The sequence below is a fragment of the Blautia ammoniilytica genome, assembly GCF_025566965.1.
Taxonomy (GTDB): domain Bacteria; phylum Bacillota; class Clostridia; order Lachnospirales; family Lachnospiraceae; genus Blautia_A; species Blautia_A ammoniilytica.
In genome coordinates this window covers 1-55,450 of sequence record NZ_JAOQJL010000025.1, presented here as the reverse complement: position 1 = coordinate 55,450, position 55,450 = coordinate 1, and the positions used below count along the sequence as shown (strand labels likewise).

At 44.2% G+C, this 55,450-nt stretch carries 42 protein-coding genes, 3 tRNA genes and 1 other RNA gene; 38 read left to right on the top strand and 8 right to left on the bottom strand.

Annotated elements, in window-relative coordinates; genetic code table 11:
* Positions 1 to 163: 163 nt before the first annotated feature.
* Together OCV61_RS12425 and OCV61_RS12420 are read right to left on the bottom strand one after the other, a co-directional pair.
* Positions 164 to 235 (bottom strand) — tRNA-Glu (locus tag OCV61_RS12425).
* Positions 236 to 275: 40 nt separating this feature from the next.
* Positions 276 to 347, bottom strand: a tRNA-Glu gene (locus OCV61_RS12420).
* Positions 348 to 551: 204 nt separating this feature from the next.
* On the opposite strand from OCV61_RS12420, the gene OCV61_RS12415 reads away from it, so the two are divergent.
* The 15 genes from OCV61_RS12415 to OCV61_RS12345 all read left to right on the top strand — a co-directional run bounded on the left by OCV61_RS12415 (position 552) and on the right by OCV61_RS12345 (position 18,952).
* Positions 552 to 2,477, top strand: a complete 1,926-nt coding sequence (locus OCV61_RS12415; protein ID WP_158422053.1) for a DNA gyrase/topoisomerase IV subunit B — start codon at positions 552 to 554, stop codon at positions 2,475 to 2,477.
* Positions 2,478 to 2,500: 23 nt separating this feature from the next.
* Positions 2,501 to 4,747: a DNA gyrase/topoisomerase IV subunit A gene (locus OCV61_RS12410; RefSeq protein WP_158422052.1), complete on the top strand. Its 2,247-nt coding sequence runs from the start codon at positions 2,501 to 2,503 to the stop codon at positions 4,745 to 4,747.
* Between the two features lie 146 nt (positions 4,748 to 4,893).
* On the top strand, positions 4,894 to 5,358 hold the full coding sequence (locus OCV61_RS12405) for a ribosome maturation factor RimP (RefSeq protein ID WP_158422051.1): 465 nt from the start codon (positions 4,894 to 4,896) through the stop codon (positions 5,356 to 5,358).
* Between the two features lie 26 nt (positions 5,359 to 5,384).
* Positions 5,385 to 6,575, top strand: a complete 1,191-nt coding sequence (nusA, locus tag OCV61_RS12400) for a transcription termination factor NusA (RefSeq protein WP_158422050.1) — start codon at positions 5,385 to 5,387, stop codon at positions 6,573 to 6,575.
* A complete protein-coding gene (gene rnpM, locus OCV61_RS12395) occupies positions 6,572 to 6,850 on the top strand; it encodes an RNase P modulator RnpM (RefSeq protein WP_158422049.1) in 279 nt (92 codons plus the stop codon). The genes nusA and rnpM overlap by 4 nt, the downstream gene beginning before the upstream one ends.
* Entirely contained in the window at positions 6,837 to 7,169 is a 333-nt protein-coding gene (locus OCV61_RS12390; protein ID WP_158422048.1) for a L7Ae/L30e/S12e/Gadd45 family ribosomal protein, read from the top strand. Before rnpM ends, OCV61_RS12390 begins: the two co-directional genes overlap by 14 nt.
* Before the next feature lie 88 nt (positions 7,170 to 7,257).
* Entirely contained in the window at positions 7,258 to 10,374 is a 3,117-nt protein-coding gene (gene infB, locus OCV61_RS12385) for a translation initiation factor IF-2 (protein WP_158422047.1), read from the top strand.
* A gap of 34 nt (positions 10,375 to 10,408) precedes the next feature.
* Positions 10,409 to 10,819, top strand: coding sequence for a 30S ribosome-binding factor RbfA (gene rbfA, locus OCV61_RS12380; RefSeq protein ID WP_158422046.1), 411 nt, complete (start codon positions 10,409 to 10,411; stop codon positions 10,817 to 10,819).
* Positions 10,820 to 10,830: 11 nt separating this feature from the next.
* Positions 10,831 to 11,793: a DHH family phosphoesterase gene (locus OCV61_RS12375; protein ID WP_158422045.1), complete on the top strand. Its 963-nt coding sequence runs from the start codon at positions 10,831 to 10,833 to the stop codon at positions 11,791 to 11,793.
* Positions 11,790 to 12,677 (top strand): tRNA pseudouridine(55) synthase TruB, encoded by an 888-nt coding sequence (truB, locus tag OCV61_RS12370; RefSeq protein WP_334292247.1) that lies wholly within the window; start codon positions 11,790 to 11,792, stop codon positions 12,675 to 12,677. The genes OCV61_RS12375 and truB overlap by 4 nt, the downstream gene beginning before the upstream one ends.
* 49 nt (positions 12,678 to 12,726) lie before the next feature.
* Positions 12,727 to 13,647 carry a bifunctional riboflavin kinase/FAD synthetase gene (locus OCV61_RS12365; protein WP_317258462.1) on the top strand — a complete coding sequence of 307 codons (921 nt, stop codon included), beginning with the start codon at positions 12,727 to 12,729 and terminating at the stop codon, positions 13,645 to 13,647.
* Between the two features lie 62 nt (positions 13,648 to 13,709).
* Positions 13,710 to 15,374, top strand: a complete 1,665-nt coding sequence (locus OCV61_RS12360) for a Na/Pi cotransporter family protein (protein WP_158422043.1) — start codon at positions 13,710 to 13,712, stop codon at positions 15,372 to 15,374.
* A 312-nt stretch (positions 15,375 to 15,686) separates the two neighbouring features.
* Complete coding sequence (rpsO, locus tag OCV61_RS12355) at positions 15,687 to 15,953, top strand: 30S ribosomal protein S15 (protein ID WP_158422042.1); 267 nt, start codon at positions 15,687 to 15,689, stop codon at positions 15,951 to 15,953.
* Between the two features lie 309 nt (positions 15,954 to 16,262).
* A complete protein-coding gene (locus OCV61_RS12350; RefSeq protein ID WP_158422041.1) occupies positions 16,263 to 18,362 on the top strand; it encodes a polyribonucleotide nucleotidyltransferase in 2,100 nt (699 codons plus the stop codon).
* Positions 18,363 to 18,436: 74 nt separating this feature from the next.
* A complete protein-coding gene (locus OCV61_RS12345; RefSeq protein ID WP_158422040.1) occupies positions 18,437 to 18,952 on the top strand; it encodes a dCTP deaminase/dUTPase family protein in 516 nt (171 codons plus the stop codon).
* 43 nt (positions 18,953 to 18,995) lie between these two features.
* Here the strand turns inward: OCV61_RS12345 and OCV61_RS12340 are convergent, their stop codons facing one another.
* Together OCV61_RS12340 and OCV61_RS12335 are read right to left on the bottom strand one after the other, a co-directional pair.
* A complete protein-coding gene (locus OCV61_RS12340; RefSeq protein ID WP_158422039.1) occupies positions 18,996 to 19,382 on the bottom strand; it encodes a DUF1292 domain-containing protein in 387 nt (128 codons plus the stop codon).
* A gap of 174 nt (positions 19,383 to 19,556) precedes the next feature.
* Positions 19,557 to 20,744, bottom strand: a complete 1,188-nt coding sequence (locus OCV61_RS12335) for a cation:proton antiporter (protein WP_158422038.1) — start codon at positions 20,742 to 20,744, stop codon at positions 19,557 to 19,559.
* 213 nt (positions 20,745 to 20,957) lie between these two features.
* On the opposite strand from OCV61_RS12335, the gene OCV61_RS12330 reads away from it, so the two are divergent.
* The 13 genes from OCV61_RS12330 to ppdK all read left to right on the top strand — a co-directional run bounded on the left by OCV61_RS12330 (position 20,958) and on the right by ppdK (position 38,468).
* Entirely contained in the window at positions 20,958 to 21,713 is a 756-nt protein-coding gene (locus OCV61_RS12330; protein ID WP_158422037.1) for an exodeoxyribonuclease III, read from the top strand.
* Between the two features lie 118 nt (positions 21,714 to 21,831).
* On the top strand, positions 21,832 to 23,790 hold the full coding sequence (locus OCV61_RS12325; RefSeq protein ID WP_158422036.1) for a Type II secretory pathway, pullulanase PulA and related glycosidase: 1,959 nt from the start codon (positions 21,832 to 21,834) through the stop codon (positions 23,788 to 23,790).
* On the top strand, positions 23,750 to 24,283 hold the full coding sequence (locus tag OCV61_RS12320; protein ID WP_158422035.1) for a DUF5662 family protein: 534 nt from the start codon (positions 23,750 to 23,752) through the stop codon (positions 24,281 to 24,283). Before OCV61_RS12325 ends, OCV61_RS12320 begins: the two co-directional genes overlap by 41 nt.
* 27 nt (positions 24,284 to 24,310) lie before the next feature.
* Positions 24,311 to 25,426 carry a UDP-galactopyranose mutase gene (glf, locus tag OCV61_RS12315; RefSeq protein ID WP_158422034.1) on the top strand — a complete coding sequence of 372 codons (1,116 nt, stop codon included), beginning with the start codon at positions 24,311 to 24,313 and terminating at the stop codon, positions 25,424 to 25,426.
* On the top strand, positions 25,413 to 26,060 hold the full coding sequence (locus OCV61_RS12310; protein WP_262582927.1) for a DUF6553 family protein: 648 nt from the start codon (positions 25,413 to 25,415) through the stop codon (positions 26,058 to 26,060). The genes glf and OCV61_RS12310 overlap by 14 nt, the downstream gene beginning before the upstream one ends.
* Before the next feature lie 8 nt (positions 26,061 to 26,068).
* A complete protein-coding gene (locus OCV61_RS12305; RefSeq protein WP_158422033.1) occupies positions 26,069 to 27,094 on the top strand; it encodes an SGNH/GDSL hydrolase family protein in 1,026 nt (341 codons plus the stop codon).
* A gap of 12 nt (positions 27,095 to 27,106) precedes the next feature.
* Positions 27,107 to 30,031 carry an insulinase family protein gene (locus tag OCV61_RS12300; RefSeq protein ID WP_158422032.1) on the top strand — a complete coding sequence of 975 codons (2,925 nt, stop codon included), beginning with the start codon at positions 27,107 to 27,109 and terminating at the stop codon, positions 30,029 to 30,031.
* Positions 30,032 to 30,048: 17 nt separating this feature from the next.
* A complete protein-coding gene (gene era, locus OCV61_RS12295; RefSeq protein ID WP_158422031.1) occupies positions 30,049 to 30,957 on the top strand; it encodes a GTPase Era in 909 nt (302 codons plus the stop codon).
* 2 nt (positions 30,958 to 30,959) lie between these two features.
* A complete protein-coding gene (gene recO, locus OCV61_RS12290; RefSeq protein WP_158422030.1) occupies positions 30,960 to 31,718 on the top strand; it encodes a DNA repair protein RecO in 759 nt (252 codons plus the stop codon).
* Between the two features lie 156 nt (positions 31,719 to 31,874).
* Entirely contained in the window at positions 31,875 to 33,284 is a 1,410-nt protein-coding gene (locus tag OCV61_RS12285) for a glycine--tRNA ligase (protein ID WP_158422029.1), read from the top strand.
* A gap of 49 nt (positions 33,285 to 33,333) precedes the next feature.
* The gene (locus tag OCV61_RS12280; protein WP_158422028.1) at positions 33,334 to 34,368 is read left to right on the top strand and encodes an acyltransferase; all 1,035 of its coding nucleotides are present in this window, start codon (positions 33,334 to 33,336) and stop codon (positions 34,366 to 34,368) included.
* Positions 34,369 to 34,439: 71 nt separating this feature from the next.
* On the top strand, positions 34,440 to 35,699 hold the full coding sequence (locus tag OCV61_RS12275; protein ID WP_158422027.1) for a 6-phosphofructokinase: 1,260 nt from the start codon (positions 34,440 to 34,442) through the stop codon (positions 35,697 to 35,699).
* A gap of 138 nt (positions 35,700 to 35,837) precedes the next feature.
* Positions 35,838 to 38,468, top strand: a complete 2,631-nt coding sequence (ppdK, locus tag OCV61_RS12270) for a pyruvate, phosphate dikinase (RefSeq protein WP_158422026.1) — start codon at positions 35,838 to 35,840, stop codon at positions 38,466 to 38,468.
* Positions 38,469 to 38,669: 201 nt separating this feature from the next.
* Here ppdK and gdhA read toward each other — a convergent pair whose 3' ends face one another.
* Positions 38,670 to 40,004, bottom strand: a complete 1,335-nt coding sequence (gdhA, locus tag OCV61_RS12265) for an NADP-specific glutamate dehydrogenase (RefSeq protein ID WP_158422025.1) — start codon at positions 40,002 to 40,004, stop codon at positions 38,670 to 38,672.
* A gap of 223 nt (positions 40,005 to 40,227) precedes the next feature.
* On the opposite strand from gdhA, the gene OCV61_RS12260 reads away from it, so the two are divergent.
* The 9 genes from OCV61_RS12260 to OCV61_RS12220 all read left to right on the top strand — a co-directional run bounded on the left by OCV61_RS12260 (position 40,228) and on the right by OCV61_RS12220 (position 47,537).
* Positions 40,228 to 41,445 (top strand): aminotransferase class I/II-fold pyridoxal phosphate-dependent enzyme, encoded by a 1,218-nt coding sequence (locus OCV61_RS12260; protein ID WP_158422024.1) that lies wholly within the window; start codon positions 40,228 to 40,230, stop codon positions 41,443 to 41,445.
* Between the two features lie 159 nt (positions 41,446 to 41,604).
* The gene (locus OCV61_RS12255) at positions 41,605 to 42,966 is read left to right on the top strand and encodes a citrate/2-methylcitrate synthase (protein WP_158422023.1); all 1,362 of its coding nucleotides are present in this window, start codon (positions 41,605 to 41,607) and stop codon (positions 42,964 to 42,966) included.
* Between the two features lie 16 nt (positions 42,967 to 42,982).
* Positions 42,983 to 43,843 (top strand): patatin-like phospholipase family protein, encoded by an 861-nt coding sequence (locus OCV61_RS12250; RefSeq protein WP_262582925.1) that lies wholly within the window; start codon positions 42,983 to 42,985, stop codon positions 43,841 to 43,843.
* Between the two features lie 57 nt (positions 43,844 to 43,900).
* On the top strand, positions 43,901 to 44,410 hold the full coding sequence (locus OCV61_RS12245; RefSeq protein WP_158422021.1) for a YqeG family HAD IIIA-type phosphatase: 510 nt from the start codon (positions 43,901 to 43,903) through the stop codon (positions 44,408 to 44,410).
* Positions 44,407 to 44,922, top strand: coding sequence for a shikimate kinase (locus OCV61_RS12240; protein ID WP_158422020.1), 516 nt, complete (start codon positions 44,407 to 44,409; stop codon positions 44,920 to 44,922). Before OCV61_RS12245 ends, OCV61_RS12240 begins: the two co-directional genes overlap by 4 nt.
* A 162-nt stretch (positions 44,923 to 45,084) precedes the next feature.
* Positions 45,085 to 45,642 (top strand): elongation factor P, encoded by a 558-nt coding sequence (gene efp, locus OCV61_RS12235; RefSeq protein ID WP_158422019.1) that lies wholly within the window; start codon positions 45,085 to 45,087, stop codon positions 45,640 to 45,642.
* 219 nt (positions 45,643 to 45,861) lie between these two features.
* The gene (locus tag OCV61_RS12230; RefSeq protein WP_158422018.1) at positions 45,862 to 46,869 is read left to right on the top strand and encodes an aldo/keto reductase; all 1,008 of its coding nucleotides are present in this window, start codon (positions 45,862 to 45,864) and stop codon (positions 46,867 to 46,869) included.
* A gap of 209 nt (positions 46,870 to 47,078) precedes the next feature.
* Positions 47,079 to 47,427: a transfer-messenger RNA gene (gene ssrA, locus OCV61_RS12225) on the top strand.
* Between the two features lie 36 nt (positions 47,428 to 47,463).
* Positions 47,464 to 47,537: transfer RNA gene (locus OCV61_RS12220), tRNA-Val, on the top strand.
* A 182-nt stretch (positions 47,538 to 47,719) separates the two neighbouring features.
* Here the strand turns inward: OCV61_RS12220 and OCV61_RS12215 are convergent.
* Positions 47,720 to 49,474, bottom strand: coding sequence for an IS1182 family transposase (locus OCV61_RS12215; RefSeq protein ID WP_158422017.1), 1,755 nt, complete (start codon positions 49,472 to 49,474; stop codon positions 47,720 to 47,722).
* 253 nt (positions 49,475 to 49,727) lie between these two features.
* Positions 49,728 to 50,276 (bottom strand): isochorismatase family protein, encoded by a 549-nt coding sequence (locus OCV61_RS12210; RefSeq protein ID WP_158422016.1) that lies wholly within the window; start codon positions 50,274 to 50,276, stop codon positions 49,728 to 49,730.
* On the opposite strand from OCV61_RS12210, the gene OCV61_RS12205 reads away from it, so the two are divergent.
* Positions 50,229 to 51,461: a hypothetical protein gene (locus OCV61_RS12205; RefSeq protein ID WP_158422015.1), complete on the top strand. Its 1,233-nt coding sequence runs from the start codon at positions 50,229 to 50,231 to the stop codon at positions 51,459 to 51,461. The two genes, OCV61_RS12210 and OCV61_RS12205, sit on opposite strands and share 48 nt — an antisense overlap.
* A 137-nt stretch (positions 51,462 to 51,598) precedes the next feature.
* On the opposite strand, the gene OCV61_RS12200 is transcribed toward OCV61_RS12205, so the two are convergent.
* Positions 51,599 to 55,054 (bottom strand): transglutaminase domain-containing protein, encoded by a 3,456-nt coding sequence (locus OCV61_RS12200; RefSeq protein WP_262582922.1) that lies wholly within the window; start codon positions 55,052 to 55,054, stop codon positions 51,599 to 51,601.
* Positions 55,055 to 55,450 lie beyond the last annotated feature (396 nt).

The window sequence follows — 55,450 nt, the reverse complement described above, 5'->3', positions numbered from 1 at the left end:
GCAAAAAAGTGGGGGATTTTATAAAAAAAGGGATCTGAAAGTCTTGATTTTACTGGGCTGAAGATTCCGAGAGATTATAATAATCATAATATGGGGGATGCCAAAGGGCATCCCCATATTATGATTACACAAAAAAAGAACTGTAAAAACAGTTCTTCTAAAGCAGCCAGTACGAGAATCGAACTCGTGTTTCCGCCGTGAGAGGGCGGCGTCTTAACCCCTTGACCAACTGGCCATATGTATAAATAAAATTTATGGATATCGGTTAAATATAGCAGCCAGTACGAGAATCGAACTCGTGTTTCCGCCGTGAGAGGGCGGCGTCTTAACCCCTTGACCAACTGGCCTTGCGTCAACCGACTTGCTTAGTATATACTACCTTTCAGAAAAATGCAAGCACTTTTTTTAAAAAATTTTCATGCTTGCAAAAACCTTAGGATCTGGGGTATTATATAGAACGAATGTTTGAACGTAATAAAGAACAAGTATAACTGTTCAGCCGATGGAAGTAAAGATGGGACTGGGCAGTTAAGAAAGGATCTGAAACAGTCATGGCAAAAAAAGATACCTATGACGCAGGCAGTATATCTGTACTGGAGGGATTGGAGGCGGTCCGTAAACGGCCGGGAATGTATATCGGAAGTGTATCGCGAAAGGGTCTGAACCATTTGATCTACGAGATTGTGGATAATGCAGTAGATGAGCACCTGGCAGGATACTGCAGCCTGATCCATGTGGTTCTGGAAAAGGATGGCTCCTGTACAGTTACAGACAATGGACGAGGCATTCCGGTGGATATGCACGAAAAGGGAATGTCCGCAGAACGTCTTGTGTTTACTACACTTCATGCAGGCGGTAAGTTTGACCATTCTGCATATAAGACAAGTGGCGGACTTCATGGAGTAGGTTCTTCTGTTGTAAATGCATTATCTGTATATCTGGATATCAAGATCAGCCGTGACGGCTATATCCATCATGACCATTATGAAAGAGGAATCCCTACGATACCACTGGAAGGCGGTCTTCTGCCGAAGCTGGGCCGGACAAAGACAACAGGCACCTGTGTGAATTTCCTGCCAGATCCGGAGATTTTTGAAAAGACCCGTTTCTCTGCTACAGAAGTAAAAAGCCGTCTTCATGAGACAGCATATCTGAATCCGGAATTGACCATCCGCTTTGAGGACAAAAGAGGGGACGCGACTGAGGATATTACCTATCATGAGCCAGAGGGTATCGTGGGTTATATCCGGGATCTGAATCAGAATTCAGAAACACTGCATGAGCCAGTTTATTTTAAGGGCGAAGCAGATGGAATCCAGGTGGAAGTGGCATTTCAGTTTACCAATGAATTCCGGGAGAATGTGCTAGGCTTTTGCAACAACATTTATAATGCAGAAGGCGGTACTCATCTCACTGGCTTTAAGACCACTTTCACAACAGTGATGAATACTTATGCCAGGGAAATTGGCATATTAAAAGAAAAAGATCCGAATTTTACAGGGGCAGATATCCGGAATGGTATGACTGCAGTTGTGTCGGTGAAGCATCCGGAGCCAAGATTTGAAGGACAGACCAAGACTAAGCTGGATAATCAGGATGCTGCCCGTGCTACCGGCAAGGTAACGGGAGAACAGCTGGTACTGTTTTTTGACAGAAATCTTGAAACCTTAAAGACTGTACTTTCCTGTGCGGAAAAAGCTGCAAAGATCCGCAAAACAGAAGAACGTGCAAAGACCAACCTTCTTACAAAACAGAAATATTCCTTTGATTCCAATGGAAAACTGGCTAACTGTGAGAAAAAGGATCCTGCTCTTTGCGAGATCTTTATTGTAGAGGGAGATTCTGCAGGCGGCTCTGCCAAAACAGCCAGGGATAGGAATTATCAGGCTATCCTTCCAATCAGGGGTAAGATTCTGAATGTGGAGAAGGCCACTATTGACAAGGTACTGGCAAATGCAGAGATCAAGACCATGATCAATGCTTTTGGCTGTGGCTTTTCAGAAGGCTACGGAAATGATTTTGATATTACAAAGCTGCGCTATGATAAGATCGTGATCATGGCAGATGCGGATGTGGATGGAGCACATATTTCAACCTTGCTTCTTACGTTATTTTACCGTTTTATGCCGGAACTGATCTATGAAGGACATGTGTATATTGCCATGCCTCCTCTGTATAAGGTTATGCCAAAAAAAGGCGAAGAGGAATATCTGTATGATGATAAGGCATTGGAAAAATACAGACGTACCCACAAATCCGGTACCTTTACCCTGCAAAGATACAAAGGTCTTGGTGAAATGGATGCCCAGCAGCTGTGGGAAACCACCCTGAATCCGGAAACAAGACGGATGAAGAGGGTGGAGATCGAGGATGCAAGGCTTGCATCCAGTGTGACAGAAATCCTGATGGGCAGTGATGTGCCTCCCAGGAAGGCATTTATCTATGAGCATGCTACAGATGCAGAACTGGACGTATAGTCAGTGCAGAGAGGATATAGAAGATGGAAACAAAGCAGGATAATATAATTGCTGCCGATTATTCGGAAGTAATGCAGAAATCATATATTGATTATGCCATGAGCGTGATCATTTCCAGGGCACTTCCTGATGTAAGGGATGGCTTGAAGCCTGTACAAAGGCGTACCCTTTATGATATGTATGAGCTGGGGATCCGGTATGACCGTCCTTACAGAAAATGCGCCCGTATTGTTGGAGATACCATGGGTAAATACCACCCGCACGGAGACAGTTCCATTTATGAGGCATTGGTAGTGATGGCTCAGGATTTCAAAAAGGGCAAGACCCTGGTGGATGGACATGGAAACTTCGGCTCCATTGAAGGAGATGGAGCTGCAGCTATGAGGTATACGGAAGCCAGGCTGGAAAAGCTTACCCAGGAAGTATTCCTTGCAGACCTTGATAAGGATGTGGTGGATTTTCTTCCTAACTTTGATGAGACAGAGAAAGAACCGGAGGTACTGCCTGTACGTATCCCTAATCTTCTTGTAAATGGTGCAGACGGTATTGCGGTAGGTATGGCTACCAGTATTCCGCCCCACAATCTGGGAGAAGTGGTGGATGCGGTTAAAGCATATATGAAAAATAATGAGATCAGTGTTAAGGGGCTGATGCGTTATATGAAAGGCCCGGATTTTCCTACCGGAGGTATCATTGTCAATAAAGATGAGCTTCTGAATATTTATGAAACAGGAACCGGGAAGATCCGTATCCGTGGACGAGTGCAGATTGAAAAGCAAAAAAACGGCAGACAGCTGCTGGTGATCACAGAAATCCCGTATACCATGCTGGGAGCAAATATTGGTAAATTCCTGAATGACGTAGCTGCCCTGGTAGAAACAAAAAAGACTACAGACATTCTTGACATTTCCAACCAGTCTTCCAAAGAAGGGATCCGTATCGTACTGGAACTGAAAAAGGATACGGATGTGGAGAATCTGACCAATATGCTGTATAAGAAAACCAGGCTGGAGGATACCTTTGGCGTTAATATGCTGGCAGTGGCAGAGGGCAGACCGGAAACCTTAAGCCTTAAGCAGGTGATCGAGTATCATGTGGATTTTCTTTTTGAGATCACTACAAGGAAATACACCACCCTTCTTGCAAAAGAGATGGACAAAAAAGAGATTCAGGAAGGGCTGATCAAGGCTTGCGATGTGATCGACCTGATCATTGAAATCCTGCGTGGAAGCAAGAACCGGGAGCAGGTGAAAAAATGTCTGGTGGAAGGTGTTACAAAGGGAATCCGTTTTAAGTCAAAGGCAAGTGAAACGGCAGCCGGGAAGCTGCATTTTTCTGAAAAGCAGGCAACGGCTATTCTGGAAATGCGTCTGTATCGTCTCATTGGTCTGGAGATCGAAGCCCTGGAAGCTGAGTACAAGCAGACCATGGACAATATTGCCAGATACGAAGATATTCTGAATAATTATGATTCTATGGCACATGTGATCATGGATGATCTGGATCAGATCAAGAAGGAATATACTGTAAAAAGGCGGACAACCATTGAAAATGCCCAGGAAGCTGTATATGAAGAGAAAAAAATGGAAGAGATGCAGGTATGCTTCCTGATGGATCGCTTTGGCTATATGAAGCTGGTGGATATGAATGTTTACGAAAGAAATAAAGAAGCAGCCAACAGCGAGAATAAATATATCTTTACCTGTATGAATACAGATAAGATCTGTCTGTTTACAGACGGTGGACGGATGCATTCCATTAAGGTGGCAGACATTCCCCTGGGACGATTCCGGGATAAGGGCACACCTGCAGATAATTTGAGTAATTATGAAAGTGCAAAGGAACAGATCATATATGTGGCACCTATGGAGCAGATTCGAAATGGCTCCCTTATGTTTGTGACAGCAGCTTCCATGTGTAAGCTGGTAAAAGGCGAAGAATTTGATGTGGCAAAAAGAACGATAGCTTCCACCAAATTAAACCCGGAGGATTACCTGATCTTTGTTGGTCTTGCAGATGAGATGGAGCAGGTGGTATTTCAGACCAGGGAGGGATATTTCCTAAGGTTCCTGAAGCAGGAAATCTCATCCATGAAGAAAACAGCAGTTGGTGTAAGAGGCATGAAGCTGACAGAGGGTGATGCTGTGGAGCACGCTTATTTGTTGGAAGGCCACAGGGAATATAACATTACTTACAAAGAGAAGGAGTATTCCCTGAATAAGGTGAAACTGGCAAAAAGGGATACAAAAGGGGTAAAACCAAGGCTGTAACACATTTATTAAGGAAAAAGCCCTTGCAATTCCCTAGGATTGGTGCTACAATGGCAAAAGAAACTAAGAACTTGTTGGCATAGGAGTGGGCAGACGCCCACTCTTTTTGCTGATAAAGGGACATGTTGGAAAGGCAGGTGGGAAGCATGAGCAGACGAGAAGAATATCAGCAGAGGGCAGAAGCACTTTTGGCTCCTATTGTAGAAGAACAGGGCTTTGAACTGGTAGACGTAGAATATGTAAAGGAAGCAGGATGCTGGTATTTGCGAGGCTATATTGACAAACCCGGCGGGATTACAGTGAATGACTGTGAAGCTGTAAGCCGTATTTTCAGTGATAAGCTGGATGAACAGGATTTTATCGAAGACAGCTATATTATGGAGATCAGTTCTCCTGGGCTTGACCGTCCACTGAAAAAGGAAAAGGACTTTGCCAGGAGCCTTGGAAAGCTGGTAGAAATCCGGACCTACCGGCCAATCGAAAAACAGAAAGAATTTTGCGGTGTTCTGACCGCATATGATGGTAACAGTGTGACAATTGACGAAGATGGACAGAACCGAGTATTCGATAGGAAAGAGATCGCACTGATCCGGCTGGCAATTCAGTTTTAAGGACTTATTAGGAGGAAAAGAGAAAAATGAACAGAGAGTTAATGGAGGCACTGGATACGCTGGAAAAAGAAAAAAATATCAGCAAAGAAACTCTTTTGGAAGCAATTGAGCAGTCTCTGATCCAGGCTTGCAAGAACCATTTTGGAAAGGCTGACAATGTGCATGTAAGCATTGACAGGGATACCTGCGACTTCAGCGTATATGCAGACCGGACCGTTGTTGAATATGTAGAGGATCCGGTGGAGGAAGTATCCCTGGAGGATGCAAGAAAGATCAATGCAAATGCAGAGATCGGCGATGTGGTAAAGGTTCAGATCCATTCAGATAAGTTTGGCAGGATCGCTACACAGAATGCTAAGAATGTGATCCTTCAGAAGATCCGTGAGGAAGAACGTAAAGTGCTGTATGATCAGTATTACGGCATTGAGAAAGAAGTTGTAACAGGTATTGTACAGCGGGTGATGGGCAGAAATGTAAGCATTAACCTTGGAAAGGCTGATGCAGTCCTTAGCGAGAATGAGCAGGTGAAGGGGGAGACATTCCAGCCTACAGAGCATATCAAGGTTTATATCCTGGAAGTAAAGGATACCCCGAAGGGTCCCCGTATTCTTGTGTCTAGGACCCATCCGGGCCTGGTGAAACGTCTTTTTGAGTCTGAAGTTGCAGAAGTAAAAGACGGTACTGTAGAGATCAAGAGCATTGCCAGAGAGGCTGGATCCCGTACAAAGATCGCTGTATGGAGCAATGATCCGGATGTAGATCCTGTAGGAGCTTGTGTGGGTGTGAACGGTTCCCGTGTAGGAGCCATCGTAAATGAGCTTCGCGGAGAGAAGATCGATATTATCAACTGGGATGAGAATCCGGCTATTCTCATCGAGAATGCATTAAGCCCTGCAAAGGTGATCGCTGTTATGGCGGATCCGGATGAGAAGACTGCACTTGTTGTAGTGCCGGATTACCAGCTTTCCCTTGCTATAGGCAAGGAAGGACAGAATGCCCGCCTGGCAGCCCGTCTTACAGGTTTCAAAATTGATATCAAGAGTGAGACACAGGCTAAAGAATCCGGAGACTTCTATGACTATGATGAGGATGAAGATGAGGAGTATTACGATGAGGACGAATATGAGGAGCCTGTAGAAGCAGAAGTACAGGATTCCCAGGAGCCTCAGCCGGAAGCTGACAAAGAGCCATCTTCAGAAGAAACAGAGGAAGCATGAAAACAAAAGGCAAGATCCCTATGCGGCAGTGTACTGGCTGCAGGGAAATGAAAAATAAAAAAGAGATGATCCGGGTTTTAAGAACCGGAGAAGGAGAGATCCTTCTGGATGCAACAGGGAAGAAGAATGGCCGTGGTGCGTATCTCTGTTTTTCCAGGGAATGCCTGGAAAAGGCCAGGAAAAATCATGGACTGGAGCGCTCCCTGAAGGTATCCATACCGGATGAGGTTTATGACAGCCTGGAAAAGGAGTTCGACGGAATTGATTCAAAATAAAGCATTATCATTGTTAGGTTTGGCCACAAAGGCCGGAAAGACGGTAAGCGGCGAATTTTCCACTGAAAAATCCGTAAAGTCCGGCAAAGGTTATGTGGTTCTTGTTGCCGGTGATTCATCCGATAACACAAAAAAGAAATTCCGGAATATGTGTGCTTATTATCAGGTGCCTTTGTTTATCCTGAAAGAAGACAAGGAAATGCTGGGAAAAGCCATGGGCAAAGAATTTCGGGCCAGTGCAGCAGTGCAGGATGAGAATTTTGCAAATGCTCTCATTAAGAAACTGGCTGATAGTGGTGTGTTTCCGGAAGAGGCATAACCACCAGCTGTTACAGATTCCGTTTTGCAAAAGAGAAATAAAGCAGTTCATCTGCTTTACAGGTATTTGGTAAGAAGGAGGAAGGTAAATGACCAGAATCAGGGTACATGAGCTTGCCAAAGAGCTGGGAAAGCAAAATCGGGAGATTATGGAATTATTAAGAGCTGAAGGGATTGACGTAAAAAGCCATATGAGCAATGTGGAGGAATCCCAGGCAGCTGTTATCAGAAAAAAAATAAAGGATCTAGGAAAGGAGAAAGATACGAAATTGGAGACTCCTAAGACAGAAGAAAAGGTAGTTACGGCGAAGACGGATGCTGAAAAAACAGAAGCGCCGAAAAAGAAAAAAAATATTATCCGCGTATATCATGCACAGAATGCCAGTGATGGCGGAAAAGGAAGAAAGAAACCGCTTGGCGAGAAGCGCCAGAGACCACAGGGGGCACGCCCTGCACAGCCAAGAAGCCAGGCAGTGGCACCGGCAAAACCTGCTGCAGCAAAGCCTGCAGAGAACGTAAAGCCGGCAGAAAGTGCAAAACCGGTTGAGACTGCAAAACCATCTGCAGCACCAGTACAGGCAGCAAAGCCAGTGGAGAGCATTAAACCGGCAGAAAGTGCAAAGCCGGCTGAGACTGTAAAACCAGCAGAGACAGCAAAACCATCTGCAGCACCGGTACAGGCTGCAAAGCCGGCTGAGACTGTAAAACCAGCAGAGACAGCAAAACCATCTGCAGCACCGGTACAGGCTGCAAAACCGGCTGAAGCAAAACCGGCTGAGTCAAGACAGGGATCTGACAGACCGAGAAATGAAGGCAGCAGACCACAAGGCGCAGGCAGAGGAGAAGGCCGTCCAGCTGGAAACAGCAACGGACAGTCCGGACGAGGATTCCGTGGGAATGATAACCGTAATGGGGAAAGAAGAAGCTTTGACCGTCAGGGCGGCGGCCGTCCTCAGAGAAACGGAGATAGTACACAGCGAAATCCAAGATTCGGAGAAGCAGGCGGACGCCCGGCACGTTCCAATGAGGGAAGACCGTCAAGACCAGGAGATTCCAGACCAGGACAGCGCCAGGGTGCAGGCCAGGGCGGACGTTTTGGCCAGGGCAGACCACAGGGTGCAGGCAGAGGAGAAGGCCGTCCGGATAATCGTGATAACAGAGGTGAAGGAAGAGGAGACGGACGTTTCAGCCAGGGAAGAGGCGGACAGCGTCAGGGTGCAAGAAGAAGCACAGGTGCTTCCGATACAGTATTTACTCCAGAACTTACCAAAGGCACCAAGGACAGCAAGCGTGAGCGTGACAGAGAAAATAAAAACAAAAAGAAAGATTTTGATAAGACAAGTGGCGGACACAGACCAAACCAGGGTGGCCGTGGTATGGTATCCAGACTGCCAAAGGCACTTCAGAAGCTGGCTCCCCAGCAGAAACAGCCGGAAGAGAAAAAACAGCCTGAAGTAAAAGAAATTACCCTGCCGGAGAAAATGACCATCCGTGAACTGGCAGAAGCTATGAAGATGCAGCCATCTGTAATCGTGAAAAAGCTTTTCATGCAGGGACAGATGGTAACTGTAAACCATGAGATCGATTTTGAAAAAGCACAGGAAATCGCCATGGAATTCGACATCATTGCAGAACAAGAGGAAAAGGTAGATGTGATCGGCGAGCTTCTGAAAGAAGATGAAGAAGATCAGTCCACTATGGTTCCCAGACCTCCGGTTGTATGTGTAATGGGTCACGTTGACCATGGTAAAACATCTCTTCTTGATGCAATCCGTAAGACAAATGTTACAAGAGGCGAGGCTGGCGGTATCACTCAGCATATTGGTGCTTATGTGGTAGATATCAATGGTCAGAAGATCACATTCCTTGATACACCAGGACATGAGGCATTTACAGCTATGCGTATGCGTGGTGCCAATGCTACAGATATTGCAGTTCTTGTAGTTGCAGCAGATGATGGTGTGATGCCACAGACTGTAGAGGCGATCAGTCATGCGAAGGCAGCAGGAGTGGAGATCATTGTTGCTATTAACAAGATCGATAAACCAAGTGCCAATATTGAGCGTGTAAAACAGGAGCTTTCCGAATATGAACTGATCCCTGAGGACTGGGGCGGAAGCACAGCCTTTGTACCTGTTTCAGCAAAAACAGGGGAGGGTATTGAGGATCTGCTTGAGATGATCCTTCTTACTGCAGAGGTTTCCGAACTGAAAGCCAATCCTAACCGTGCGGCAAGAGGTCTTGTGATCGAGGCACAGCTGGATAAAGGTAAAGGACCTGTTGCTACCATTCTTGTACAGAAGGGTACTCTCCATGTGGGAGACTTTATTGCGGCAGGTGCCTGCAGTGGTAAGGTTCGTGCAATGATGGATGACAAGGGACGCCGGGTAAAAGAAGCCGGACCATCCACACCTGTGGAGATCCTGGGTCTTGGTGATGTGCCAAACGCAGGAGAGGTGCTGATGTCCTTTGAGAATGATAAAGACGCCAAGAATTTTGCAGCAGCCTTTGTATCTGAGAATAAAAACCGTCTGCTGGAAGAAACGAAAGGCAAGCTTTCTCTTGACAATCTGTTTGACCAGATCCAGGCAAGTGACCTGAAAGAACTGCCGATCATCGTGAAGGCAGATGTACAGGGATCTGTGGAAGCGGTAAAACAGAGTCTTGTAAAGCTTTCTAACCAGGAAGTTGTAGTAAGAGTGATCCATGGTGGTGTTGGTGCTATCAATGAATCTGACGTAAGTCTGGCAGCTACCTCTAATGCGATCATCATTGGATTTAATGTACGTCCTGATACTACTGCAAAGCAGCTGGCTGAGCAGGAAGGGGTAGATCTGCGTCTGTACAAAGTGATCTATCAGGCAATCGAGGATGTGGAAGCAGCTATGAAGGGTATGCTGGATCCAATCTACGAAGAGAAGGTGATCGGCCATGCAGAGGTTCGTCAGCTGTTCAAGGCTTCCGGTATCGGTACGATCGCAGGAAGTTATGTTCTGGACGGTATGTTCCAGAGAAACTGCAAAGTACGTATTACCAGAGGTGAGGAGCAGATCTATGAAGGCGAGCTTTCATCCCTGAAGAGATTTAAAGACGATGTGAAAGAAGTTAAGGCAGGCTACGAATGTGGTCTTGTATTTAATGATTTCAATGACGTAAAAGAAGAAGATAAGATTGAAGCGTATATCATGGTAGAAGTGCCAAGATAGAACATCCGGGCAAGCGTCAGGATAGGAGATAATTATGAGGAAAAACAGCATTAAGAATACTAGGATAAACGGTGAAGTGCAGAAAGAATTAAGCAAGATCATCCGTGAAGAGATCAAGGATCCACGTATTCATCCAATGACATCTGTCATGGCAGTGGAAGTAGCGCCTGACCTGAAAACATGTAAGGCATTTATCAGTGTCCTGGGTAACGAGGAAGCAAAGCAGTCCACGATCAAGGGTCTGAAGAATGCAGAAGGATATATCCGCCGGGAGCTTGCAAGGACATTGAATCTGCGGAATACACCGGAGATCCGTTTTATTCTGGATGAGTCCATTGAATATGGCGTGAATATGTCAAAGCTGATCGATGACGTAATGATGAAGGATGCAAAAACATCACAGCCTGACCAGGAAGAAAAATCAGGAGACGGAAGGGAAGAGTGACGAGGTAAGATATGGAGAGGATTGAAGAGATACTGAATGGCGTTAAGACATTGGGAATCGGAGGTCATGTCCGGCCGGATGGAGACTGTGTAGGCTCCTGTATGGCATTATATCTGTACATCAGAAAATATTTTCCGCAGATCAAAGCGGACATTTATCTGGAAAGCCCAAAGCCGGTTTTTCATTATATCAGTCACATTGAAGATATTAAGACAGAAGCAGACGGGGACAGACAGTATGACCTTTTTGTTACCTGTGATGTAAGCTCAAGAGACAGGCTGGCAGTTGCCGGGGAATATTTTGAACATGCAAAGAAAACTGCCTGCGTGGATCATCATGTAAGCAATCTTGGCTTTGCAGATGTGAATCATGTGGAGGGAGAAGTCAGTTCAGCCTGCGAAGTGCTTTACGGGCTTCTCGATCCTGAAAAAGTGGATAAGGACATTGCAACTGCTATTTATACAGGGATCGTTCATGATACAGGCGTGTTCCAGTATTCTTCCACCACACCAAAAACGATGCGGATCGCTGCCACGCTGATGGAAACAGGATTTAATTTCAGCAAGATCATTGATGAATCTTTTTATCAGAAAACCTACCTGCAGAATCAGGTAATGGGTCGTGTTTTGGCAGAAAGCATTATGCTGCTGGATGGAAGATGCATTGTAGGCTGCATGAAAAAAAGAGACATGGATTTTTACGGTGTGGAAGGCAAGGATCTGGATGGAGTTGTAAGCCAGCTCCGCCTTACCCAGGGCGTAGAGGTAGCCATGTTCCTGTATGAAGTAGAAAGCCAGGTGTTTAAGGTTTCTCTCCGATCTAATGGCAAAGTGGATGTAAGTGCGATTGCCGTTTATTTCGGAGGAGGCGGACATATGCGAGCAGCAGGCTGTGATATGGCAGGTTCTGTATATGATGTGATCAATAACATATCCGAACAGATTGAAAAACAGCTGTTGGGACAGGACAAATAATGGACGGAATCATTGTAATCAGAAAAGAAAAAGGATATACCTCCCATGATGTGGTAGCTAAGCTTCGTGGGATTCTATCCATGAAAAAAATCGGCCATACAGGTACCCTGGATCCGGAGGCAGAAGGTGTGCTTCCGGTTGCTCTTGGCAAGGGTACCCGTCTGGTGGATATGCTTACAGACAAAGAAAAGACTTATGAAGCGGTACTTCGCCTGGGAGTGGTAACAGATACCCAGGACATGACTGGTACGGTTCTTGAAGAGTATCCTGTACATGTAACCGAAGAGCAGATCCAAGATACAGTAAATGGCTTTCTTGGAGAGCAGATGCAGGTTCCACCTATGTATTCTGCACTGAAGGTAAATGGTAAAAAGCTGTATGAACTGGCAAGAGAAGGTAAGACGGTAGAGCGTAAGGCCAGGCCTGTATTTTTCTACGGTATAGAGATCCAGAAGATTGCCCTGCCGCTTATAAAGCTTACAGTCACCTGTAGCAAGGGGACATATATACGTACCCTATGCAATGATATTGGAGAGGCATTAGGCTGCGGAGGCTGTATGGAAAGCCTTGTAAGGACAAAGGTGGGACGATATACGCTGGAAGAAGCCTATACGCTGGCACAGGTGGAAGAGATAAGAGATCAGGGAAAGATATCCCATCTTGTGATTCCTGTGGAACAGGTCCTTGGTGAGTATCCCAGACTGATGTGTACCCAGGCTGGTGACAGGCTTCTTCAAAATGGAAATCCCCTGATCCAGGAGCTGGTAAATGAAAATGTTAAAGAAGGCTGGGTCCGTATGTATGGCAGCACAGGGAATTTTGCAGGGATCTATCAGTGGGATCAAGGGAAACAAAGGTATTTCCCTGTAAAAATGTTTATTTGAATGAGTGATATTTTTACAAGTATTGGACATGAATTGAATTAAGGAGCAGATGATGGAATATCTGAAGATAAACGGGGAATTTCCAAGGCTTGCACCTTGCGGTGTGACCCTGGGAAAGTTCGACGGGATCCACAGAGGCCATATGCGTCTGGTGGAAAAGGTACTGGAATACAAGAATATGACAGGCTCTAAGGCAGTGCTTTTTGCCATTGATGTAAATGAAAAGATGATCCTTTCCCGTAAAGAAAGGGCTGATTTCCTTGAAAAAGCAGGTATAGATGTTTTGGTGGAGTGTCCTTTGACTGACAGCTTTAAGCATCAGAAGGCTGAGAATTTTATAAAAGAGATTTTGCTTGGAGACTTGCATGCCGGTTTTGTAGCAGTAGGAGAAGATTATCGGTTTGGATACGGCAGGAAAGGTACTCCCCAGCTTTTGAAAAGTTTTGGCGCAAAATACGGTTTCCATGCTGAAGTTATCTCAAAAGAGATGGATGGCAAACGAAAGGTAAGCAGTACGTTTATACGGGAAGAACTGAAAAAGGGAAAAATGGAAAAAGTAGAGGATCTGCTGGGCAGACCCTATTTTCTTGCCGGAGAGATTTTGCATGGGCGAGGCCTTGGACACAGAATGCTTCTTCCAACAACAAATATGATTCCTGATCCGGATAAGCTGATGCCTCCAAACGGTGTTTATGTAACCGTTTCTCATTTTGAAAACCAGGTATATGGGGGGATCACCAATATTGGGTGTAAGCCTACAGTGGGAGGAGAATCCTTTATCGGCGTTGAGACCTACCTGTTTGATTGCAGCCAGGATCTATATGGAAAGCCCTGTAAGGTAGAATTTCTGCATTATCTGAGGCCGGAACATAAATTCCCATCCCTTGAGGCTTTGAAGACCCAGCTTTTAAAAGATGCACAACAGGGAAAAGATTTCATGGACAAAAACCAAAATATCATATATAGTTAATGATGTAGCTACTGTAAAGAAACAGTAAAAAAAGTGTAAAATACAAGGGAGATAATTGAGCAATGGCAGAGATTATTCTTGGACTTATGGGAGGGCTTGGGCTCTTCTTATATGGTATGAGGTTGATGAGCGACAGCTTGGAACAGGCGGCTGGAGCCAGGATGAGAGCGATTCTTGAGTTCTTTACAAAGACCCCATTACGTGGGATCCTTGTAGGTACTCTTTTTACAGCAGTGATCCAGTCATCCAGTGCCTGTACAGTTATGGTGGTCAGCTTTGTAAACTCAGGGTTGATGGATCTGTACCAGGCCGCAGGCGTGATCATGGGAGCTAATATTGGTACTACAGTCACGTCACAGCTGATTTCATTTAACCTTTCCGCACTGGCACCTGCCATTGTTATGGCTGGTATCATACTGGTAATGATTTCCAAGAAGGTGAAAGTCCAGAGAGTGGGCGAGGTACTTCTTGGCTTTGGTATCCTGTTTATGGGACTGAATACAATGTCCAGTTCCATGGCAGTTTTGAGGGAATCCCCTCAGGTAGTTGAGATCATGGGATCTCTTAACGGTCATTTTGCAGCATTGATCGTAGGTCTTGTGGTTACAGCAGTCCTTCAGAGCTCTTCAGCTACGGTTGGTATTGTGCTCCTCCTTGCAAATCAGGGGCTGCTGGATATGAGGATCTGTTTCTTCATTATCCTTGGATGTAATATTGGAGCCTGTGTATCTGCACTTCTTGCCGGTCTGAATGGCAAGCGTGATGCAAAGAGAGCGGCAATGATCCATTTGTTGTTTAATATTTTGGGTACGATCATCATGTATGTGGCCCTGACTGTGGCATTGGAACCGATCACACACTTTATTGAATTTGTTTCCGGAAGCAATCCGGGCCGTGAGGTGGCAAATGCCCACACATTGATCAAGATCGTGGAGGTATTGATCCTTGCACCGTTTATCAAGCAGATCGTAAAGATGACCGGCTGGGTTGTAAGAGGAAAGGAAGAGACGGAAGAAGAAGGCTTCCATCTTCAGTATATTGGCGAAAAATCAGTTTATTCTCCTACAACTGCTGTATTCGATGCGATCCGGGAGATGGAGAGAATGGGACATATGGCCATTTCCAATCTGGAGCGTGCCATGAATGCACTGGTTACGCTGGATGAGCAGGAGATCGAACAGGTATATCAGGTGGAGAGGCAGATCGATTATCTGAATCATGAGATCACCAGTTATCTTGTAAAGGTAAATGGTACTACTCTTCCGGCAGATGACGCAAAGAGCATTGGCGGTTTGTTCCATGTGGTGAATGATATTGAGCGTATCGGGGATCATGCGGAGAATATTGCAGACGCAGCAGAAGCCCGGTTGAAGCAGAATATCGGCTTCAGCGAATCTGCCAAGCGTGAGTTGTCCAGCATGCTGGACATGGTGATCAAGATTACCACATATGCGCTGGATATGTTCTCAAGCAATAATCAGGAACATATGCAGGAGATCCTGGATTTGGAAGATCAGGTAGATGAAACAGAAAGGGAACTGCAGGAGTCACACATCCAGCGTCTTACCAGAGGCGAATGTACAGCCAGCGCAGGTATGATGTTCTCTGATATTATATCCGGTTTGGAGAGAGTATCTGACCATGCTACCAACATTGCTTTTTCCCTTTTGGACGACGATCCTATTGAGCAGCAGAAAGAGGAGCGTGCAAAAGCCGCTGGAAGATAAAGCTGTATCTGGTAACAATTAAACTGGGGAAGCAGCTGAATAGTTTTATAAAAACAACTGAAAAGTTTTATGAGAAACAAAAGGAACGTTTCATGAAAAGTCATGATAAATTTCATGAAAAACAACTGAAAAGTTCTATGGAAAAAGGTTTACAGAAAAAGGCGGATATGCTATACTGTCTTTTGTGTGGGTACAGCCCATATTCAGAGGTTGGAAACTCCGACCGTCTCTTAATATGCGGCGTTTACCTGCAGGCTTACGGTAAGGATTTGCCGGAGCATCTATAATATTATTTTAAGGAGGAAATCAAAGATGATTTCAAAAGAAAAGAAAGCAGCGATCATGAAAGAGTATGCAAGAAGCGAAGGTGATACAGGTTCACCGGAGGTTCAGGTAGCTATCCTTACAGCAAGGATCCAGGAGCTTACCGAGCATCTTCAGAGCAACCACAAAGACCATCATTCAAGAAGAGGTCTTCTGAAAATGGTTGGACAGAGACGTGGTCTGTTAGCTTACTTAAAGAAAACAGATATCGCAAGATACCGTGCACTGATTGAAAAATTAGGTTTAAGAAAGTAATTAGTATGCGGAAGGGACGGATTTCCATCCGTCCCTGTTTTATGTACTAGGAAATTCCGTTGGAATTTCCTAGTACATAAAAAAGCCCTACCGGGCAGGATCGCACTGCGGCGGAAGGGTAGATGTCGCTTAAGGCGACCCGCCGCAGGCGGAGAATCCTGCTTTGCAGGATTCTTATGTTAAGGCAGCAGAAGTTATTCCGAGACTACTGAAAAGCCCAGTTGCATTGGCAGGCAAATGGTTTTTTCAGTTGTTTCGGGCTTCTGTGTCAGATCAAAGAAAATAAGAGAATTGAAAAGGAGAAAAAAGATGTACAAAAGTTATTCCATGGAATTAGCTGGAAGAACGCTTACTGTAGACATCGGACGTGTTGCAAAGCAGGCAAACGGTGCAGCCCTGATGCATTATGGCGATACCACTGTACTGGCAACAGCTACAGCATCAAAGGAGCCAAGAGAGGGAATTGACTTTTTCCCTTTAAGTGTAGAATATGAAGAGAAGATGTACGCTGTTGGGAAGATCCCGGGCGGATTCAACAAGAGAGAGGGAAAGGCCAGTGAGCATGCAATCCTTACTTCCCGTGTGATTGACCGTCCAATGCGTCCTCTGTTTCCTAAGGATTATAGAAATGATGTTACATTGGTAGATATGGTTATGTCTGTTGATCCGGAGTGCAATCCTGAGATCCCTGCAATGCTGGGCTCCTCCATTGCTACCTGTATTTCCGATATTCCATTTGACGGTCCATGTGCAACCACACAGGTTGGCCTGATTGATGGAGAGTTTATTATCAACCCTACTCTTGCACAGAAGGATATGTCTGACCTTCAGCTGACAGTTGCTTCCACAAGAGACAAGGTGATCATGATCGAGGCCGGAGCCAATGAGGTTCCCGAAGCAAAGATGATCGAAGCCATCTACAAGGCACATGAAGTCAATCAGGAGATCATCAAATTCATCGATAAGATCGTAGCAGAGTGTGGTAAAGAAAAGCATACGTATCAGTCCTGTGCAGTTCCGGAAGAGCTTTTTGCAGCCATCAAAGAGATCGTTCCTCCAGAAGAAATGGAAGTGGCAGTATTCTCTGATGACAAGCAGACAAGAGAGAACAATGTGGCACAGGTTACTGAGAAGCTGAAAGAGGCTTTTGCAGATAAAGAAGAATGGCTGGCTGTACTTGGCGAGGCTGTATACCAGTATCAGAAGAAGACTGTACGTAAGATGATCCTGAAAGACCACAAGCGTCCGGATGGACGTGCCATCAAGCAGATCCGTCCTCTGGCTGCAGAAGTGGATATTATCCCCAGAGTTCATGGTTCTGCCATGTTTACAAGAGGACAGACACAGATCTGTACAGTGACTACTTTGGCACCGCTTGCCGAGGCACAGAGACTGGACGGACTGGATGAGTTTGAAACATCCAAGAGATATATGCATCACTACAACTTCCCATCCTACTCTGTAGGCGAGACAAAGCCGTCCAGAGGACCGGGACGCCGTGAGATTGGTCATGGAGCACTGGCAGAGAGAGCTCTTGTACCAGTACTTCCAAGTGAAGAAGAGTTCCCATATGCAATCCGTACAGTGTCTGAGACTTTTGAGTCCAATGGTTCTACTTCTCAGGCAAGTATCTGTGCATCTACCATGTCTCTGGAAGCAGCCGGAGTACCAATCAAGAAACCGGTTGCAGGTATTTCCTGCGGTCTTGTTACCGGAGATACAGATGATGATTACATCGTACTGACCGATATCCAGGGTCTTGAGGATTTCTTTGGTGATATGGACTTTAAGGTAGCAGGTACCCATGATGGTATCACAGCTATCCAGATGGATATTAAGATCCATGGTCTTACCAGACAAATCGTAGAGGAAGCAATTGCACGTACCAAAGAGGCAAGAGAGTACATCCTTACAGAAGTGATCGAGAAATGTATCCCAGGTCCACGTCCAAGCGTTGGTGCTTATGCACCTAAGATCATCCAGATCCAGATCGATCCGCAGAAGATTGGTGATGTAGTTGGACAGCGTGGAAAGACCATCAATACGATTATTGAGCGTACAGGTGTTAAGATCGATATTACAGACGAAGGCGCAGTTTCCATTTGTGGTGTTGATGCCAAGAGTATGGAAGAAGCCAAGAAAATGATTGAGATCATTGCTACAGATTTTGAACAGGGTCAGATCTTTACCGGCCGTGTGATCAGTATTAAGGAGTTTGGTGCATTTGTTGAGTTTGCACCAGGCAAAGAGGGTATGGTTCATATTTCCAAGATCTGCAAGGAGCGCATCAACCGGGTAGAGGATGTACTTACACTTGGAGATAAGGTGACAGTGATCTGCCTTGGAAAAGACAAGATGGGAAGAATGAGCTTCAGCATCAAGGATGTTCCGGCAGAAGCAAGAAAATAAATTCCATTATTACAATAAGAGCAAAGGGCTGCTGCAGGATTGATGTGGCAGCTCTTTTTACAGGAGTTAGAATTATGAGAAGAATCGGAAAATTCCATAAAGTAAGCTTTGAAAGATTTGCCGGTGACTGGAAGGATTCATTTCCGGAAATGAAAGAGGAAGAAGTAAAGGCTGTATATGAGAATCTTTCTCTTCCCAGAAGAGCCACTGCAGGAAGTGCCGGGTATGATTTTTTTGCACCGGTAAGTTATACCATTAAGCCTGGTGAAACTGTGAAGATCCCTACTGGGATCCGTGTGGAAATGGAACAGGACTGGGTATTGAAATGTTATCCAAGAAGCGGTCTTGGATTTAAATACAGGCTGCAGCTGAATAATACAGTAGGGATCATTGACAGTGATTATTTCTATTCTGATAATGAGGGACATATTTTTGCAAAGCTGACCAATGATTCAAAGGAAGGGAAAATTGTGGAGATTGCTGCAGGCACAGGCTTCATGCAGGGAATCTTTGTAGAATACGGTATTACAGTAGATGATGATGTAACAGATGTGCGAAATGGCGGGTTTGGAAGTACCACAGGAAAATAAGGAAAACCTGGCAGACAAAAAAGAGGCCGGAGCCCCTGGAAGATTATTCCAGGGGAGCTCCGGCTTCTTCTGCATCCCGTGCATTCTGAAGGACAACATCAAAAGCAACGGCTGCTTTATTGTATTCTTCATCATCTTCAATATTTGCCAGCATTGGATCACCGGATTCTGTACGGGTGAAGGAGTAAAGATATACCTCTCCATCAGTATTCTGACCGTTCTCATCCAGAGGAAGAAGTGCAATGTATTCTTTTGCATCTACCGGGAAGATGGTCAGGATGGCACATTCTACTTCTGTATCATCCTCCATGGTGAGAGTGATGGTACGGTGGGAAGAAATGTCACTGCCGCCACAGCCGCCTGCACAGGAAGCGCAGTCGCTGGGGCTGCAGGAAGTACTGCCACTGCAGCCAAATTCTGTATCGCTCATAAAAATGAACCTCGCTTTTCTTTAATATGATACCTGTGGATCGCTTTATACTTTGCAAACCCACAGGTATCATTATACTAACAGATATGTAACCAGATTGCAATGACTGGTATTGTTTATTTGCTTAATGTATGACTGGTATTGTATATTTACTCAATATATCACTGGTATTCCTTATTTGCTTAACGCCCTGGAAGAGGAACGGGAGTAAATCAATTTCAGGAAAATAGGTGTGATTACGGAAGATACCAGGATCAGCAGGATCACAGCTGTGAAATACTTGGACTCGATCATACCAACCTGAAGGCCCTTTTGAGCAACAATCAGGGCAACCTCTCCACGAGTCATCATGCCTATTCCGATTTTGATAGAATCTTCGCCGCTAAAACCAAGTACCTTGGACATCAGTCCACAGCCTATAATCTTGGTGATCAGTCCTATTGCCACAAAAAGTACACAGAAAAGAAGAAGAGCAGGTGTCAGCTGATCAATGTTTGTTTTCAATCCAATGCTGGCAAAGAAAACAGGAGCGAATACCATGTATGAGCTTACATCTGCCTTGCGGGCAATGTATTCTGCATCATCAATGCTGCACAGGATAATACCTGCCACATAAGCACCGGTAATATCAGCGATGCCGAAATATTTTTCTGCAATATAGGCCATGGCAAAGGCAAGTACAAAGCCGAAAATAGGAAGTCTCCTTGTATGAGGATAACGCTTGTCCAGCCACTGGAAGAATTTGCAGATCAGAACACCCAGGATGAAGAAGATCAGGAAAAACAGCACAGTGGAAATGATCACCTTGGAAGGCTTGGAATTAGGATCTTTCATACCAATTACAAAGGTCAGTACAATGATCCCGATCACATCGTCAATGATCGCAGCACTCATAATGGTTGTTCCGGTTTCTGTTTTAAGATAGCCCAGCTCCTTCAAGGTGGCAACCGTAATACTTACAGAGGTGGCTGTCAGGATCACTCCGGTAAAGATCGCAGAGTAAAAACCGGAAGAACCGCCGGGAGCAAAACCATAATAGCAGCTATAAAGCAGATATCCGCCAAGAAGCGGGACCAGTACTCCTGAACAGGCGATCAGAAAGGCTTTCCAGCCTGTACGCATCAGATCCTTCAGACTGGTCTGAAGACCGGCAAAAAACATAAGCAGAACAACACCGATCTCGGCCAGACCGCTGATCAGATCTGTTTGCTGAACAAGACCAAGCATACAAGGACCAATCAGAAGTCCTGCAATGATCTCCCCTACAACCTGCGGTGCCTTCAGCTTTCCGGCAAGAAGACCGCACAATTTGGCAGAGATCAGGATAATGGCCAGATCTTTAAAAATCTCATAAGTTTCCATTCATAATTCCCCCTCATATAATAGGTATTTTAAGGTTCCTTTGTAACGGAACAATTATAGCATTGCTGTTTTAGGTATGCAAGCAAGAAAAGCTGTTTTTATCTGTCAAATTGTGTTATACTTATAACAGTATGCGAAAATGGATAAAAGCAATTGAAAACAGATTCGCAGCATCATATGGGCAGGTATCCTGCCTGGGTAAAGGAGCAAAGAATGAAACTTATTTCATGGAACGTAAACGGGATCAGAGCCTGCCTGACCAAAGGATTTGAGGAAAGTTTCAAGAAGCTGGACGGAGATGTTTTCTGTCTGCAGGAAACCAAGTGTCAGGAAGGACAAGTGAAAATAGAACTTCCGGGCTATCATCAGTATTGGAATTATGCCAATCGTAAAGGATATTCCGGCACAGCCATTTTTACAAAAAAGGAACCTCTTTCTGTTTTTTATGGAATGGGTATAGAAGAGCATGATAAAGAGGGGCGGATGATCACACTTGAATTTCCGGAAGCTTATATAGTTACTGTATATACACCCAATTCCCAGAGTGAACTTCGCCGTCTTACATACCGGCAGCAGTGGGAAGCAGATTTCCTTGTTTATCTGCAGAAACTTAAGGAGCAAAAGCCTGTGATCTGCTGTGGTGATATGAATGTGGCACACAAAGAGATCGATCTTAAGAATCCTAAGAATAATCGCATGAATCCAGGATTTACTGATGAAGAGAGAGCTTGCTTTTCAAAATTACTGGATCATGGCTTTACAGATACTTTTCGGTATTTTTATCCGGAACAGGAAGGGATTTATTCCTGGTGGTCCTACAGATTTAAGGCCAGGGAGAAAAATGCAGGATGGAGGATCGACTACTTTCTTACCTCTTCTTCATTAGAAGATAGATTAAAAGATGCAAAGATCCATACAGAGATCATGGGATCTGATCATTGTCCGGTGGAATTGGAGATCGATCTTTGATATAGCCTCCGGCAGGATTGCAGAGGTGCGCAGGAGAAGTATGTCATGCAATTGCATGACGCGCACCTCGCAGCAAGAATGCCGAGGCATTCTTGAATAAAAAGTAGGAGGGCAGCATATGCAGTCTATGAATAACACCAGAATTAAACCGGGATATCCACAGGTCCTTGGGGCGTACAAGCTGGAGGGCGGATACAATTTTGCAGTTGAAGCTCCTGAGGATGCCCAGGTTTCCCTGCTCTTATATAAACGAAATCAGCTTGCACCAGTTGAGGAGATTCCTATGGGCCGGGAATACCAAACAGGCAGAGTTTTTGCCATCCGTCTTACAGATAAAAGCGTTGCCAGCTGCCAGTACAATTTTCTGATCAACGGAAGCGTGGTTCAGGATCCCTGTGCCTGCCGTCTGACAGGCAGGAGGAAATTTGGAAGTCCGTATACTGAGGATCCTCATGCAGTACGGTGTGAGCTTCTTAAAGATACTCCATATGACTGGGAAGGAGATGAAGGGATCCAGAGAGAATATAAGGATATGATCCTTTACAAGCTTCACGTAAGAGGCTATACAAAGGCTGCCGGAAGTACCATAAAGAAAAAAGGTACATTTCAGGGGCTGACAGAGATGATCCCTTATTGGAAGGATTTAGGGATCAATACCATTGAATTGATGCCTGCCTATGAATTTCAGGAAGTGGCCGATAAAAAGGAACAGGAAGGGATGATCACCAGCCGAAGGAAAAAGGACGAAGTGAATTTCTGGGGATATATTCCTGGAAGTTACTTTGCCCCAAAGGAAGCCTACTGCGCCGGCAGAGATCCGGTACAGGAGTTTAAGGATATGGTCAAAGCACTTCATAAGGCTGGAATCGGCTGCATTATGGAAATGTTCTTCCCTAGGGATATCAGTCCACTGATTCCCTTACGTGCCCTTCAGTTCTGGAAAGAATATTACCATGTAGACGGTTTTCATCTTCTGGGAGATGGAGTTCCGTTGGAACTGCTTCTTCGGGATGGCCTTCTTGCCGGCACAATGATCATGACCCAGGGATACGATATGAATGAATTTTACAGAGGACGGAAATTTGTACACCGTAGCTTTGCTGAATACAATCCGGGATTTCTTCAGGATATGCGGCGCTTTCTGAAAAGTGACGAGGATATGGTTTCAGCAGCCAGATACCGCCTCTCCAGAAATCCGGACACTTACGGTGTGATCAATTATATGGCCAGCCAGGATGGATTTACCATGAATGATATGGTATCTTATAATTACAGACACAATGAAGCCAATGCAGAGGATAATTCGGACGGTTGCGCTTATAATTATTCCTGGAATTGTGGTATGGAAGGTCCAAGCAGGAAGACAGCCATCCGGCAGCTTCGGGAACGGCAGATCCGTAATGCATTTGCCATGGTACTTCTTGCACAGGGGACGCCTATGATCTACGGTGGAGATGAGATCTGTAATTCCCAGGAAGGAAATAACAATGCCTATTGTCAGGATAACAGCATTGGCTGGGTAGACTGGAAAGGCCAAAAGAGAAATCAGGGGATCCATACGTTTGTAAAGAAGCTGATCCGTTTTCGGATGGAGCATCCCATCCTTCACGGGGCAACGCAGCTAAGAGAGTCAGATTATCTGGCAATGGGGCTTCCAGATATGTCCTTCCACGGCGAACGTGCCTGGTTTTGCAGCTCAGAGAATACCAGCCGCATGCTGGGCATTCTGTACTGCGGTGCATATGCAGGAGATCAAACAGCCGATGAGAATATTTACATTGGATATAATTTCTACTGGGAAAAGCGTTCTTTGGCATTACCGGATCTGCCGGATACCATGCAATGGAAAAAGGTGCTTGATACCTGGGATCTGACCGGAGACGGCTTCTATGAGAAAGAGAATGCCAGGGAGTATACCAAGTCTGTGGAGATCCAGCCAAGGAGCATTGTAGTGCTTCTTGGAGAACGGCTTCCTGTTCCCAGCAAAAGAAAAAAGAAAATACGTGATACAAAAAATGCAGGGCAGGAGGTAAAACATGCATCCGTGGCTTCACTTCAAAACAATCACAAAGCATAAACTGATGGTAATGGGTTATTGCTTTCGTATCGGACTATATAAGCAGGGCCTTCTTCATGATCTTTCCAAGTATTCGCCTGCGGAATTTCTTGTAGGATGCAGGTATTATCAGGGAGACCGTAGCCCTAACAATGCAGAAAGGGAGGCCACCGGAGTTTCCACAGCATGGCTTCACCATAAGGGAAGGAATAAACATCATTATGAGCATTGGGTAGATTATTCCCTTGATGATTCACATGTGATCATGGGTGCGCCTATGCCCAGAAAATATATTGCGGAGATGGTGATGGACAGGATCAGTGCATCCAGAACCTATATGGGAGATGCTTATACCTGTCAGGCTCCATTACAGTATTATCTGAAAAGCAAAAATAAATTATGGTTTGTACATCCAAAGACCAAAAGAGATCTGGAAGCGCTTCTTCGGATCCTTAGTGACCATGGGGAAGAAAAAGCGCTTCATTATATTAAAAATGTATATCTTCGTAAATAACAAACTTACAAAAAGGGGGCTTTTTAAATGAAGAAATATGATTATCTGATCGTTGGAGCAGGTTTGTTTGGGGCTGTGTTTGCACATGAAGCGGCTCAAAAAGGGAAAACTTGTCTTGTGATCGATAAAAGAGATCATATTGGCGGAAATATTTATACAGAAGAAGTAGAAGGGATCCAGGTACACAGATACGGAGCCCATATTTTCCATACATCAAAGAAGAATGTGTGGGAATACGTGAACCAGTTTGCAGACTTTAATCATTTTGTAAATTCTCCGGTAGCTATCTACAAGGATGAGCTTTACAACCTGCCCTTTAACATGAACACCTTCCATCAGCTGTGGGGAGTAAAGACTCCGGCAGAGGCAAAGGCAAAGATCCAGGAGCAGATCAGCCGTATGCATATCACCCATCCCAAAAACCTTGAAGAGCAGGCTCTTGCTTTGGTTGGACAGGATGTATACGAAAAACTGGTAGAGGGCTATACCAGAAAGCAGTGGGGCAGAGAGTGTAAGGATCTTCCGGCATTTATTATCAAACGTTTGCCGCTCCGCTACATTTATGATAACAATTACTTTAAAGATCCTTATCAGGGGATTCCAGTGGGTGGATATACCAAGATTATTAAGAAACTTCTGGAAGGAGTGCAGGTGTGCCTGAAAACGGACTTTTTTGCCAATCGTCAGGAGCTGTCTGCACAGGCTGACAAGATCCTGTTTACAGGAATGATCGATGAATTTTATGATTACTGCTATGGGGAACTGGAGTACCGTTCACTTCGCTTTGAAACTGAGGTTCTGGATATGGGCAATTACCAGGGCAATGCAGTTGTGAATTACACAGATTATCAGGTGCCTTATACCAGGATCATTGAACATAAGCATTTTGAGTTTGGCACACAGCCTAAGACTGTGATCACCAGAGAATATCCGGCAGCATGGGAAAAGGGCAAAGAGCCTTATTATCCTATCAACGACATGAAGAACAGTGAACTGTTTGACAAATATGAGCGCAGAGCCTTAGAAGAGAAAAATGTACTGTTCGGCGGACGTCTGGGTATGTATCGTTATATGGATATGGATAAAGTAATCGAAGAAGCCCTGAATATGGCAGAGACAGAACTGACCTATGAAGAACAGTGACCTGCCGCCAATCGTAACAACAGAAAGAGAAAACCAGGAGGATATTGAATTTATGGATACACCTATTATTACACAGTATTATAAGGAACATGACCCCATGAAAAGAAAAGAGCTGCTGGAGCAGTCCATTGCAGCAGGAGAGTGTCCCGAGGAGAATCAGATCCGTAAGGAACTGTGGGAGATCCGTTATGCAGAGCCATCCAAAGTAGACAAGGAGAATCGTGCAGACGGTTTCCTTTCACTGTGGATGGTCATGGAATTCAATAAAGAAGCAGGTAAGAAGCTGTTTGGATTTAAAGGTGCACAAAAAGAGATCAATAAGCATTTACGCCGCCTTCAGTTTGATCAGCTGAGAAATAAAGGAGAACTGTATGAGGAGATTCTGTACAGAGAATGCTGTCATCTTGTACAGATGTATGTGGATCTTTGCCAGACAGACAGATCCTACAATACCACTCTTTGCGGGATCGTAAGCATTAGCAAGGACAAAGCAAAGCAGAAGATCCAGAAGGATATTTATGAAACAGCCATTCATCTCCCAATGTCCATCAAAATGGAAGAAGAACTTAGTCTTATCACCAGAGCTGCCCGTGAGGTGTATGAACTCTACTTTCCCGGAGAGGGAGGCATCTGATTATTAACATGAGGGAGTTTACAGATTGGATAAAGGGAAGATGGGGCAAGGCTGTTAAAAAAACGGCAGCAGCAGTTTGTGCGCTTTGTCTTTGCATGCCCCAGACTGTATACGGCAGACCTGCAGTTTCATCAGGGAACAGCATACAGATCAAGGATATTCCGCCTGCAGTTTCAGACAGCAAAAATACAAATAAAGTATCTTTTTACAGAAAAAACGGCACACTATATAAAACAGTATCCGTAGATAAGGAAGGTTATATTACCCTGCCTGGGATAAAGAATACATCTGCCTGCACATTTATGGGCTGGTCGGACAAACCGGGGCAGACGAAAGCACCAAAATATGAAACTGGTCAGAGGATACGGATTAATAGAAATCAGAAGCTTTATGCAGTGATGTTCAGAAGAAACAGGGAGCCGGATCTGAAAGAAAATCAGCTGGAGAAAGTAAACCTGTCCAAATACCGTAAGGTGATTTTTGTAGGGGATTCCAGAACACGGGGCATGGAGAAAACCTTTCTGGTTGATTTTGGAAAGGTGCCTAAGGGCGTATCCATGATCGCAAGAGGAGGACAGGGGTTATACTGGCTGAAGCAGACTGCAGTGCAAAGATTGTTTGCGGAGGTTCGCTGCCCTGCTTCAGAGAAACGGCCTGCAGCTGTAATATTTAACCTTGGTGCAAATGACCTGTCCTACTGTAACGCATACATTACCTATATGAATCAACTGGCAGAAAAGCTGAAAGCAAGAGGATGTAAGCTTTTTTACATGTCTGTGAATCCAATGAATAATGCTATGCGAAGATCAGTATATAAAAACGAGACCAAGATCCGGGACTTTAATAACAGACTGAAAGCCGGACTTAGTGACAGCTTTACTTATATTGATACATACCGCTTTCTGATGCGTACAGGCTACAGTACTTTAGGCGGTGTGGGAAAGACTGTACGGTATGATGACGGTCTTCACTATGATAGTACTACCTATAAGCGTATTTATAATCAGTGCATAAAAAAGATCAATGGTAAATAACTGGAGGCATTTATGGATAAAGAAAAATTAACAGCCTACAAACTGATCAGGGAAGAGGATCTGACAGATATTCATTCTAAAGGATATATTCTTTCCCACAGGAAAACAGGGGCAAGGGTAATGCTGATTGAAAATGATGATGAGAACAAGGTTTTCTCCATTGCATTCCGCACTACACCCAAAGACAGCACTGGAGTTCCTCACATTCTGGAGCACAGCGTGCTGTGCGGGTCTAAGGAGTTTCCGTTAAAGGATCCATTTGTGGAACTTGTAAAAGGTTCCCTGAATACATTTTTAAATGCAATGACATATCCGGACAAAACCTGTTATCCGGTAGCCAGCTGTAATGATCAGGATTTCCAGAATCTGATGCATGTATATCTGGATGCTGTATTTTTTCCAAATATATATCAAAAAGAAGAGATTTTCCGCCAGGAAGGCTGGAACTACCATTTGGAAAAGCCGGAAGGACCGCTGACCTATAATGGAGTTGTTTATAATGAGATGAAAGGAGCTTTCTCTTCACCGGATGATGTACTGGAAAGGGAGATCATGAATACTCTTTTCCCGGATACTACTTATGGGGTAGAATCAGGCGGTGACCCGGAGTATATCCCGGATCTGACTTATGAACAGTTCCTTCAGTTTCACCGAACCTATTACCACCCTTCCAACAGCTATATTTACTTGTATGGCAATATGGATATGGCAGAAAAGCTGGAATTTATTGACAAACATTATCTGTCAGGGTTTGAAGCACTGGATGTGGATTCCCACATTGCTCCCCAACCTGCATTTAAAGCCTGCAGGGATACTGTGAAGGAATATCCTGTGGCAGAGAATGAAGGAGAAGAGGACAACTCTTATCTTTCTTACAATATGGTTGTGGGAGATACTACTGATAATGTGAAATGCCTGGCATTTGAGGTGCTGGATTATGCCCTTTTAAGTGCACCGGGGGCACCTTTGAAAAAAGCCCTTCTGGATGCAGGGATCGGTAAAGACATTTACGGTTCCTTTGAGGATGGGATTTTACAGCCATATTTTACAATTGTGGCAAAAGGATCCAATCTTGATAAAAAAGAGGAATTTGTAAGTCTGATCCGTCAGGTTTTAGGTGAGATCGTCCACAATGGTGTAGATAAAAAAGCAATCCTGGCAGGGATCAATTATATGGAGTTCCGATACAGAGAAGCAGACTTTGGTTCTTATCCCAAGGGGCTGATGTACGGACTGGACATTATGGGTGACTGGCTGTATGGTGATGAAAAGCCCTTTGCACAGGTTCAGCAGCTGGCTGTTTTTGAGCAGTTGAAAAAATCTGTAGATGAGGGATATTTTGAACAGCTGATCCGCGACTGCCTGCTTGAGAATCCTCATGGGGCTGTGCTTTGTCTTGTTCCCAAAAAAGGGCTGGCAGCAAAGCGTGAAAAAGAACTGGCAGATAAGCTGGAGAACTACCGCAAGAGTCTGTCAGAAAAAGAACTGGCTGAAATGGTTAAAAGGACACAGGAACTGGAAGCCTATCAGGAAGCTGAGGAGGATCCGGCTTTTCTGGAGTGTATCCCTATGTTGAAACGGACAGACATTAAAAGGGAAGCTGCAAAGCTGACCAACGATCCCCAGCAGGTGGATGGAAGTCTGTTCCTTTACCATGATGTGTGTACTAATGGCATCGGATATACAGATCTGATGTTCCAGGTACAGGATATGGAAATAGAAAAGATCCATTATCTTGGATTGTTAAAGTCTGTGCTTGGATTGGTAGATACAGAGAATTATACCTACGGTGCATTGTTTAATGAGATCAATGAAAACACAGGCGGGATCATGTGCGGTGTGGAAGTTTTTGATGATGCAAAGGATCCTCAGAAATTCACAGCGATGTTTTCAGTAAGAGGTAAAGCTCTTTATCCTAAGTATGAATTTCTGTTTTCTATGATCCGTGAGATTTTGTGTACTTCAAAGCTTACAGATACAAAGCGGCTCTATGAGATCATTGCCCAGATCAAATCCAGAGCACAGGCATCTCTTGTATCAGCAGGACATCAGACAGCTGTGCTTAGAGGTTCATCCTATGGATCCCGGATGGCTGCATTTCAGGATGAAATGGCAGGAATCGGTTATTATCACTTTATCGAAAATCTGGAAAAGGATTTTGAAGCAAAGAAAGATGAGATCGTGCAGAACCTGCAGCTGGTGATGGGACAGATCCTTTGCCAGGAAAATATGAGCATTAGCTATACCGGTGAAAAAGAATCTGTGGAGATGGTAAAGACACAGTTTGTTTCCCTGAAAAAGCTTATGGCACATATGACTGAAACAGACGGAAAACAGCAGATCAGTTGTACAAAGAAAAACGAAGGCTTCAAAACAGCCGGTCAGGTACAGTATGTAGCCCAGACAGGTAATTTTGTGGAAAAGGGCTTTGCTTATACAGGTGCTCTGGATATTCTGAAAGTGGCATTAAGCTATGACTATCTCTGGATCAATCTTCGTGTAAAAGGCGGCGCATACGGCTGTATGAGCGGATTTAAGAGAAATGGAGAAAGCTTTTTTGTTTCTTACAGGGATCCTCATCTGGCACGTACTCTGGATGTATATAAAGGGGTTCCGGAATACATCCGTCATTTCAACTCAGATGAAAGAGAAATGACCAAATATATTATCGGTACCATCAGTGGCAAGGATGTGCCAAGGACTCCAATGATGCAGGGGGCGATTTCCAAAACAGCCTATTTTTCTCATGTTACAGAGGAAATGCTTCAGAGGGAGCGTGATCAGATCCTGGATGCAACCGTAGAAGACATCCACAATCTGGCACCTGTTGTGGAGGCTGTGCTGTCTGACGGCCAGATCTGCGTGGTAGGAAGCGAAAGCGAAGTAGAAAAGAACAGAGATCTTTTCATGGAAACAAAGTCACTGATCACCTGTTAGAGAGGAATACGTATTTTATGAATGAAAATTTTAAATCCGGTTTTGTGGCTATTATCGGAAGGCCGAATGTGGGAAAATCCACATTAATGAACCATCTGATCGGCCAGAAGATCGCTATTACTTCTAAAAAGCCCCAGACTACAAGAAACAGGATCCAGACCGTATATACCTGTGATCAGGGACAAATCGTATTCCTGGACACACCTGGTATCCATAAGGCCAAAAATAAACTGGGAGAGTATATGGTTGCTGTGGCAGAACGTACCCTGAAAGAGGTAGATGCCATTATGTGGCTGGTAGAACCCACCACCTTTATCGGGGCAGGCGAAAGGCATATTGCCGAGCAGCTTCAGCAGGTAGGGGTTCCGGTGATCCTGATTATCAATAAGATCGATACCGTCAAAAAAGAAGAGATCCTTCCTGCCATTGACACTTACCGCAAAATCTGTGATTTCGCAGAGATCATTCCCTGCTCTGCGCTTCGCGGACAGAATACAGAGGACATTATTGACAGTATTTTCAAGTATCTTCCCTATGGCCCCATGTTTTATGATGAGGATACTGTTACAGACCAGCCCCAGAGACAGATCGTAGCAGAGATCATCCGTGAAAAGGCTCTTCATGCTTTGGACGCAGAGATCCCACATGGGATCGCAGTGGCTATTGATAGGATGAAGGAACGTCCCGGGAAGAACCTGATGTATGATATTGAAGCAACCATTATATGTGAGCGGGAGTCCCATAAGGGGATCATTATCGGCAAAGGCGGCACCATGCTGAAGAAGATCGGCAGCAATGCCAGATATGAATTGGAACGGATGCTGGAAGCAAAGGTAAATCTGAAGCTTTGGGTAAAAGTAAAGAAAGACTGGCGCGACAGTGATTTTATGATCAAGAATTTTGGTTATGACAAGAAGGAAATCTGAAAATGAGTGATCTGATCACAGTACAGGGAGTCGTTCTGTCTGCAATGCCTGTAGGAGAATATGACAAACGGATCCTTCTTCTTACAAGGGAGCGGGGGAAGATTTCAGCTTTTGCAAAGGGAGCAAGGCGGCAGAACAGTCCGTTTATGGCAGCTGCCAATCCCTTCGTTTTTGGCAGCTTTACCCTTTATGAAGGGCGCAGCAGCTACAACCTGAACCAGGTATCAGTTACCCACCATTTTGTAGAGCTTGCAGGAGAGCAGCCGGGTATCTATTATGGTTACTATTTCCTGGAATTGGCTGATTATTTTGGACAGGAAGGCACAGATGAAAAAGAAATGATGAATCTTTTATATCTTTCTGTACGTGCGCTTTTGAATCCAAAGATTGATGACAGACTGGTGCGGTGCATATTTGAACTGCGTACTATGGCGGAACAGGGACTGATGCCGGAGGTTTTTTCCTGTGGCAGCTGCGGACGCAGAGCAGGAGAAATGAAAGAGCTTTTCTTTTCCCAGAGCCTTCACGGCATTGTCTGCCGGGAATGTGTGGACCAAAGGACAGCACCGGATGCCATCAGGATCTCCGGTGCTGCAGTATATGCCATGGAATTTATTGTAAGCCAGCCAATGAATAAGCTGTATACCTTTACTGTGAACGAACAGGTACTTAAGGAACTGGAGCGCTGCATCCATACATATGTTGAAAGAAATACAGACAGAAAGTTTAAAAGTCTTCAGGTCCTGGAAGTGATGAAATAATTTCAAGGTTGAAAAACCGAGGGGATGCTAGTATAATTAGGAACATCAGATGTAAGGTGACATGCGCATCTTGCAGCAGGAATGACAGCATTCCTGAATAAATAAAACCGCTGCTTGCAGGCGGAATATCATGAAGAGAAAATGAGGAGAACTGTTATGGAAAAAACAATGGACAAGATCGTAGCATTGGCAAAAGCCAGAGGCTTCGTATATCCCGGTTCAGAGATTTATGGTGGTCTGGCGAATACATGGGACTACGGCAATCTGGGTGTGGAATTAAAGAATAACGTAAAGCGTGCCTGGTGGCAGAAATTTGTTCAGGAGTCTCCTTATAATGTAGGCGTTGACTGTGCCATCCTTATGAACCCTCAGACATGGATCGCTTCCGGACATCTGGGAGGATTTTCTGATCCTCTGATGGATTGTAAAGAGTGCCATGAGCGTTTCCGCGCAGATAAGCTGATCGAGGATTTCTGTGCAGAGAAAGGCTTGGAGATCGAAGGCGGATCCGTTGACGGATGGTCCCAGGAGAAGATGATGGACTTTATCAAAGACCATTCCATTCCGTGTCCCACCTGTGGGAAGCACAACTTTACAGACATCCGTCAGTTTAACCTGATGTTCAAAACATTCCAGGGTGTTACAGAAGACGCTAAGAACACTGTATATTTAAGACCTGAGACTGCACAGGGTATTTTTGTTAACTTCAAGAATGTACAGAGAACTTCCAGAAAGAAGATTCCATTTGGTATTGCTCAGATCGGTAAATCCTTCCGTAATGAGATCACACCAGGTAACTTTACATTCCGTACCCGTGAGTTTGAGCAGATGGAGCTGGAGTTCTTCTGTGAGCCGGATACAGACCTGGAGTGGTTTGCATACTGGAAGAAGTTTTGTCTTGACTGGCTTAGTGCCCTTGGCCTTAAGGAGGATGAGGTACGTTACCGTGACCATTCACCGGAGGAGTTAAGCTTCTACAGCAAGGCTACCACAGACGTTGAGTTCCTGTTCCCGTTTGGATGGGGCGAGCTGTGGGGGATTGCAGACAGGACTGATTACGACCTGACACAGCACCAGAACGTATCCGGTCAGGATCTGAGTTATTTTGATGATGAGAAGAAGCAGAAATACATCCCATACGTGATCGAGCCATCACTTGGTGCTGACCGTATGGTACTGGCATTTCTGTGCAGCGCTTATGATGAGGAAGTTCTGGATGCAGAGAAGAATGATGTACGTACTGTGCTTCGTTTCCATCCGGCACTTGCACCTGTAAAGATTGGTGTACTTCCGCTTTCCAAGAAGCTGAATGATGGTGCTGAGGCTATTTATCACAGCCTTTCCAGGAAATATAACTGTGAGTATGATGACAGAGGAAATATTGGCAAGCGCTACAGAAGACAGGATGAGATCGGTACACCGTTCTGTGTCACTTACGACTTTGATTCTGAAACAGATGGCTGCGTAACCGTACGTGAGCGTGATTCCATGGAGCAGGTACGTATTAAGATCGATGAGCTGGATGCATATTTTGCAGATAAGTTCACTTTTGAGGTAGGTAAATAATCGGAGGTAAAAGGGTCTGCCTGTGAAAGGGCAGGCCCCTGTTTATTTTATGGAAAAAAGATGGGAAACACTGGATATCCTGAAATGTATATGTGCTTTTGGTGTGATCAGCATACATCGGGGATTTCCAGGAGACGCTGGGATGTATCTGAAGATCTTTTTCAGGTTTGCAGTTCCTGTGTTTTTTATGATCACAGGTTTTTTCTACAGTGATACCATAAGAAAAGGGAAACAAAAAAAACAGATCCTTAAGATCCTGAGGATAGGGATCCTGGCGAACCTGTTTTATTTTGTATGGGATCTTTTTGTTGTGTATTATTATGGCACAGGCAATATTCAGGGAAAGCTTCAGAAGCTTCTTACCCCTGAGAAGATCCGTGATCTGCTCATTACCAATGAATCTCCTTTTCGTTCCCATCTGTGGTATCTGGGTGCTATCCTGTATGTGCTGATCCTGGCAGCCTGGCTTGTAAAAAAAGAAAAACAGTATTGGATGCTGATCCTGACACCCTTTCTTCTTGCCGGGGATCTGATCTTTGGAAAGTATTCACTGCTTTTATGGAACCAGGAGATTGATTATATTTACGTAAGAAATTATCTGTTTGTAGGGATTCCTTATTTTGCCATTGGCTGGGCGTTAGGGATCCATAAAGAGAAAAAGCTGGAAAAAAGCCGCTGGTGGAAGGGACTTTTGTTTCTTGCAGGTGGGGCAGTATTTACCTGGACCAGTTTTTACGAAAGAAGATATCTGGAGTCTGTGCAGGCAAATGCACCACGGGAGCATTATATCAGTACTACGTTTCTTACTATGTGTGTATTTTGTGTGTTCCTTTGCTGGGCAGGCTTTTACAAAAGAAGGATTCTTACCGGATTTTTTGCATGGCTGGGCAGGAATTGTGCAACAATGATCTATATCCTTCATCCGGCTGTGATCACAGTGATGGATCTTTATCTGAAAGACGGTACAGATCCGTGGAGTATGGCATATAGCACATATGCACCTGTGCTGATATTTGCATGTACAGCTATTATTTCTATGATTTTATTTGGCGTAAAAAATATATTAATCAAAATCTTACAATAAAACATTGACTTCCTACACTTTGGTTGTTAAAATTTACTATTATAAACCAATGTAGAGGAGGAAATGTCACTATGGGGAAAAAAAGAAACATTATCGTAGGTCAGTCAGGAGGTCCTACTTCTGTTATTAACTCCAGTCTTGCAGGCGTATACAAGAATGCCATTGAGCGAGGCTTCAACAAAGTTTATGGTATGCTGCACGGGATCCAGGGACTTTTGGATGAACAGTACATTGATCTGTCCACGCAGATCCATTCCGAGATTGATATTGAACTGTTGAAGAGAACACCGTCTGCTTTTCTTGGGTCATGCAGGTACAAGCTGCCGGAGATCCATGAAGACAGAGATATTTATGAGAAGATTTTCAAGATCCTGAACAAGCTGGATATTGATGCATTTATCTACATTGGCGGTAATGATTCTATGGATACCATTAAGAAGCTTTCCGACTATGCCATCCTTACCGGCCAGACCCAGAAGTTCCTTGGGGTGCCTAAGACCATTGATAATGATCTGGCACTGACAGACCATACTCCTGGTTTTGGTAGTGCTGCCAAATATATTGGGGCATCCACAAAGGAAGTGATCCGGGATGCGGAAGGCCTTACCTATAAGAAAAATATGATCACTATTATGGAGATCATGGGCCGCAATGCAGGCTGGCTTACCGGTGCCACTGCTCTTGCTAAGACAGAAGAGTGTGAAGGTCCGGATCTGATCTATCTGCCAGAGGTTCCTTTTGATATTGACCGTTTTTTGGTAAAGGTAAAGGAACTGCTGAAAAAGAAATCCTCTATTGTGATCGCAGTATCTGAGGGTATCAAACTGGCAGATGGACGTTATGTATGCGAGCTTGGAAATGTAGGAGACTATGTAGATGCCTTCGGACATAAGCAGCTGCAGGGTACAGCTACTTATCTGGCCAATTTCCTGGCAGCAGAGTGTGGATGCAAGACCCGTGCAGTGGAGCTTTCTACTTTACAAAGAAGTGCATCCCATATGGCATCCAGGGTGGACATTGACGAAGCATTTATGGTAGGCGGCGCTGCGGTGAAAGCAGCAGATGAAGGAGATACAGGTAAGATGATCGTGATCGACCGTGTATCAGATGATCCTTACATGGCTGCCACAGGGATTTATGATGTGCACAGGATCGCCAATGAGGAGAAGCTGGTTCCAAGAAGCTGGATGAATAAGGATGCCACCAATGTTACCAAGGATTTCATTGATTATATCAAGCCTCTGATCCAGGGAGACTATCCTCCGATGATGGTAAACGGACTGCCCAGACACCTGGTATTAAATAAAAATGCAGGAAAAAAACGAAAATAGACAAAAAAGACTGGTAAAAATACAGACACAGCGAAAAATAGCCTTGACTATTGCCGGATAACTCTATAAAATAACTATGTGCGTATAAAAAACATATTTCATGTTGAAAGAACAATTTATTTAGGAGGAAAATGTAAAATGGCAAAATGGGTTTACATGTTTACAGAAGGTAACGCTGATATGAGAAACCTTCTGGGTGGTAAAGGTGCCAACCTTGCTGAAATGACAAACCTGGGTCTTCCTGTTCCGCAGGGCTTTACAATCACTACTGAGGCTTGCACACAGTATTATGAGGACGGCAGACAGATCAATGACGAGATCATGGCCCAGATCATGGAAGCAATCACCAAAATGGAAGGAATCACCGGCAAGAAATTTGGTGATAAAGAAAATCCTCTGCTTGTTTCCGTTCGTTCTGGCGCTAGAGCTTCTATGCCAGGTATGATGGATACTATCCTGAACCTTGGTTTAAACGAAGACGTTGTTGCTGTATTATCTGAGAAATCCAACAATCCACGTTGGGCATGGGACTGCTACAGAAGATTCATCCAGATGTATTCTGACGTAGTTATGGAAGTTGGTAAGAAATATTTTGAAGAGCTGATCGACAAAATGAAAGCTGAGAGAGGCGTTAAGCTTGACGTTGAGCTTACAGCTGACGACCTTAAAGAGCTTGCTATGCAGTTCAAAGCTGAATATAAAGAGAAAATCGGTGCTGATTTCCCATCTGATCCGAAGGAGCAGTTAGTTGGTGCAATCAAAGCCGTATTCCGTTCCTGGGACAACCCACGTGCAAACGTATATCGTCGTGACAACGATATCCCATATTCCTGGGGTACAGCTGTAAACGTACAGATGATGGCATTTGGTAACATGGGTGATGACTGTGGTACTGGTGTTGCATTTACAAGAGACCCAGCTACAGGAAACAAAGGTCTGTTTGGTGAGTTCCTTACCAATGCACAGGGCGAGGACGTTGTTGCTGGTGTTCGTACACCTATGCACATTGCTGAGATGGAGCAGAAGTTCCCTGAAGCATTCGCTAAATTTACAGAAGTTTGCCATACTCTGGAGACACACTACAGAGATATGCAGGATATGGAGTTCACTGTTGAGCATGGCCAGTTATACATGCTGCAGACACGTAATGGTAAGAGAACCGCTCAGGCTGCTCTGAAGATCGCTTGTGACCTTGTTGACGAGGGAATGAGATCTGAGGAAGAGGCAGTTGCAATGATCGATCCTCGTAACCTTGATACACTTCTTCATCCTCAGTTCGATGCTAAGGCTCTTAAAGCTGCTACACCGATGGGCAAAGGTCTTGGAGCTTCTCCTGGAGCTGCTTGCGGTAAGATCGTATTCACAGCTGATGATGCTGTTGAATGGGCTGAGAGAGGCGAGAAGGTTGTTCTTGTTCGTCTTGAGACATCTCCAGAGGATATCACAGGTATGAAATCTGCTCAGGGTATCCTGACAGTTCGTGGTGGTATGACATCTCATGCAGCAGTAGTTGCCCGTGGTATGGGTGAGTGCTGTGTATCCGGATGCGGTGATATCGCTATGGACGAAGCTAATAAGAAATTTACACTTGGCGGAAAAGAGTTCCATGAGGGAGACTTCATCTCCATCGATGGTACAACAGGTAACATCTATGACGGTATCATCCCGACTGTAGATGCTACAATCGCTGGTGAGTTCGGCCGTATCATGGCTTGGGCTGACAAATACAGAACTATGAAGGTTCGTACAAACGCAGATACTCCTGCTGACGCTAAGAAAGCAGTTGAGCTTGGTGCAGAAGGTATCGGTCTTTGCCGTACAGAGCATATGTTCTTCGGCGAGGGACGTATTGATGCATTCCGTGAGATGATCTGCTCCACAACAGCAGAGGAGAGAGAGAAAGCTCTTGCAAAGGTTCTGCCATATCAGCAGGATGACTTTGAAGGACTGTTCGAGGCTCTGGAAGGCAACCCGGTAACTATCCGTTTCCTGGATCCGCCGCTTCATGAGTTCGTTCCTACAGAGGAAGAGGATATTAAGAAGCTTGCTGAGGCACAGGGCAAGAGCGTTGAGGAGATCAAGACAATCATCGCTTCCCTTCACGAGTTCAACCCGATGATGGGTCATCGTGGATGCCGTCTTGCAGTTACCTATCCTGAGATCGCTAAGATGCAGACAACTGCAATCATCCGTGCAGCTATCAAAGTTAAGAAAGCACACGCTGATTGGGACATCTGCCCAGAGATCATGATCCCGCTTGTAGGTGATGTAAAAGAGCTTAAATATGTTAAGAAATTCGTTGTTGAGACAGCAGATGCTGAGATCGCAGCAGCAGGTGTTGATCTGAAGTACGAAGTTGGTACTATGATCGAGATCCCACGTGCAGCTATCACAGCTGACGCTATTGCAACAGAGGCAGACTTCTTCTGCTTCGGTACAAACGACCTTACTCAGATGACCTACGGATTCTCCCGTGATGATGCTGGTAAGTTCCTGAATGCTTACTATGACGCTAAGATCTTCGAGAACGATCCATTTGCAAAACTGGATCAGGTTGGCGTTGGCAAGCTGATGGAAACAGCTATCAAATTAGGAAAACCGGTTAATCCAAACCTTCATGTAGGTATCTGTGGCGAGCATGGTGGAGATCCGTCTTCTGTAGAGTTCTGCAACAAGATCGGTCTTGATTATGTTTCCTGCTCACCGTTCCGTGTACCGGTAGCTCGTCTGGCAGCAGCTCAGGCAGCAATCGCTGAGAAGAACGCATAATTTGATTTTTGTATAAAGCCTGGGTGTATGTCCTGTTAAGGGCATATTCCCTAGCTATGAATAATTGTCCAAACGTAAGAATTGACCTTGAATGACTGGAGAAATCCAGCCCTTCAAGGTCTTTTTTGTATGGCATAAAAAATACCGCCTGTGCAAAAGCACAGGCGGTCAATCATTTACTTAGGTAAGGTGGAGCAGGGATTAGCAGATACCCTGAGCCATCATAGCATCAACAACCTTTTCAAAGCCGGCGATGTTAGCACCTGCTACGTAGTTGTCTTCCATATCATAACGTTTTGCTGCGTCATCAGCCTTGTGGAAGATGTCGATCATGATGTTGTGAAGCTTCTCATCTACCTCTTCAGCTGTCCAGGAAAGTCTCATGGAGTTCTGGCTCATCTCAAGAGCAGAAGTAGCAACACCACCAGCGTTAGCTGCTTTACCAGGCATAAAGAGAACACCATTCTCCATCAGGTAGCTTGTTGCATCAAGAGTAGTAGGCATGTTAGCACCCTCAACTACATATTTGCAGCCATTTGCTACCAGTGCTTTTGCACCGTCAAGAGAAAGCTCATTCTGAGTTGCACATGGCAGATATACATCACATTTGATATTCCAGATGCCAAGGCCTTCTGTGTAGGTAGCACCCTCAACACGGTCTGCATATTCTTTGATACGTCCACGTTTCACTTCTTTAATATCTTTTACGATATCAAGCTTGATGCCTTCCGGATCATGGATAAATCCGTTGGAATCGCACATGGCAACAACCTTGCCGCCTAACTGCTGTGCTTTTTCTACTGCATAGATAGCAACATTACCGGAACCGGTAACTACGAAAGTCTTGCCGGCAATTGAATCTTTGTGTGCTTTCATGATCTCATCCAGCATGTATACAACACCATAGCCTGTAGCCTGGGTACGGATCAGGGAACCGCCATAGGTAAGACCCTTACCTGTAAGAACACCCTCATAAAGGCCACGGATACGTTTGTACTGTCCGAACAGATAACCGATCTCGCGTCCGCCTACGCCGATATCGCCAGCCGGTACGTCAGTGTCAGCACCGATATATTTGGAAAGCTCTGTCATGAAGCTCTGGCAGAATGCCATAACCTCTCTGTCAGATTTACCCTTAGGATCGAAGTTGGAACCACCCTTGCCACCGCCGATAGGAAGACCTGTCAGAGAGTTTTTGAAGGTCTGCTCAAAACCAAGGAATTTCAGGATACCCTGGTTTACTGACGGATGGAAACGAAGACCGCCCTTGTAAGGTCCGATCGCACTGTTGAACTGTACACGATATCCTTTATTTACCTGAACAACACCGTTGTCATCAACCCACGGAACACGGAAGGAGATGATTCTTTCCGGCTCAACAAGACGTTCCAGAAGGGAAACACTGCGGTATTTCTCCTCGTTTTTGTCGATTACTACTTTAAGAGAATCAAGAACTTCCTTTACAGCCTGATGGAATTCCGGCTCACCAGGGTTCTGTGCTACGACTCTCTCATAAACTTCTTCAGTATAAGACATTGTAGTTCCTCCTCATCCATATTGATTTTGATATGAAAATTTTTTCGAGTGCTATTATACACTAAAGTATTAAAAAAGAAAAGAGTTACATTTATTTTTTTTTAACAGAGTTACAATTAATTTTTTTTTTAACAATCTTCATGGGATGAGGACTTGCGAAAAATCGGTAAATATGAGAAGATAAATATAATCGTTGTGCCCTCAGGGCAGAAAAGAGGTAATTATGAGAAAATTTGAAAAATCCAGTAAACTTGATAATGTATTATATGATGTGCGTGGACCTGTAGTAGACGAGGCGGCAAGGATGGAAGAGGACGGGATGGAGATCCTGAAGCTGAATATCGGCAATCCCTATCCCTTTGGCTTTTCAGCACCCCAGGAGGTGATCTTGGATATGCTGAGTAATGTACGTACATCCCAGGGCTATTCTGATTCCAAAGGGATTTTTTCTGCAAGAAAAGCTATTATGCAGTATTCTCAGCTGAAGAAGCTTCCCAATGTTACCATGAGTGATATTTACACAGGCAACGGTGTAAGTGAATTGATCAATCTGTGCATGCAGGCACTCTTGAATAATGGGGATGAGATCCTGATTCCTTCACCGGATTACCCCTTATGGACAGCTACAGCTACTCTTGCAGGTGGAAATGTTGTCCATTATATCTGCGATGAGCAGTCTGACTGGTATCCGGATATGGATGATATCCGCAGCAAGATCACAGACAGGACAAAGGCCATCGTTATCATTAACCCCAATAATCCTACCGGTGCAGTATATCCCAAGGAAGTGCTGGAGCAGATCGTACAGATCGCAAGAGAGCATGAACTGATTATCTTTTCAGATGAGATTTATGACCGTCTTGTTATGGATGGATATGAACATACTTCCATTGCGTCCCTGGCACCGGATCTGTTCTGTGTTACATTTTCAGGACTGTCCAAATCTCATATGATCGCAGGCTTCCGTATTGGGTGGATGATCCTCAGCGGTGCAAAGAACAAGGCAAAAGGTTATATCGAAGGCCTGAATATGCTTTCCTCCATGCGGCTTTGCTCCAACGTTCCTGCTCAGTCTATCGTACAGACTGCTCTTGGCGGCTATCAGAGCGTGAATGAATATATCCAGCCGGGTGGAAGGGTTTATGAGCAGAGAGATTATATCTACAAGGCACTTACTGATATTCCAGGGATTACAGCAGTAAAACCAAGGGCTGCATTTTATATTTTCCCTAAGATCGATACTGAGAAATTCAATATTATGGATGACGAGCAGTTTGCCCTGGATTTCCTTCATGAGAAGCAGGTACTTCTTGTGCCTGGAAAAGGCTTTAACTGGGGACAGCCAGATCATTTCCGCGTTGTGTATCTGCCAAATGTGCGCCAGTTGGAAAAGGCAACTGACAGGTTGAGAGAATTCCTTTCCACTTATCATCAGCGATGATAAGAATCAGCTTATGACAGCTTCTTTAAGGATACCGGGATACTTTGAATAGAGTGAACAGTAACATGGATTTGTGCGGGAATGCAGCTGGATGGATTCTTTGGTTTACCTGAAGGAAATATGATGTTATAATATTGCCAATAGAAAGGAGATTGTTTAATGACAGGATTTAATATGAAAGTAACGCCGGAAATTGAAAATCTGACGGAGATCTGTAAAGATCATTCCACCCTGGACCTTTCTCTTTATGGGAAATATGATGTAAAGCGCGGTTTGCGAGATGTGAATGGTAAAGGTGTGCTGGCCGGACTTACCCAGGTATCCAATGTGTGTGCCACAAAGGTAGTGGATGGCAAGGAAGTGCCATGTGCAGGAAAGCTGTCTTACAGGGGATATGATATCAAGGATCTTACCAGAGGCTTTATTGAGGATGACCGATTTGGCTTTGAGGAAACAACCTACCTTTTAATGTTTGGTAAACTGCCAACTGCGCAGGAACTGCAGGATTTTACCAAACTTCTTGCAAATCAGAGATCACTGCCTACCAATTTTGTCAGAGACGTGATCATGAAAGCACCTTCCAAGGATATTATGAATGCACTGTCAAGGAGTGTGCTTACTCTTTACTGTTATGACAAAAATCCAGATGATATTGCACTGCCTAATGTTCTGCGTCAGTGTTTGAACCTGATCAGCGTATTCCCGCTTTTGTCAGTTTATGGCTATCAGGCATACAATCATTATTCATGTGGGAAGAGCCTGTATATCCATAATCCTAAGAAGGATTTGTCTACTGCGGAGAATATTCTCCGTATGCTGCGCCCAGATAAGAAATACAGCCATTTGGAGGCAAAGATCCTGGATCTTGCACTGATTCTTCATATGGAACACGGTGGTGGTAATAACTCCACATTTACCACAAGAGTTGTGTCTTCTTCAGGTACAGATACATATTCTGCTGTGGCAGCAGCTCTTGGCTCCTTAAAAGGACCAAAGCATGGCGGTGCCAATATTAAAGTGGTGAGCATGTTTAATGATATGAAGAAGCATATCAAAGATTTCTCTGACGAAGATGAGATCCGCGTATATCTGAGGAAGCTTCTTCACAAAGAAGCCTTTGATAAACGGGGACTGATCTATGGTATGGGACATGCAGTTTATTCCGTATCTGATCCACGTGCACAGGTATTGAAGGGCTTTGTAGAGAAGCTTGCCAAGGAAAAGGGCAGGATGAAGGATTATCAGTTGTATGCCAATGTAGAGCACCTGGCACCGGAGGTGATCGCACAGGAGCGCCGGATCTACAAGGGCGTAAGCGCTAATGTGGATTTTTACAGCGGTTTTGTGTACAGCATGCTGGATCTTCCTCTGGAATTATATACACCTATGTTTGCTGTGGCACGTATTGTAGGATGGAGTGCGCACCGTATGGAAGAGCTGATCAATGTAGACAAGATCATCCGTCCGGCTTATAAGAATGTACTGGATCCGTCAGAGTATGTGCCGCTTAGCGACAGGTAAGGGGGCATTGACACAAGTGAATGGCAAAAAAGAGGCAGCACTGGTACTGGAAGGCGGCGGCACAAGAGGTGTGTTTACTGCCGGCGTGCTGGATTACCTGATGGAAAAGGAAGTTAAGTTTCCTTATGTGATCGGCGTTTCAGCAGGTGCCTGTAATGCGATAGATTATGTTTCAAAACAGATCGGCAGGACAAAGGACTGTACGATCATCCAGGATCGGAAGAATCGTTATATTGGTACAAAGGATGCCTTGAAAAAGGGATATCTTTTTGATATGGACAGACTTTTTGACGAATATCCTAACCGGCTTTTTCCTTTTGACTTTGATACTTACTTTGCTTCTGATATCCAATGTGAAGTGGTTGTGACCAATTGTCTTACTGGAGAGGCTATGTATCTTTCAGAGAAGCAGGACAGGGAACGGCTTCTCACGATCTGCAGGGCTTCTTCCAGTATTCCATTAATAAGTCCTGTGGTAGATGTGGATGGTATTCCTTGTGTGGATGGAGGCGTGGCAGATTCTGTGCCTCTGATTCATTCCATGAAGCTGGGGCATCAGAAGAATGTGGTAGTGCTTACTCGAAATAAAGGCTATCGTAAGAAAGCACCCGGGAAAAGCAGACTTCTTTATACGGCTGCATTGAAGAAATATCCCAATCTTTTAAACGCACTTTTGAACCGTTACCGGAATTACAACCGGGTAATGGAGCTGGTGGAGAAATGGGAAGAAGAAGGCCATATTTTTGTGATCCGTCCGGAGGTGGAGCCTGTGTCAAGAACTGAGCAGAATGTAGAGAAGCTGACAGAGTTTTATGATCATGGGTACCAGCTGATGAAGCAGCGTATGGAAGAGATGCAGGCTTATCTTGAAAAGTAGGAAGCCAGGCCAGGGACGGAAACACAAAAACAGAAATTGTATGAAAGAGGATAGTGAATGTTTAAGTGCTTTTATCCGGATCAATATCTGGATTCCACATATCAGATCAATTTTGAACAGCTATATGCCAAAGGCTTCCGGGGGATTCTGTTTGATATTGATAACACGCTGGTGCCTCATGGGGCACCGGCAGATGAAAGGGCCAAAGCCCTTTTTGCAAGGTTGAAAGAACTTGGCTTTGGATACTGTTTTGTATCCAACAACAAAAAGGATAGAGTGGAGCCTTTTTGTGAAGAGACAGGTGGATGCTGTGTATATAAGGCTGGCAAGCCGTCGCCAAAGGGCTATCAGAAGGCTATGGAGCTTTTGGGTACAGAACGGAAGAATACACTTTTTATCGGCGATCAGCTATTTACTGATATTTACGGCGCAAAGAAGGCAGGGCTTTTTTGCATTCTTGTGAAGCCGATCCATCCAAAAGAAGAGATTCAGATCGTTCTTAAGCGTTATCTGGAAAAAATAGTTTTATTTTTTTATCAAAAGCAAAAGAAGGAGGGGAATTCATGAACCATATCGTTATCATTGGATTTATGGGTTCAGGAAAAACTCGAGTGGGGAAACGTCTGTCCAAGGATCTTGGACTGCCATTTATTGATGTGGACAGAGTGATCAGCAAAAAGATGGATATGTCTATCAAAGAGATTTTTCAGAGATTTGGGGAACCGTATTACAGAGCACTGGAAACAATGACCATCAAAGGCTTGATCGAGGACAAGGAGAAAAAGATCATTTCTCTTGGCTCCGGTCTTCCGGTACAGGAACAGAACCAGAAGTATATAAAACAGCTGGGTACTGTTGTTTACTTGAAAGGATCTGCAGACGTGCTTAAAAAGCGTATGGAAGGCAGTGGGAATACCAATCCGCTTCTGGAAGGCGATGACAGGGATGAGAAGATGAAAAAGCTTCTGAAGCAAAGAGATCCTATTTATGCAGGTTTTGCCGATATCCAGGTTGTTACAGGTGTAAAGCCCTTTGATGATCTGATCAGTGAGATTGAGGAAAAATTAAAAGAGAAATAAAAAGAAACAAGATCATTTATAAGGACAAATTGTATAAATCAAAGGACAATTTGAAACGGAAAAATATAAATGGCAAGATAAGTAAAAAAACAGTTGAAAAATATTCCTGGGTATTATAAAATATTTTTTAGCGATAAGCACAATTAAGGAGGAAACACAAGTATGATTTCAGCAGGTGATTTCAGAAACGGCGTCACAGTGGAAATTGATGGCAATGTATGTCAGATCGTAGAATTTCAGCATGTAAAACCTGGTAAAGGAGCTGCTTTCGTAAGAACCAAATACAAAAATATCATTACAGGAGCTGTACTGGAGAAGTCTTTCCGTCCTACTGAGAAGTTCCCTACAGCACGTATTGAGCGTGTAGATATGCAGTATCTGTACAATGATGGCGGACTGTATTATTTCATGAACGTAGAGACATTTGACCAGATCGGCCTTACAGAAGAGCAGGTAGGCGATTCTCTTAAATTCGTGAAAGAGAACGAGATGGTTAAGATCTGTTCTCACAATGGCAATGTATTTGCTATTGAGCCGCCGTTGTTTGTAGAGCTGCTTGTTACAGAGACAGAGCCAGGGTTTGCAGGTAATACAGCACAGGGTGCTACCAAGCCGGCTGTTGTTGAGACTGGTGCACAGGTTATGGTACCGCTTTTCGTAAACGAAGGCGACAAGCTGAAGATTGATACAAGAACAGGAGAGTATCTCTCCAGAGTTTGATGCGGCCAGGCTGCCTTGCAGCAGAAGCTTCAGACAGACATGAGAGCGATGCGTGTGGATACACGAACAGAAGGGATGTTGCACATGGCAGCATCCCTTTCAATATATGCCGAATGTGAGAGGTTTTCCACCTCTATAGGTGATGAGCAGTAAATGATTATCAGTGAGGGATTTTTACACTGTTTTTGAAGAACAGGGAATATCCCGGAAAGGAGAGAGATGGAGTATACATACTTAGGAAAAACAGGGCTTCGTATTTCAAGGATGGGATTCGGAGGTATTCCTATCCAGAAAATTGATGCAGAGGGTACACGGACGCTGATGCATAAGCTGGCAGAAGAGGGCGTAAATTATATTGATACAGCCAGAGGCTATACAGTCAGCGAGGAGTATCTGGGATACGGTCTTGAGGGGATCAGGGATCAGTTTGTGATCGCAACCAAGAGCATGTCCAGGACAAAAGATGCAATGGCAGCCGATATCCAGATCAGCCTGAATAATCTTCGTACAGATCATATTGATCTGTATCAGGTACACAATCCTTCTATGGACCAGCTGGAGCAGGTGATCGGCAAAGGAGGTGCACTGGAAGCACTTGAAGAAGCAAAGGCATCCGGAAAGATCGGACATATAGGTCTGACTGCACATTCTACAGCTGTTTTTGAGAAGGCACTGGAGCTTGACTGGGTTGAGACTATCATGTTTCCATATAATATTGTGGAGAATCAGGGAGAAGAGCTGATTCGTAAATGCGCAGAGAAGGGGATCGGATTCATTGATATGAAGCCTTTAGCTGGCGGAGCTATTGAGGATGGACGTCTTGCACTGCGTTATGTCTGTTCCAATCCGGATGTAACTGTGACCATCCCGGGAATGGCTGAGATTGCCGAATTAGAAGAGAATATTGCTGCCTGTTCAGATCAGACACCTCTTACCTTAGAAGAAAAAGAGAAGATGGATGAGGTGCGCAGACAACTGGGAACCAATTTCTGCAGAAGATGTAATTACTGTGCGCCTTGCAGCGTAGGGATCGGTATTCCGAATGTTTTTCTTATGGAAGGTTATCTGTTACGTTACAATCTGGAAGAGTGGGCAAGAGCCCGTTATGAGAAGCTTCCGGTGAAGGCTTCTGCATGTATCGGATGTGGGAAGTGTGAGACAAGATGTCCTTATCATTTACCAATCCGTCAGATGCTGAAGAAAGCAGCACAGGAATTCGGAGAATAGGATTTGAGTTGAAATGATTTGAAATAATGCTGTGATTTGATATGAAATAATGCTGTAATTTGCCTTGACAGCCGGTGGAAACATGATTATAATTCTTTAACAAGAGAGTTGATAGTAAGACTGTCGGCTGTCAGGTAGTGACAGATATGTTCTGCCACACAGTTTCAATTCGTCTGCGTACCAGCAAAGATATCCGATTTTATCTATTCGGGCTTGTACTGGTTTCGACGGGGGTTTTGAAGTTGAGGAAGCCATCCGCAGCTCCCGAACTGCGTTAAAACGGGAAATTCTAAATATAAACGCTGACGATCAGTTAGTAATGGCAGCCTAAGTGCTGCCCGTCAGACCTGATGCACTCACACATCAGGAGCCTGGCGTCGACTATGTGAGAAACCTTGCCGGTTAAGCTTTGTCCCGGCAGATGTATTATGAAGCTACTGAAGCAGTAAGCCTGTCTGTGGGCGTGCTGTGGAGGGAATGTTAAAACATTGACTGTGATGGGAGATGCCGCAAGGGATAGACTTTCGGACGCGGGTTCAATTCCCGCCAGGTCCATAGAATGCAGGCTTTTAAGTGTGCCTGCATTTATGAGAAGGAAGCATAGCTCAGCTGGGATGAGCGTTCGCCTCACACGCGAGAGGTCGCGGGTTCGAGCCCCACTGCTTCCACTATAAAAGGGGCTGTCGGTTAATAGCAAATTTCGGCATCCCCAGTAGTAATTGAAAGGATCCCAGCAGGGACAAGGCTTGTTAGCCTTCTACCTTGCGAGGGATCCTTTTTTCTATGAAAGATGAAATTTATTTTTGACCGCAAAAATCCCTTGTCTGGATTTTTACAGCCGCACTTTTGATCAAGCTGTTTTTTCCGTTGTTTTTCCCTCAAACTTCTTTAGTTTTTCATTGAGAAAACGACAGTATTTATTTATATTCCTTCCGATTGCATACAACATGAATTCTTTGTACACTTTATCTGCAGAACGGTAATTAAAACGCCTAAAGTTTTCGTTTTCTTTGATATCACCGAAATGTCCTTCTGTCTGGATCGAACGTGTCTGCCGTTTCAGGATCCCACGCTCACTTTGGATGTTTGCATGGGACTTTTCACGCAGTTCATCCCACTGTTCATTGATCTTCATTACCTTGTTTTTTTCAGTATCCTTTTTGGCATTATATTTATACAGACAGCGGGCTTTATGTTCGCATCCACTGCAGTCGGCGCAGGCGTACACCTCAAAGGTCTGGGTATAACCATTCTGCTCTTTGGTTTCCGTTCTTATGTGACGCAGTTCACGTCCGTCATGGCAGATATAGAACTGCTCATCTTCAAATACTTCGACCTTCATGTTGTAATATTTGCTGATATCTTCGGCATATGCGCGTGTTTTGCGTTTTTCATGATCCTGCAGTTTTATATAGCTTTCTATCCCTTTTTCTTTTAAATAAAGCAGATTTTTCTCACTACAGTATCCGCTGTCAGCAGTTACCTCTTCCAGGATACTGCCAAAAGCCTGCTGGTGCTTTTCCAGGACTGGGATCAGGGTATTGTAATCCGTCCGGTCATTACTTACGTAACCGTGAATGATGAAATAATTTTCCACAGCAATCTGTACGTTGTACGCCGGCTTTAACTGTCCGTTCAGCATATGATCCTCTTTCATCCGCATAAAAGTAGCTTCCAGGTCTGTCTTGGAATAGCTGTTCCGGTCTTTTCCCATGATCTCGAAGCATTCTTTATATCCCATCAGACGCTGGCCGAGATGCTCCAGTTCCTCATACAGCTGCTGGATCTCAGGTTTTCTTTTTCCTTTTCCATAAACGAACTCTATCCCTTCTCCAGTGGCAATCGTATTAAGGTTCTTCTGCAGCTTCAGGATCTCAAGAGGAGAGCAGTTATCAACCTCAATGACTGTATTATTTGCAAGTTTCTTATGCTTTGACAGCTTCCTTTTCCGGTTCTTTTCTATTACACTGCGGACTTTATCCATTCCCTCGATCACAAACATCTGTGCATTCCCTATATCATACTTTTGCCTATAACCATTCTCTTGCAAAAATATATTATACCTGTCAAAGTTCAGTTCAATAGAATCTAGCAGACCAGCCAGATGGTAATTGACCGTACCACGCCAGACAAATGTATAACGGTTTGCATTGGCTTCGATCTTAGTCCCATCAATAAAAAGTTCTTTTAGTGTAACAAGGCCTTCTTTTTGAAGCCGGCGCAAAAACTGGTAATTAAGATCATCCAATATTTCAGAAGTTAGCTTTTTCCCTTTAAATTCATAAAAAGCGTCCCGTTTTGGTTTCTGCCCATGGGTCAGCCAGATAAAAGCGAGATCTCTTTCACATAATTCTACAATACGGTCAACAGAACGTATCCCTCGCATGTTTGCGTAAGTAACCACAGCATACATCATAATTGGGTTATACCCGGTTCTTCCCTTATCTGAACAATTGGCCAGCAGACCAGAAAAATCTAAATCCTCCATCACTTTTTTCAGGGTATAGACTGGATCGTCGTCAGGTAAACTCAATTCGAAGAAACTAAAGTTAATTTTCTGTTGCCCAAACTCAAAAAAGTCGTTATAATAATTAGTTGTTAGCATAGTTACATTATAACATGTAACGGAGAGAAAGATGGTTGTCGTTAGCCATCTTTTTTTCTTTTTATGATAAAAATTTGGGGAGGATGTGACTTGGTATGAGTCACACCCTCCCTCTCTTAGAACTGTCTATTTCCCGACAGCCCCTTTATTTTTACTGTCACACAAAAATTGCGCGTCTAACTCATCACTGAAGTAACGAGAATGCGACGCGCAGTTATTCAACAATTATGAACTATCCAATGTTATAGATCCATTATTTCTGATCTAAAGCTCTGGCATGTTTTGTATATACTGATGGATCAATTCCAAGCAGATATTCTACAACCTCATCTACAGTTTTAACATCACAGAATTTAGCTTCCATATCGAATATATTCCATTCGATAACACCTGGTGTTCTGTCACCAACACATCCTTCCGGAACAATCGTTTTAAATCCAAGTCCTGTAGAATCCATAACGGAGTGTCTTACGCAGCCACCTGCAGTAGCGCCCATAACGATCACTGTGTCAACTCCAAGGTAATTTAATGTTGCTCCAAGATGTGTACCAAAGAAGTTAGAAACAAATTTTTTATGAATCACCGGCTCGTCTGGTCTTGGTTTGATCTTAGGATCAATTTCCATCCATTCACTGTTAATATCCAACGTAGTCAGCGGAATCTTTTCATCCCATCTTGGCAGATCCCACTGTGTCTTTCCTGTAAAACCGGTAGTTGTATGGAAGCCAGGAATCAGTCTGCTTTTGGTTATATTATGAATTACACAAATACCCCTACTGTCCAGATGGCACAGGCACTTCATATTGATGCCAGTCTTGTAAGCAAGTGGAAAACCAGTTCCAGAAATCTGTCTGCAAAATCCATCTATTTTGCAGATGTTGTTGATTTTTTTATTTCTTTAAACACAGAAGATGAAAACTATGCTTTGAAAGATGCAATTCTTTCTTTTTATCCTCTGGAAGATTTATCAAATGAAACCTCTCTGCGTGCAACACTGGTCAAAATACTTACGCACAAAAACCTGAATCATCCAAATGCAGACGCCCCAATCTGTTCCAACAAAGGAACAGAAACCACTACCTGGATCTACGATGATGATGAAGGTCAGCGTGCAGCTATTTCCAGCCTGTTAGACTTGGCTGAAGCCATGAATATTCCCGGAGAGCTTACCTTTGCAGAAGCTGACTCTTTCATCTGGATGATCCATGATGAAGCATATGCCAGTGAATTTTGCCAGTGGATGATTTCTCAGTCCTGTGTATACTTAAATTCATCTGTAATTCTGAAACATCAGGATCTGGTCAGAAAACTGCTTGATAATTGTCATCATTTATTCCGAAACTATAAGCTTCTGAGGTTTGTGAATGTTGTTAATGACATTTATCAGTTCCGAAAAAGAGGGGCTGTTTATGCCATTTTGTCCGCTCCTGCTTTTATTGCTGTAGAACCGGATCTTATGCAGAAGGTTCTAAAGGCCAACCATGTGAGCAAAGACAAGATTGCTCTGTGCCTTGACATTAATTCAAAATTCAGGGAAAAAACAAATCACACAGACAGCAGTCACCGAAACTCCCTTTTCTATATCTTCCGACTGGAATCCATGATCAGACGCACAATGATGCCTTTTATTTCTACCAGCTTAAGCCTTCTATGCGATCAGTCGATTCATGTTGACCACAGATATTATGCTCAGGCTCTCCGAAATATCGGGGATGCACTGTTAGAAAATGACAATCTGAATGTGGTGCTTGTTACAAATTCCGATAAGATCCAGATCCCCAGGGTCAACTGCTGGTGCAATCAGAATTCCTGGATTTTCCAGATGGATACTGAAGGCTTCCGTCTCAGTGACGAGCCAAGTATTGTAGGTGCTATTTCCAGTCATATTGAACGTGGAATGGCGCTCATTCCATCAGATCGGAAAGAGCGCCATAGTGTAAGCCGTTATTTATATGATTTTGCCAGTGAAATTGATGATATTGAGTAAATCGCAATTTACAAATTCATTGCATAAGTGTTCAAGATGCGATGATCAGCCTGGGAGTTAGTAATCCGTTACTATCTGCTACATCTCTACAATTCTTCTGTTTTGAATGTAGCATAGCCTTCGCCATCTAAGCTGTTCTACTCCACAGTCACCACACATACACGGCTCTTCTTCCCAGAACGGACTGTAATCCTTGCCCTGCCCTTTTTCTTTGCGTATATTTTGCCTTTTGGATTTACAGATACAACTTTACTATTGGAACTTTTAAATGTTACTTTTTCCTGAGAAGTCACCGGAGCTACCGTTGTACGGAGAGTATAGCTTCTTCCTTTTTTCAGCGTCAGCCGTGCATTGCTGATCTTTAAAGCCGTTGTTTTTACGATTCCCTTTTGTACGTATACCCGCATCTTTTTGGTATACCCGCTGGCAAGCCTGATGGTAATAATCGTATTTCCTCTTGCTTTTCCAGTTACAACTCCCTTTTGTGATACACGGGCAATCTTTTTATTTCCGGTTGACCATGAAACCACAGAATCTCCTTTGGCAAGACCTGTCACTTTCACTGTATATCTCTGTTTCACACGCAGACGCAAGCTGGAAACATTCAGCTTTATGGATGGAGTCAGAGCTGGCACTGCAATAGTCACATATGCACCGCAGCTGCAGTATGCTGTACGAACACCTTCTTCCAACGCAGTTGCTTCCTTAGTCAACTGATATTCTCCATAATGATGTCCTGTTGCTGGAACCACTGTGGCTGCAAGCGTCGTTTCCTTTGTGCCTGCTTCATCACTGAAATATTTCCCACAAATATTGCAAGTCCAATACTCAGTATTTCCTGCTTCTGTACAGGTGGCTGCTTTGCTGTCTGTCTTATTCAACTGATGCCCGGTGGCAGGAATCACTGTGGCTGCAAGCGTCGTTTCCTTTGTGCCTGCTTCATCACTGAAATATTTTTCACAAATACTGCAATACCAGTATTCTGTATTTCCTGCTTCTGTACAGGTAGCTGCTTTGCTATCCGTCTTATTCAACTGATGTCCTGCTGGAATTGCTGTATCAGCAAGCAATATTTCCTGTCTTCCTTCGCTATCACGAAAATACTTTCCGCAAACAGAACAATTCCAGTACTCTATGTTTCCTGCTTCTGTGCAGGTGGCTGCTTTGCTGTCTGTCTTGCTTAACTGATGACCGGTGGCAGGAATCACTGTATCTGCAAGCGATATTTCCTGTCTTCCTTCGCTATCACGAAAATACTTTCCGCAAACAGAACAATTCCAGTACTCTATGTTTCCCGCTTCTGTACAGGTAGCTGCTTTGCTATCCCTCTTGCTTAACTGATGACCTGTCGCAGGAACCACTGTGGCTGCAAGCGTCGTTTCCTTTGTACCTGCTTCATCACTGAAATATTTTTTGCAAACACTGCAATACCAGTATTCCGTATTTCCTGCTTCTGTACAGGTAGCTGCTTTGCTATCCCTCTTATTCAACTGATGTCCTGCTGGAATTGCTGTATCAGCAAGCAATATTTCCTGTCTTCCTTCGCTATCACGAAAATACTTTCCGCAAACAGAACAATTCCAGTACTCTATGTTTCCTGCTTCTGTACAGGTAGCTGCTTTGCCTTCTGTCTTACTCAACTGATGCCCGGTGGCAGGAATCACTGTGGCTGCAAGCGTCGTTTCCTTTGTGCCTGCTTCATCACTGAAATATTTCCCACAAATATTGCAAGTCCAATACTCAGTATTTCCTGCTTCTGTGCAGGTAGCTGCTTTACCATCTGTCTTATTCAACTGATGACCGGTGGCTGGAATTACTGTATCAACAAACGATATCTCCTGTTTTCCATCTTCATCACTAAAATATTTTTTGCAAGCACTGCAGTACCAGTATTCTGTATTTCCTGCTTCTGTACAGGTAGCTGCTTTGCTATCCCTCTTGCTTAACTGATGACCTGTCGCAGGAATCACTGTGGCTGCAAGCGTTGTTTCCTTTGTACCTGCTTCATCACTGAAATATTTTTTACAAGCACTGCAGTACCAGTATTCTGTATTTCCCGCTTCTGTGCAGGTAGCTGCTTTTCTATCCCTCTTGCTTAACTGATGACCTGTCGCAGGAATCACTGTGTCTGCAAGAGATATTTCCTTTTTTTCATCTTCATCACTAAAATATTTTTTGCAAACACTGCAGTACCAGTATTCTATATTTCCTGTTTCTGTACAGGTAGCTACTTTGCTGTCTGTCTTGCTTAACTGATGCCCTGGCGAAGTTTCTGTATCTGTCAGATAACTGTTATCCGAAATCAGTGGATAAATAAACGCCTGGGGTGTAAATTCAGTGGGAGATGAAAATGTATCCTTTTCAGTTCGTTCTTCCCGAAGTGTATTATGATTGAATCCTTTACTGTTCCATCCTGCCAGAAGATAGATCGTACGAATGCCGCTTAACTGGTCATCCCAGGTAGCATCTACCAGATACCAGGTATCATTATCCATCTTTACATAGTTCCACATATGTGCTTCTCCGGAGCTTGCAAAACTGTTCCTTGCAAAACCGCCAATACATGCACAGTCAATACCCAGTTTTCTGCAAAGAATCAGCATTGCTTTTGCATAGCCTTCACATACTACATGTCCATCCCCGATAAACATTGGTCCTGCAGAATGTACTCTCAAGTTGTTCTGTGCATCATACACTGCCTTTTCACACACATAATCATGAATCGCCTTTACCTTCTCGTATAGGCTTTTACCGTTAGTGTCTGCCGCGATCTGGGCGGCTGCAGCATCTGCATTTTCCAGAAAATTATTCATATTATCTGTAATGTTAGTATTATAACCCTCAACAAGAGAAGGCATCATAGTAAACTCTGAAATAATGCCAGTATACTTTCCATTCTGCTTTGTAGCACTGATACTATAAGAATAGCCACTTCCACGCATCCAGAATACTTCCGGATAATCATAGGTGAACGCATCCAGTGCTGCCTGCATGTTGACACGTACCTGAAGTATGGCTTCTTCATATGCCTCATCCTGAACTATCTGGTTATCTTGGACCTTCGCCTCAAAAGTAACTGGTTCACTGGCCTTATATTCATAGGACTCACCATTAAAGGTACTGTAATTAACAAACAAATTGGAAACATATGTGTTATAGACTTCCAACGCCATCCCATCTAACTGATTGCCATAAGATCCATCATATTCTTCCAGTGAAAATACATGAATCCCATCTGTGTCTCCTGGTTCTCCGTTCACGATCAGCGGAGAAGCCAGTTCCTCTTCCACATACTCCAAAATAATCTCTTCCTGAGGATCCTGTGCATTTGTATCTGCACCGTCTGTAAACAGGTGGTCTTCTGTCTCCGAATCAACACCTGAAGTAAATTTCGCCTCCTGACTTTCTTCCCCGGCAGTCACTTCTTCCGGCTGTTCCGATTCTTCATCCTGAACATCTGTTATCTCTTGGGCTGCAGCATCTGTGGCGGCAACATCTTCCACATCATAAAATGCTTCCCCATACACTCCAGAAGGTGATACTCCAAGAAGCACAGCCAATACTCCAGCCAGAATCTGATTTCGCTTTTTCATATACATCTCTCCATTTTTCTGCTAATACGGTCTCTGTGTGCTACTATAAGTATACCATTACATAGCTTTCCTTTCCAGTTGTTTTTCGCTGCCATGGGATTATGAAAAATATTGCAATTCATAATAGTATTCAAGTCGAGCAGCTGCGAGACTTGGCGCGTGATTCTGGTCAGCGTAAGCTGACATATTCTTTACAGAATCACTGTGCATCCTCGCGGAGCGTTTATCTCAGTCGAAGATTGGACTCCCACTGAGACGAACTTACTGTTACTCACCACCTGAAAGAGGTGGGAGTCTTCTCGAGTCGCCCCCACCCGTGAAACGGGTGGCTCGTAGGATGGCTATAAGCCTTTAATGCTAGGCCAGCGTCTCAAGGCGCTGGCTTTCGCTTTGCTC

Excerpts from the sequence above, each read along its gene's own strand:
- OCV61_RS12415 (WP_158422053.1), top strand. The coding sequence starts at position 552 with ATGGCAAAAAAAGATACCTATGACGCAGGCAGTATATCTGTACTGGAG.
- OCV61_RS12410 (WP_158422052.1), top strand. The coding sequence starts at position 2,501 with ATGGAAACAAAGCAGGATAATATAATTGCTGCCGATTATTCGGAAGTA.
- OCV61_RS12405 (WP_158422051.1), top strand. The coding sequence starts at position 4,894 with ATGAGCAGACGAGAAGAATATCAGCAGAGGGCAGAAGCACTTTTGGCT.
- nusA (WP_158422050.1), top strand. The coding sequence starts at position 5,385 with ATGAACAGAGAGTTAATGGAGGCACTGGATACGCTGGAAAAAGAAAAA.
- rnpM (WP_158422049.1), top strand. The coding sequence starts at position 6,572 with ATGAAAACAAAAGGCAAGATCCCTATGCGGCAGTGTACTGGCTGCAGG.
- infB (WP_158422047.1), top strand. The coding sequence starts at position 7,258 with ATGACCAGAATCAGGGTACATGAGCTTGCCAAAGAGCTGGGAAAGCAA.
- rbfA (WP_158422046.1), top strand. The coding sequence starts at position 10,409 with ATGAGGAAAAACAGCATTAAGAATACTAGGATAAACGGTGAAGTGCAG.
- OCV61_RS12375 (WP_158422045.1), top strand. The coding sequence starts at position 10,831 with ATGGAGAGGATTGAAGAGATACTGAATGGCGTTAAGACATTGGGAATC.
- OCV61_RS12365 (WP_317258462.1), top strand. The coding sequence starts at position 12,727 with ATGATGGAATATCTGAAGATAAACGGGGAATTTCCAAGGCTTGCACCT.
- OCV61_RS12360 (WP_158422043.1), top strand. The coding sequence starts at position 13,710 with ATGGCAGAGATTATTCTTGGACTTATGGGAGGGCTTGGGCTCTTCTTA.
- rpsO (WP_158422042.1), top strand. The coding sequence starts at position 15,687 with ATGATTTCAAAAGAAAAGAAAGCAGCGATCATGAAAGAGTATGCAAGA.
- OCV61_RS12350 (WP_158422041.1), top strand. The coding sequence starts at position 16,263 with ATGTACAAAAGTTATTCCATGGAATTAGCTGGAAGAACGCTTACTGTA.
- OCV61_RS12345 (WP_158422040.1), top strand. The coding sequence starts at position 18,437 with ATGAGAAGAATCGGAAAATTCCATAAAGTAAGCTTTGAAAGATTTGCC.
- OCV61_RS12340 (WP_158422039.1), bottom strand. The coding sequence starts at position 19,382 with ATGAGCGATACAGAATTTGGCTGCAGTGGCAGTACTTCCTGCAGCCCC.
- OCV61_RS12335 (WP_158422038.1), bottom strand. The coding sequence starts at position 20,744 with ATGGAAACTTATGAGATTTTTAAAGATCTGGCCATTATCCTGATCTCT.
- OCV61_RS12330 (WP_158422037.1), top strand. The coding sequence starts at position 20,958 with ATGAAACTTATTTCATGGAACGTAAACGGGATCAGAGCCTGCCTGACC.
- OCV61_RS12325 (WP_158422036.1), top strand. The coding sequence starts at position 21,832 with ATGCAGTCTATGAATAACACCAGAATTAAACCGGGATATCCACAGGTC.
- OCV61_RS12320 (WP_158422035.1), top strand. The coding sequence starts at position 23,750 with ATGCATCCGTGGCTTCACTTCAAAACAATCACAAAGCATAAACTGATG.
- glf (WP_158422034.1), top strand. The coding sequence starts at position 24,311 with ATGAAGAAATATGATTATCTGATCGTTGGAGCAGGTTTGTTTGGGGCT.
- OCV61_RS12310 (WP_262582927.1), top strand. The coding sequence starts at position 25,413 with ATGAAGAACAGTGACCTGCCGCCAATCGTAACAACAGAAAGAGAAAAC.
- OCV61_RS12305 (WP_158422033.1), top strand. The coding sequence starts at position 26,069 with ATGAGGGAGTTTACAGATTGGATAAAGGGAAGATGGGGCAAGGCTGTT.
- OCV61_RS12300 (WP_158422032.1), top strand. The coding sequence starts at position 27,107 with ATGGATAAAGAAAAATTAACAGCCTACAAACTGATCAGGGAAGAGGAT.
- era (WP_158422031.1), top strand. The coding sequence starts at position 30,049 with ATGAATGAAAATTTTAAATCCGGTTTTGTGGCTATTATCGGAAGGCCG.
- recO (WP_158422030.1), top strand. The coding sequence starts at position 30,960 with ATGAGTGATCTGATCACAGTACAGGGAGTCGTTCTGTCTGCAATGCCT.
- OCV61_RS12285 (WP_158422029.1), top strand. The coding sequence starts at position 31,875 with ATGGAAAAAACAATGGACAAGATCGTAGCATTGGCAAAAGCCAGAGGC.
- OCV61_RS12280 (WP_158422028.1), top strand. The coding sequence starts at position 33,334 with ATGGAAAAAAGATGGGAAACACTGGATATCCTGAAATGTATATGTGCT.
- OCV61_RS12275 (WP_158422027.1), top strand. The coding sequence starts at position 34,440 with ATGGGGAAAAAAAGAAACATTATCGTAGGTCAGTCAGGAGGTCCTACT.
- ppdK (WP_158422026.1), top strand. The coding sequence starts at position 35,838 with ATGGCAAAATGGGTTTACATGTTTACAGAAGGTAACGCTGATATGAGA.
- gdhA (WP_158422025.1), bottom strand. The coding sequence starts at position 40,004 with ATGTCTTATACTGAAGAAGTTTATGAGAGAGTCGTAGCACAGAACCCT.
- OCV61_RS12260 (WP_158422024.1), top strand. The coding sequence starts at position 40,228 with ATGAGAAAATTTGAAAAATCCAGTAAACTTGATAATGTATTATATGAT.
- OCV61_RS12255 (WP_158422023.1), top strand. The coding sequence starts at position 41,605 with ATGACAGGATTTAATATGAAAGTAACGCCGGAAATTGAAAATCTGACG.
- OCV61_RS12245 (WP_158422021.1), top strand. The coding sequence starts at position 43,901 with ATGTTTAAGTGCTTTTATCCGGATCAATATCTGGATTCCACATATCAG.
- OCV61_RS12240 (WP_158422020.1), top strand. The coding sequence starts at position 44,407 with ATGAACCATATCGTTATCATTGGATTTATGGGTTCAGGAAAAACTCGA.
- efp (WP_158422019.1), top strand. The coding sequence starts at position 45,085 with ATGATTTCAGCAGGTGATTTCAGAAACGGCGTCACAGTGGAAATTGAT.
- OCV61_RS12230 (WP_158422018.1), top strand. The coding sequence starts at position 45,862 with ATGGAGTATACATACTTAGGAAAAACAGGGCTTCGTATTTCAAGGATG.
- OCV61_RS12215 (WP_158422017.1), bottom strand. The coding sequence starts at position 49,474 with ATGCTAACAACTAATTATTATAACGACTTTTTTGAGTTTGGGCAACAG.
- OCV61_RS12205 (WP_158422015.1), top strand. The coding sequence starts at position 50,229 with ATGAATTACACAAATACCCCTACTGTCCAGATGGCACAGGCACTTCAT.
- OCV61_RS12210 (WP_158422016.1), bottom strand. The coding sequence starts at position 50,276 with ATGAAGTGCCTGTGCCATCTGGACAGTAGGGGTATTTGTGTAATTCAT.
- OCV61_RS12200 (WP_262582922.1), bottom strand. The coding sequence starts at position 55,054 with ATGAAAAAGCGAAATCAGATTCTGGCTGGAGTATTGGCTGTGCTTCTT.